54 protein-coding genes, 1 pseudogene and 1 riboswitch (2 of these 56 cut by a window edge) are annotated in these 55,814 nt (G+C 71.6%); of the genes and pseudogenes, 36 read left to right on the forward strand and 19 right to left on the reverse strand.

The window, feature by feature from the left end; genetic code table 11:
- From D1369_RS34110 to D1369_RS34140, 7 genes are all read left to right on the forward strand, one after another.
- On the forward strand, positions 1-124 hold the 3' end of the coding sequence (locus tag D1369_RS34110; RefSeq protein WP_037899294.1) for an ABC transporter permease subunit. 773 nt of this gene lie to the left of the window's left edge; 124 of the gene's 897 nt are visible here — the last part of the coding sequence; its start codon lies beyond the left edge, outside the window; the stop codon is at positions 122-124.
- Complete coding sequence (locus D1369_RS34115; RefSeq protein WP_007380656.1) at positions 112-924, forward strand: ABC transporter permease subunit; 813 nt, start codon at positions 112-114, stop codon at positions 922-924. The genes D1369_RS34110 and D1369_RS34115 overlap by 13 nt, the downstream gene beginning before the upstream one ends.
- Before the next feature lie 3 nt (positions 925-927).
- Positions 928-1,977, forward strand: coding sequence for an ABC transporter ATP-binding protein (locus D1369_RS34120; RefSeq protein ID WP_007380655.1), 1,050 nt, complete (start codon positions 928-930; stop codon positions 1,975-1,977).
- A gap of 43 nt (positions 1,978-2,020) precedes the next feature.
- Positions 2,021-3,439, forward strand: coding sequence for an HAD-IA family hydrolase (locus tag D1369_RS34125; protein WP_118082798.1), 1,419 nt, complete (start codon positions 2,021-2,023; stop codon positions 3,437-3,439).
- A 105-nt stretch (positions 3,440-3,544) separates the two neighbouring features.
- Positions 3,545-4,729 carry an MFS transporter gene (locus D1369_RS34130; RefSeq protein ID WP_037899293.1) on the forward strand — a complete coding sequence of 395 codons (1,185 nt, stop codon included), beginning with the start codon at positions 3,545-3,547 and terminating at the stop codon, positions 4,727-4,729.
- Positions 4,730-5,200: 471 nt separating this feature from the next.
- Positions 5,201-5,989, forward strand: coding sequence for a carbon-nitrogen hydrolase family protein (locus D1369_RS34135; protein WP_007380652.1), 789 nt, complete (start codon positions 5,201-5,203; stop codon positions 5,987-5,989).
- Positions 5,990-6,021: 32 nt separating this feature from the next.
- A complete protein-coding gene (locus D1369_RS34140; RefSeq protein WP_007380651.1) occupies positions 6,022-7,719 on the forward strand; it encodes an NAD(P)/FAD-dependent oxidoreductase in 1,698 nt (565 codons plus the stop codon).
- Positions 7,720-7,770: 51 nt separating this feature from the next.
- On the opposite strand, the gene D1369_RS34145 is transcribed toward D1369_RS34140, so the two are convergent.
- Positions 7,771-8,457 carry a DUF5995 family protein gene (locus D1369_RS34145; RefSeq protein ID WP_007380650.1) on the reverse strand — a complete coding sequence of 229 codons (687 nt, stop codon included), beginning with the start codon at positions 8,455-8,457 and terminating at the stop codon, positions 7,771-7,773.
- A 172-nt stretch (positions 8,458-8,629) separates the two neighbouring features.
- On the opposite strand from D1369_RS34145, the gene D1369_RS34150 reads away from it, so the two are divergent.
- Both D1369_RS34150 and D1369_RS34155 read left to right on the forward strand, forming a co-directional pair.
- Positions 8,630-9,760: a glycoside hydrolase family 6 protein gene (locus tag D1369_RS34150; protein WP_037903123.1), complete on the forward strand. Its 1,131-nt coding sequence runs from the start codon at positions 8,630-8,632 to the stop codon at positions 9,758-9,760.
- Positions 9,761-9,836: 76 nt separating this feature from the next.
- Positions 9,837-10,295, forward strand: a complete 459-nt coding sequence (locus tag D1369_RS34155; protein ID WP_007380648.1) for a thioesterase family protein — start codon at positions 9,837-9,839, stop codon at positions 10,293-10,295.
- On the opposite strand, the gene D1369_RS34160 is transcribed toward D1369_RS34155, so the two are convergent.
- A complete protein-coding gene (locus tag D1369_RS34160; RefSeq protein ID WP_007380647.1) occupies positions 10,255-11,466 on the reverse strand; it encodes an MFS transporter in 1,212 nt (403 codons plus the stop codon). The genes D1369_RS34155 and D1369_RS34160 overlap by 41 nt on opposite strands.
- A gap of 112 nt (positions 11,467-11,578) precedes the next feature.
- Here D1369_RS34160 and D1369_RS34165 point away from each other — a divergent pair, with 112 nt between their 5' ends.
- Positions 11,579-12,850, forward strand: coding sequence for an ROK family transcriptional regulator (locus tag D1369_RS34165; protein WP_118082799.1), 1,272 nt, complete (start codon positions 11,579-11,581; stop codon positions 12,848-12,850).
- A 28-nt stretch (positions 12,851-12,878) separates the two neighbouring features.
- On the opposite strand, the gene D1369_RS34170 is transcribed toward D1369_RS34165, so the two are convergent.
- Positions 12,879-13,619, reverse strand: a complete 741-nt coding sequence (locus D1369_RS34170) for an NAD(P)H-binding protein (protein ID WP_007380645.1) — start codon at positions 13,617-13,619, stop codon at positions 12,879-12,881.
- Between the two features lie 369 nt (positions 13,620-13,988).
- A riboswitch (FMN riboswitch) is annotated at positions 13,989-14,119 on the forward strand.
- A 146-nt stretch (positions 14,120-14,265) separates the two neighbouring features.
- Between D1369_RS34170 and D1369_RS34175 the strand changes: the two genes are divergently transcribed.
- The 9 genes from D1369_RS34175 to D1369_RS34215 all read left to right on the forward strand — a co-directional run bounded on the left by D1369_RS34175 (position 14,266) and on the right by D1369_RS34215 (position 21,586).
- The gene (locus D1369_RS34175) at positions 14,266-14,871 is read left to right on the forward strand and encodes a riboflavin synthase (RefSeq protein WP_020117410.1); all 606 of its coding nucleotides are present in this window, start codon (positions 14,266-14,268) and stop codon (positions 14,869-14,871) included.
- Positions 14,868-15,509: a nicotinamide mononucleotide transporter family protein gene (locus D1369_RS34180; RefSeq protein WP_007380643.1), complete on the forward strand. Its 642-nt coding sequence runs from the start codon at positions 14,868-14,870 to the stop codon at positions 15,507-15,509. Before D1369_RS34175 ends, D1369_RS34180 begins: the two co-directional genes overlap by 4 nt.
- Positions 15,506-16,795, forward strand: coding sequence for a bifunctional 3,4-dihydroxy-2-butanone-4-phosphate synthase/GTP cyclohydrolase II (locus D1369_RS34185; RefSeq protein ID WP_007380642.1), 1,290 nt, complete (start codon positions 15,506-15,508; stop codon positions 16,793-16,795). Before D1369_RS34180 ends, D1369_RS34185 begins: the two co-directional genes overlap by 4 nt.
- Positions 16,796-16,819: 24 nt before the next feature.
- A complete protein-coding gene (gene ribH, locus D1369_RS34190) occupies positions 16,820-17,305 on the forward strand; it encodes a 6,7-dimethyl-8-ribityllumazine synthase (RefSeq protein WP_007380641.1) in 486 nt (161 codons plus the stop codon).
- Between the two features lie 34 nt (positions 17,306-17,339).
- Positions 17,340-17,612 carry a phosphoribosyl-ATP diphosphatase gene (locus D1369_RS34195; RefSeq protein WP_020117406.1) on the forward strand — a complete coding sequence of 91 codons (273 nt, stop codon included), beginning with the start codon at positions 17,340-17,342 and terminating at the stop codon, positions 17,610-17,612.
- A 44-nt stretch (positions 17,613-17,656) separates the two neighbouring features.
- A complete protein-coding gene (gene hisG, locus D1369_RS34200) occupies positions 17,657-18,514 on the forward strand; it encodes an ATP phosphoribosyltransferase (protein WP_007380639.1) in 858 nt (285 codons plus the stop codon).
- Positions 18,515-18,527: 13 nt separating this feature from the next.
- Positions 18,528-18,986, forward strand: coding sequence for a PH domain-containing protein (locus D1369_RS34205; protein ID WP_037899291.1), 459 nt, complete (start codon positions 18,528-18,530; stop codon positions 18,984-18,986).
- A gap of 192 nt (positions 18,987-19,178) precedes the next feature.
- A complete protein-coding gene (locus D1369_RS34210) occupies positions 19,179-20,513 on the forward strand; it encodes a hemolysin family protein (RefSeq protein ID WP_037899290.1) in 1,335 nt (444 codons plus the stop codon).
- Positions 20,510-21,586 (forward strand): hemolysin family protein, encoded by a 1,077-nt coding sequence (locus D1369_RS34215; protein WP_037899289.1) that lies wholly within the window; start codon positions 20,510-20,512, stop codon positions 21,584-21,586. The genes D1369_RS34210 and D1369_RS34215 overlap by 4 nt, the downstream gene beginning before the upstream one ends.
- Positions 21,587-21,700: 114 nt before the next feature.
- On the opposite strand, the gene D1369_RS34220 is transcribed toward D1369_RS34215, so the two are convergent.
- Complete coding sequence (locus D1369_RS34220) at positions 21,701-23,566, reverse strand: AAA family ATPase (RefSeq protein WP_007380635.1); 1,866 nt, start codon at positions 23,564-23,566, stop codon at positions 21,701-21,703.
- Positions 23,567-23,998: 432 nt separating this feature from the next.
- The gene (locus D1369_RS34225) at positions 23,999-24,619 is read right to left on the reverse strand and encodes a hypothetical protein (protein ID WP_082319368.1); all 621 of its coding nucleotides are present in this window, start codon (positions 24,617-24,619) and stop codon (positions 23,999-24,001) included.
- Between the two features lie 233 nt (positions 24,620-24,852).
- Here D1369_RS34225 and D1369_RS34230 point away from each other — a divergent pair, with 233 nt between their 5' ends.
- The 3 genes from D1369_RS34230 (at position 24,853) to D1369_RS34240 (ending at position 27,220) form a co-directional block, all read left to right on the forward strand.
- Positions 24,853-26,211 carry a peptidase C39 family protein gene (locus D1369_RS34230; RefSeq protein WP_037899287.1) on the forward strand — a complete coding sequence of 453 codons (1,359 nt, stop codon included), beginning with the start codon at positions 24,853-24,855 and terminating at the stop codon, positions 26,209-26,211.
- Positions 26,212-26,350: 139 nt separating this feature from the next.
- On the forward strand, positions 26,351-26,491 hold the full coding sequence (locus D1369_RS34235; RefSeq protein WP_007380632.1) for an SCO1431 family membrane protein: 141 nt from the start codon (positions 26,351-26,353) through the stop codon (positions 26,489-26,491).
- 66 nt (positions 26,492-26,557) lie between these two features.
- Positions 26,558-27,220, forward strand: coding sequence for a TetR/AcrR family transcriptional regulator (locus D1369_RS34240; protein WP_007380631.1), 663 nt, complete (start codon positions 26,558-26,560; stop codon positions 27,218-27,220).
- 81 nt (positions 27,221-27,301) lie between these two features.
- On the opposite strand, the gene D1369_RS34245 is transcribed toward D1369_RS34240, so the two are convergent.
- Positions 27,302-28,534 (reverse strand): glycoside hydrolase family 18 protein, encoded by a 1,233-nt coding sequence (locus tag D1369_RS34245; RefSeq protein ID WP_037899286.1) that lies wholly within the window; start codon positions 28,532-28,534, stop codon positions 27,302-27,304.
- 342 nt (positions 28,535-28,876) lie between these two features.
- Here D1369_RS34245 and D1369_RS34250 point away from each other — a divergent pair, with 342 nt between their 5' ends.
- A complete protein-coding gene (locus D1369_RS34250; RefSeq protein WP_007380629.1) occupies positions 28,877-30,049 on the forward strand; it encodes an acyl-CoA dehydrogenase in 1,173 nt (390 codons plus the stop codon).
- Here the strand turns inward: D1369_RS34250 and D1369_RS44135 are convergent.
- On the reverse strand, positions 30,012-30,248 hold the full coding sequence (locus D1369_RS44135) for a hypothetical protein (RefSeq protein ID WP_082319367.1): 237 nt from the start codon (positions 30,246-30,248) through the stop codon (positions 30,012-30,014). The two genes, D1369_RS34250 and D1369_RS44135, sit on opposite strands and share 38 nt — an antisense overlap.
- A gap of 180 nt (positions 30,249-30,428) precedes the next feature.
- On the opposite strand from D1369_RS44135, the pseudogene D1369_RS34260 reads away from it, so the two are divergent.
- Positions 30,429-31,294, forward strand: a pseudogene (locus tag D1369_RS34260) (phosphotransferase family protein); the annotation flags it as partial.
- Between the two features lie 10 nt (positions 31,295-31,304).
- On the opposite strand, the gene D1369_RS34265 reads toward D1369_RS34260, so the two are convergent.
- Positions 31,305-31,736, reverse strand: coding sequence for a hypothetical protein (locus D1369_RS34265; protein WP_007380627.1), 432 nt, complete (start codon positions 31,734-31,736; stop codon positions 31,305-31,307).
- 268 nt (positions 31,737-32,004) lie between these two features.
- On the opposite strand from D1369_RS34265, the gene D1369_RS34270 reads away from it, so the two are divergent.
- From D1369_RS34270 to fxsA, 4 genes are all read left to right on the forward strand, one after another.
- Positions 32,005-32,445 carry an Lrp/AsnC family transcriptional regulator gene (locus D1369_RS34270; protein ID WP_006136660.1) on the forward strand — a complete coding sequence of 147 codons (441 nt, stop codon included), beginning with the start codon at positions 32,005-32,007 and terminating at the stop codon, positions 32,443-32,445.
- Between the two features lie 49 nt (positions 32,446-32,494).
- Positions 32,495-34,093, forward strand: a complete 1,599-nt coding sequence (locus D1369_RS34275) for an amidohydrolase (RefSeq protein ID WP_118082800.1) — start codon at positions 32,495-32,497, stop codon at positions 34,091-34,093.
- 551 nt (positions 34,094-34,644) lie between these two features.
- A complete protein-coding gene (locus tag D1369_RS34280; RefSeq protein WP_007380624.1) occupies positions 34,645-35,439 on the forward strand; it encodes a glycosyltransferase in 795 nt (264 codons plus the stop codon).
- Between the two features lie 72 nt (positions 35,440-35,511).
- A complete protein-coding gene (fxsA, locus tag D1369_RS34285) occupies positions 35,512-36,078 on the forward strand; it encodes an FxsA family membrane protein (protein ID WP_007380623.1) in 567 nt (188 codons plus the stop codon).
- 86 nt (positions 36,079-36,164) lie between these two features.
- Here fxsA and D1369_RS34290 read toward each other — a convergent pair whose 3' ends face one another.
- The 4 genes from D1369_RS34290 to D1369_RS34305 all read right to left on the reverse strand — a co-directional run bounded on the left by D1369_RS34290 (position 36,165) and on the right by D1369_RS34305 (position 39,645).
- Positions 36,165-36,539, reverse strand: a complete 375-nt coding sequence (locus D1369_RS34290; RefSeq protein ID WP_003977404.1) for an RNA polymerase-binding protein RbpA — start codon at positions 36,537-36,539, stop codon at positions 36,165-36,167.
- A gap of 268 nt (positions 36,540-36,807) precedes the next feature.
- Positions 36,808-38,163 carry an MFS transporter gene (locus D1369_RS34295; protein ID WP_007380622.1) on the reverse strand — a complete coding sequence of 452 codons (1,356 nt, stop codon included), beginning with the start codon at positions 38,161-38,163 and terminating at the stop codon, positions 36,808-36,810.
- A gap of 64 nt (positions 38,164-38,227) precedes the next feature.
- The gene (locus D1369_RS34300; RefSeq protein WP_007380621.1) at positions 38,228-38,995 is read right to left on the reverse strand and encodes a glycerophosphodiester phosphodiesterase; all 768 of its coding nucleotides are present in this window, start codon (positions 38,993-38,995) and stop codon (positions 38,228-38,230) included.
- Positions 38,992-39,645, reverse strand: coding sequence for a membrane protein (locus D1369_RS34305; RefSeq protein ID WP_037899282.1), 654 nt, complete (start codon positions 39,643-39,645; stop codon positions 38,992-38,994). Before D1369_RS34305 ends, D1369_RS34300 begins: the two co-directional genes overlap by 4 nt.
- A gap of 100 nt (positions 39,646-39,745) precedes the next feature.
- Between D1369_RS34305 and D1369_RS34310 the strand changes: the two genes are divergently transcribed.
- Positions 39,746-41,245 (forward strand): PLP-dependent aminotransferase family protein, encoded by a 1,500-nt coding sequence (locus tag D1369_RS34310; protein WP_007380619.1) that lies wholly within the window; start codon positions 39,746-39,748, stop codon positions 41,243-41,245.
- Positions 41,246-41,342: 97 nt separating this feature from the next.
- Here D1369_RS34310 and D1369_RS34315 read toward each other — a convergent pair whose 3' ends face one another.
- Together D1369_RS34315 and D1369_RS34320 are read right to left on the reverse strand one after the other, a co-directional pair.
- The gene (locus D1369_RS34315) at positions 41,343-42,965 is read right to left on the reverse strand and encodes an ABC transporter ATP-binding protein (RefSeq protein ID WP_118082801.1); all 1,623 of its coding nucleotides are present in this window, start codon (positions 42,963-42,965) and stop codon (positions 41,343-41,345) included.
- 40 nt (positions 42,966-43,005) lie between these two features.
- The gene (locus D1369_RS34320; RefSeq protein ID WP_007380617.1) at positions 43,006-43,200 is read right to left on the reverse strand and encodes a hypothetical protein; all 195 of its coding nucleotides are present in this window, start codon (positions 43,198-43,200) and stop codon (positions 43,006-43,008) included.
- 217 nt (positions 43,201-43,417) lie between these two features.
- Between D1369_RS34320 and D1369_RS34325 the strand changes: the two genes are divergently transcribed.
- The 5 genes from D1369_RS34325 to D1369_RS34350 all read left to right on the forward strand — a co-directional run bounded on the left by D1369_RS34325 (position 43,418) and on the right by D1369_RS34350 (position 48,890).
- Positions 43,418-43,810, forward strand: a complete 393-nt coding sequence (locus tag D1369_RS34325) for an ankyrin repeat domain-containing protein (RefSeq protein ID WP_007380616.1) — start codon at positions 43,418-43,420, stop codon at positions 43,808-43,810.
- Between the two features lie 300 nt (positions 43,811-44,110).
- The gene (locus tag D1369_RS34335) at positions 44,111-45,529 is read left to right on the forward strand and encodes a hypothetical protein (protein WP_007380615.1); all 1,419 of its coding nucleotides are present in this window, start codon (positions 44,111-44,113) and stop codon (positions 45,527-45,529) included.
- A 188-nt stretch (positions 45,530-45,717) separates the two neighbouring features.
- A complete protein-coding gene (locus D1369_RS34340; protein WP_118082802.1) occupies positions 45,718-46,851 on the forward strand; it encodes a glycosyltransferase family 1 protein in 1,134 nt (377 codons plus the stop codon).
- On the forward strand, positions 46,848-48,011 hold the full coding sequence (locus D1369_RS34345; RefSeq protein ID WP_118082803.1) for a glycosyltransferase: 1,164 nt from the start codon (positions 46,848-46,850) through the stop codon (positions 48,009-48,011). Before D1369_RS34340 ends, D1369_RS34345 begins: the two co-directional genes overlap by 4 nt.
- A 30-nt stretch (positions 48,012-48,041) precedes the next feature.
- Positions 48,042-48,890 carry an SGNH/GDSL hydrolase family protein gene (locus D1369_RS34350; protein ID WP_118083163.1) on the forward strand — a complete coding sequence of 283 codons (849 nt, stop codon included), beginning with the start codon at positions 48,042-48,044 and terminating at the stop codon, positions 48,888-48,890.
- Positions 48,891-48,955: 65 nt separating this feature from the next.
- On the opposite strand, the gene D1369_RS34355 is transcribed toward D1369_RS34350, so the two are convergent.
- The 5 genes from D1369_RS34355 to D1369_RS34375 are packed head-to-tail and all read right to left on the reverse strand — an operon-like array spanning position 48,956 to position 53,385.
- Positions 48,956-49,834, reverse strand: coding sequence for a biotin-dependent carboxyltransferase family protein (locus D1369_RS34355; protein WP_037899275.1), 879 nt, complete (start codon positions 49,832-49,834; stop codon positions 48,956-48,958).
- Complete coding sequence (gene pxpB / locus D1369_RS34360; protein WP_118082804.1) at positions 49,831-50,442, reverse strand: 5-oxoprolinase subunit PxpB; 612 nt, start codon at positions 50,440-50,442, stop codon at positions 49,831-49,833. The genes D1369_RS34355 and pxpB overlap by 4 nt, the downstream gene beginning before the upstream one ends.
- Complete coding sequence (locus D1369_RS34365) at positions 50,439-51,197, reverse strand: 5-oxoprolinase subunit PxpA (RefSeq protein WP_118082805.1); 759 nt, start codon at positions 51,195-51,197, stop codon at positions 50,439-50,441. The genes pxpB and D1369_RS34365 overlap by 4 nt, the downstream gene beginning before the upstream one ends.
- Before the next feature lie 47 nt (positions 51,198-51,244).
- Complete coding sequence (locus tag D1369_RS34370) at positions 51,245-52,093, reverse strand: putative hydro-lyase (RefSeq protein WP_050789679.1); 849 nt, start codon at positions 52,091-52,093, stop codon at positions 51,245-51,247.
- On the reverse strand, positions 52,090-53,385 hold the full coding sequence (locus tag D1369_RS34375; protein WP_037899273.1) for an MFS transporter: 1,296 nt from the start codon (positions 53,383-53,385) through the stop codon (positions 52,090-52,092). Before D1369_RS34375 ends, D1369_RS34370 begins: the two co-directional genes overlap by 4 nt.
- A gap of 130 nt (positions 53,386-53,515) precedes the next feature.
- On the opposite strand from D1369_RS34375, the gene D1369_RS34380 reads away from it, so the two are divergent.
- Together D1369_RS34380 and D1369_RS34385 are read left to right on the forward strand one after the other, a co-directional pair.
- Entirely contained in the window at positions 53,516-54,211 is a 696-nt protein-coding gene (locus D1369_RS34380) for a GntR family transcriptional regulator (RefSeq protein ID WP_007380607.1), read from the forward strand.
- 158 nt (positions 54,212-54,369) lie between these two features.
- Positions 54,370-55,814: the 5' portion of a hypothetical protein gene (locus tag D1369_RS34385; protein ID WP_007380606.1), read on the forward strand. Its footprint extends 85 nt past the window's final position; 1,445 of the gene's 1,530 nt are visible here — the first part of the coding sequence; its start codon is at positions 54,370-54,372; its stop codon lies beyond the right edge, outside the window.

Genomic DNA, 55,814 nt, shown 5'->3' on the forward strand with positions numbered 1-55,814 from the left:
CAACGTGCTCGTCGGCCAGGAGAACGTGGCGCTCGCCCTCAGCCTCGACATGGTCCTGGTCGCGGGCCTGGTCATGGCCGTGTACCTGCCCCTTCAGCGAAGGAGCGCCCGATGGCTCGCCTGAACCTGTGGCGGTGGGGCGTGCTCGGCCTCGCCGGGCTGTACTTCCTGGTGCCGCTCGCCGCGTCCGTCGTCTTCACCGTCGACGTGCCGGGCCAGGGGATCACCTTCGACGCCTACACCCAGATCTTCTCCACGGACGGATTCGTCTCCGCCCTGCTGCTCTCGCTGGAACTCGCCCTCGCCACCATCGCCGTCGTGCTGCTGCTGATGGTGCCCGCCATGGTCGCGCTGCGGCTGGGCGCGCCCCGGCTCAGGCCGGTCGTCGAGGTGGTGTGCTCGCTGCCGCTGGTCGTCCCGCCGATCGCCTTCGTCGCGGGTATCGGCACGGTCCTCAAGTGGGGGCCCGACCACCTCTCCCGCACCCCGCTGTTCGAGACCTTCGTGGCGATCCAGAACCCCGACTTCCCCTTCGTCCTGGTCCTGGCCTACGTGGTGATGGCGCTGCCCTTCGTCTACCGGGCCCTGGACGCGGGACTGCGCGCGGTCGACGTCCGCACCCTCGTCGAGGCCGCCCGCAGCTGCGGTGCCGGCTGGCCGCAGGCCCTCGTCCAGGCCGTACTGCCCAATCTGCGCGGCGCCCTCCTCAACGCCTCCTTCCTCACCCTGGCCCTGGTGCTCGGCGAGTTCACCGTGGCCCAACTGCTGGGCTTCAGGCCGTTCGCCGTGTGGATCGTCAACGTCAGCGGCTCGCAGGCCCAGTTGTCCGTCGCCGTGTCCGTGCTCAGCCTGCTCGTGACGTGGGTGCTGCTCCTCGTCCTGGCCGGCTTCGGCGGCCGTACCCGTCCTACCTCCCGGGGATGACCCATGCCTGAAACAGCTGCAACCGTAGAATTCCGGGGACTCAGGCGGGAGTTCGGCCCGACCGTCGCCCTCGACGGACTCGACCTGAGCGTCGAGCCCGGTGAACTGCTGGCCCTGCTCGGCCCGTCCGGCTGCGGCAAGACCACCGCCCTGCGCATGCTCGCCGGCTTCGAGCACCCCGACGCCGGCGAGGTGCTGGTGGACGGCGAGGACGTGACCCGAGTGCCGGCCCACCGCCGGGACGCCGGGATGGTCTTCCAGTCGTACAGCCTCTTCCCGCATCTCGACACGCTTGACAACGTGGCCTTCGGACTGCGGATGCGCAAGGTGCGCACGTCCGAACGGCGGGCCAGGGCCGCCGAGTTGCTGGAACTCGTCGGGCTAGCCGACAAGGGCGGCCGGTTCCCGCACCAGCTCTCCGGCGGCCAGCAGCAGCGGGTCGCGCTGGCCCGCGCGCTCGCCCTGCGCCCGCGTGTGCTGCTCCTCGACGAGCCCCTGTCGGCACTGGACGCCAAGGTGCGGCTCAGCCTCCGCGAGGAGATCCGGCGGCTCCAGCAGGAGCTCGGCATCACCACCCTGTTCGTCACCCACGACCAGGAGGAGGCCCTGTCCATGGCGGACCGGGTCGCCGTGATGCACGCCGGCCGGCTCGAACAGTGCGCGCCGCCCAGCGAGTTGTACGGCCGTCCCGCGACCCCCTTCGTCGCCGAGTTCGTCGGCACGATGAGCCGTATCCCGGGACGTCTCGCCGACGGCACGGTCGACGTGCTCGGGCAGCGGCTGCCGGTCGACGGCCCGGTGCCGTCCGCCACCGAGGTCGACGTGCTGGTGCGTCCTGAGGCCGTGCGGGTGCGGCCCGAGGCCGACGGGAAGTCCCGCGTGGTCGCCACGTCCTTCCTGGGCGCGGCCGTCCGCGTCACCGTCCGGCTCGCCGACGGCACCGAGGTCAAGGCCGACCTGGCCGCGCACGAGGCCGCCGAGCTCACCGCCGGCGCCGTGGTGAGCGTGTCGCTGCCCGAGCGGCCGGTGCTGGTGGTGGAACGCACCCGCTGACCGCCGTACGACCGCTGATTCCCCCCACACGAAAGAGATCACCGTGACGCGACTCCCGCTCCAGGCCGTCCTGTTCGACATGGACGGCACGCTCGTCGACACCGAGCGGCTGTGGTGGGAGGCGGTGGAGCTGGTCGCCGGTCGGCCCCTGACCGAGGCCGACCGGCCGGACGTGCTCGGTCGTCCGGTCGAGCACACGGCCGCCTGGCTGGCCGCGGCCACGGGCGCCCCGGCCGCCGGCCTCGCCGAGACCCTGCACCGGGAGTTCGCGGACCGCGTCCGCTCCGGTGTCGTGCCCCGCCCCGGCGCGCTCGACCTGCTGGACGCCCTGGCAGGCGAGCAGATCCCCACCGCCCTGGTGACCGCGTCCCCCCGCTCCGTCGCCGACACCGTCCTGGCAGCCCTGGGCGGCACGAGCCGCTTCGCCGTCTCCGTCACCGCCGACGACACCGAGCACACCAAGCCCGCCCCCGACCCCTATCTCGCCGCCTGCCGCGCGCTCGGCGTGGATCCATCGGGGTGCGTGGCCGTCGAGGACACGGAGACCGGTGTGCGCTCCGCCGAGGCGGCCGGCTGCGCGGTCCTGGCCGTGCCCTCCCTGGCCCCCATCGAGGCGGCCCCGGGCCGCACGGTCCTCACCGGCCCGGAGGGCCTGGAAGGTGTCACCGTGGCTCGGCTGCGCGCCCTGCTGCCCCACCGGCTCCGTGTGATGACCTGGAACCTCTGGTTCGGCGGCACCAAGGTCCACGACCACCGGGCCAAGCAGCTCAAGGTCATCACCGAGACCGACGTGGACGTGGTCGGGCTCCAGGAGACGTACGGCAGCGCCGCCGAAGAACTCGCCGAGGCACTCGGCTGGCACCACCACCGGGCCGGGACCAACCTCGGCATCATCAGCCGCTTCCCCATCACGGCCGTGCTGGGCGACCCGGACGTCGGGTTCTACGGGGCGGCCGGCGCGCGGATCGCCGTAGAGGAGCGGGAGGTCGAGGTCTGGACGGCCCACCTCGACTACGAGCGGTACGGGCCCTACGCGTCCGAGCCGCTCGCCCACGAGGAGGTGCGGCTCGCCCAGATGCGGGACACCCTGCACCGCATCGGCGACAGCGCGCCGGTCGTCCTCGTCGGAGACTTCAACTGTCCCTCCCACCTGGACTGGCCGGACGTCGAGTGGCCGGTGACCAAAGCGGCGGAGGAGGCGGGCTTCGGGGACTCCTTCCGCCAGGCCCGTCCCGATGCCGTGCGGGACCCGGGCCACACCTGGTCGCCGGTGCACGCCCACCCGGAGCCGCAGGACCGGATCGACTTCGTCCTCCACCGCGGCCTGCGGGTCCTCGACTCGCGGACCTGCGTCAGCGACACCCCCCGGACCTGGCCGGACGTCGAGGACAACGACTGGCCGTCCGACCACGCCGCGGTGATCACCACATTTTCGCTGGGCAGCGGGCCCGCACCTGTCTAACATCGGTGCCATGACCTGGCGACATTGATCCACCAGCCGTGCCTCCCGAGGGCCGCCTCGGACGCCGTACCCACGACGTCCGAACCGCCCTTCCGGGAAGGCCTCATGACACTCTCACCCGCACGTGTGCCCGCGACCGGCGTCCGCCGGCTGACGACCACGCTGTACGGCTACGCGTTCCTCGACGACCTCGTCCTGCTCTACCCGGTGTACGCGCTGCTGTTCGCCGACACCGGTCTGCCGCTCTGGCAGATCTCCTCGCTGTTCGCCCTGTGGTCCCTCACGGCCGTCGTCCTGGAGGTGCCCTCCGGCGCCTGGGCCGACACCGTCTCGCGGCGCCGGCTGCTGTGGATCGGCCCGCTGCTCACGGCCGCCGGCTTCACCCTGTGGGTGACCGTGCCGTCCTACGGCGCCTTCGCGCTGGGCTTCGTCCTGTGGGGGGCCGGCGGCGCGCTCGGCTCCGGATCACTGGAGGCACTGGTCTACGACGAGCTGGAACGGCTCGGGGCCACCGAGCGGTACGCGCGCGTGATGGGACGGACCCGGGCGGCACGGCTCCTGGCCACGGTCGCGGCGATGGGCCTCGCCGGACCGGTCCTCGCCCTCGGCGGCTACACGGCCGTGGGCGCCGCGAGCGTCGTGGCCTGTCTGCTGGCCGCGGCGACGGCGACCCGGCTCCCCGAACACCGGGTGCCGGACGAGAAGGGGAGCACGCGCTGGTCGGCGACCCTGCGGGCCGGACTCGCCGAGGCCCGCGGGGACCGGACCGTCCGGGGCGCCCTGCTGCTCGTGCCGGCCGTCACCGCGGTGTGGAGCGCCCTCGACGAGTACGTCTCGCTGCTGATCCGCGACCTCGGGGTGGCCGACGCGACCGTCCCCTACCTGGTCCTGCTGGTCTGGACGATGGTGACCCTCGGCAGCCTGTGCGCCGGACCCGCCGAGCGTCTCGGCACCCGGGGCCTCGCCGCCCTGATCGCGGGTTCCGCGCTCGCCCTGGCGGTGGGCGCCGGGGTCCGCACCCCGGCCGGCATCGCCCTCGTGGGCCTCGCCTTCGCGGGCTTCCAACTGGCCGAGGTCCTCGCCGACGTCCGCCTCCAGCACCGCATCGAGGACGCCCGCCGGGCCACGGTGACCTCGGTGGCGAGCCTGGGCACGGAGCTGGTGACGCTCGCGGTGTTCGGGGTGTACACCCTGCTTGGGGCGTCCCTGGCGCACAGCACAGTGTTCGTCATTCTCTCCGTGCCGTATCTGGTGACGGCGCTGGTACTGGGGCTGCGGGACCGCGCCTGAGGCGTCGTGACGGCGTGGTGAAGGGGGTTGGCCGGGTGCGCTGCGCGGCGGTGGGGTGTGACCGTCGGGCGCGCTGTGCGGTGATGGGGGTGTCCCTCGCTCGTCACGCACAGCGGTCGGGGCGGTTGGTCGCGCGCGACCCGTCAGCGCGGGGTGTGGCGGGACGGGTCGCGGGGATGCGTCGCGGGGTGAGTCCGGGGACCCGAAGGGGCAGGGGCCCGGGGACGGCAGGAGGTCGGGGACGGAGGGGGCCAGGGCGGTGCGCGGGCTCGCGCAGGGCCGGGGTCCGGGCAGGACGCGGGCCCCGGCCCAGCCGTACGCAACGAATCGCCGTCCGGGCCCCGGCACACGCAACAAACCGCTTACCGGCACGCAACGGCTCCTCCTTGTCCGCCCTGGTGGGCCACCCGTACCGTCTACAGGGCCCTTCCAATGGCCCCCACATCCACCTCCGCCCGGTGAGGATCACGCATGCGCACCGCCCTGCTCCAGAGCTCCGGCCGTCCCGGCTCCGTCGAGGGGAACCTCAAGGTCCTCGACGAGGCCGCGGGCCGGGCCGCCGCCGCGGGCGCCGCGCTGCTGGCCGCACCGGAGATGTTCCTGACCGGGTACGCGATCGGTGACGACATCGCCCGCCTCGCCGAGGCGGCCGACGGCGACTCGGCGGACGCGGTCGCGGAGATCGCCGGGCGGCACGGGGTCGCGATCGCCTACGGCTACCCCGAGCGGGCCGGCGAGTCCGTCTTCAACTCCGCCCAGCTGATCTCCGCCGACGGTGTCCGGCTGGCCAACTACCGCAAGACCCACCTCTTCGGCTGCTTCGAGCACGACCACTTCGAGCCGGGCGAACAGCCGGTCGTCCAGGCCCGGTTGGGCGGACTCACCGTCGGCCTCATGATCTGCTACGACGTCGAGTTCCCGGAGAACGTCCGCGCCCACGCCCTCGCCGGCACCGACCTCCTGATCGTGCCGACGGCCCAGATGCACCCCTTCCAGTTCGTCGCCGAGTCCCTCGTGCCGGTGCGGGCCTGGGAGAACCAGCTGTACGTCGCCTACGTCAACCGGGTCGGCCAGGAAGGGGAGTTCGAGTTCGTCGGACTGTCCACGCTGGCCGGCCCCGACGGGGTGGCCCGTGCTCGCGCCGGACGCGCCGAGGAGCTGGTGTTCGCCGACGCCGACCCCGCCCTCCTCACCGCCTCCCGCGAGGCGAACCCCTATCTGACGGACCGCCGGCCCGGCCTCTACGGGTCCCTCGTCTGAACCACCCCTTTGTTCCAAGGAGTCCGTACCCCATGACGTCCACCGTGCCCAACGCCGTCGAGCACGCAGACGAGCAGCAACCGCCGATCACCATGTTCGGACCGGACTTCCCGTACGCGTACGACGACTTCCTCGCCCATCCGGCGGGCCTCGGCCAGATACCTGCGACCGAGCACGGCACCGAGGTCGCGGTGATCGGAGGCGGTCTCTCCGGGATCGTGGCCGCGTACGAGCTGATGAAGATGGGCCTCAAGCCGGTCGTGTACGAAGCCGACCAGATCGGCGGGCGGCTGCGGACCGTGGGCTTCGAGGGCTGTGACCCCACGCTGACCGCGGAGATGGGCGCGATGCGCTTCCCGCCCTCCTCCACCGCCCTCCAGCACTACATCGACCTCGTCGGCCTGGAGACCCGTCCCTTCCCCAACCCCCTCGCGGAGGCCACCCCTTCGACGGTCGTCGACCTCAAGGGGGAGTCCCACTACGCCGAGACGATCGACGACCTGCCGCAGGTCTACCGCGATGTCGCCGCCGCCTGGAACAGGTGCCTCGAAGAGGGCGCCGACTTCTCCGACATGAACCAGGCCATGCGCGAGCGGGACGTGCCGCGCATCCGGGAGATCTGGGCGAAGCTCGTCGAGAAGCTCGACAACCAGACCTTCTACGGCTTCCTCTGCGACTCCGAGGCCTTCAAGTCCTTCCGGCACCGCGAGATCTTCGGCCAGGTCGGCTTCGGCACCGGCGGCTGGGACACCGACTTCCCGAACTCCATCCTGGAGATCCTGCGTGTCGTCTACACCGAGGCCGACGACCACCACCGCGGGATCGTGGGCGGTTCGCAGCAACTGCCGCTCAGGCTGTGGGAGCGCGAGCCGGAGAAGATCGTGCACTGGGCGTACGGGACGTCCCTGAAGTCCCTGCACGCCGGCGGTGAGCCCCGTCCCGCGGTCACCCGTCTGCACCGCACGGCGGGCAACCGGATCACCGTGACGGACGCCCACGGTGACATCCGCACGTACGCGGCGGCGATCTTCACCGCCCAGTCCTGGATGCTGCTGTCCAAGATCGCGTGCGACGACTCGCTCTTCCCGATCGACCACTGGACGGCGATCGAGCGCACCCACTACATGGAGAGCTCGAAGCTCTTCGTCCCGGTCGACCGGCCGTTCTGGCTGGACAAGGACGAGGACACCGGCCGGGACGTCATGTCGATGACCCTCACCGACCGTATGACGCGCGGCACCTACCTCCTCGACGAAGGCCCGGACAAGCCCGCCGTCATCTGCCTCTCGTACACCTGGTGCGACGACAGCCTGAAGTGGCTGCCGCTGTCCGCGAACGAGCGGATGGAGGTCATGCTGAAGTCGCTCGGCGAGATCTATCCCAAGGTCGACATCCGCAAGCACGTCATCGGCAGCCCGGTGACGGTCTCCTGGGAGAACGAGCCCTATTTCATGGGCGCGTTCAAGGCCAACCTGCCCGGTCACTACCGCTACCAGCGGCGCCTGTTCACCCACTTCATGCAGGACCGGCTGCCCGAGGACAAGCGGGGCATCTTCCTCGCCGGCGACGACATCTCCTGGACGGCCGGCTGGGCCGAGGGCGCGATCCAGACCGCGCTGAACGCGGTCTGGGGCGTCATGCACCACTTCGGCGGCGAGACCGACACGACCAACCCGGGCCCTGGGGACGTGTACGAGGAGATCGCGCCGGTCGAACTTCCCGAGGACTAGGGCCTGTGCGCGAGTCGGCTGCGCGCATCGACGATCTCGTGCCAAGTCGGTTCAGTCCGGCAGCGGAGTGAGCAGCATGCGTCCGGCGAACCCCACCGCCGTGTCCAGGCGCTCGGTGAACTCCCCGGCCACGTCGGGCAGTCCGCGCAGGGCCCACAGCGCCCGGGCCGCGGTCCAGGTGGCGTCGCGGGCGCGCTCCAGGCTCCAGGAGCCCAGCAGATGGGTGAGCGGGTCGGCGATCTGGAGGAGGTCGGGGCCCGGCATCAGATCTTCGCGGATGCGCTCCTCCAGCGAGACGAGGAGATCGCCCACGCGGTCGAACTCGTCCTCCACGTCCGCAGGTTCGCAGTCGAGGCTACGACAGGTGTCCACCACGGCGAGCGCCAGGTCGTGGCCGATGTGCGCGTTGATGCCCGCGAGCGCGAACTGAAGTGGACGTACACCGGGATGACGACGGAACTGGAACAGGGGCCGCCAGCAGGCCGGTGGACGCTGCTCGCGGGCCGCCGAGTCCACCGCTGCGAGATAGCGCTCGGCGAACCGCACGTCCAGCGTGATCGCGGCCCGCGCGTCCGCGAACCGCCCCCCGTCGACGCACCGGTCGACCGCCTCGGTGACGGCGAGGTAGACGCGGTTGAAGACCGCGACGCCGTCCCGTTCGGGCAGGTCCTCGTGCAGGGCGCGCATACGGGAGACGACCGTGTCGAGGGGAGTGGTGAACTGTTCCAATTGCGCCATAGCGGCAGGGTCCCAGTCCTAGGCTGGCCCGGGTACCGGCGGGCCCGACGCTTCCCCAGAACGGGGGAACGCGCCCGTCGCGTGAGGGGGGAGCGCCAGGGTGGCAGGCTCACGTGCCCAGCGGCTGGCCGCGCGCCGCGCCGCGCGCAGGCGGGCCACGGGCCGCGGTGTGATGGTCGCGGCGGCCTCCGTGGTGGTCGCCGTCGGCACCGCGACCGGGATGCTCTCCGCGCTCGACGACCGGTACGGCTCCGACGAGGCGCGGCCCGGACTCGTCAGCGGCTCCCCGAGCCGGAGTTCGCCGTCCGCCGTGCCGTCGGCGTCCCGTCCGGCCTCCCCCTCCGCCTCTTCCTCCGCCTCGGCTTCCGGGAACGGGAAGGCGAGCGCGTCACCGTCCCCCGGGAAGGCGAGCCCCCGCTCCGCGAAGGCCCGGCCCACCACCCGCCTCTACCGCCACCCCGACTCCCAGGTCCTCGACTGGGTGCAGGACCACCCCGGCGACTGGCGCGCCGACGTCATAGCGGCCCGCATCGCCGACCGGCCGGCCGCGGTCTGGTTCGCCGACTACACCCCGGCGACCATCGCTTCCCGGGTCCGCGCGGTCACCTCGGGCGGTGCCGCGCAGGGCCGGGTTCCGGTGCTCGTGCCGTACGCGATCCCGGACCGCGACTGCGGCGGCGCCTCCGAGGGCGGGGCACCGGACCTCGGCGCGTACGACGCCTGGATCGACCGGTTCGCCGCCGGGCTCGGCTCGACCGAGGTCGTCGTCGTCCTGGAACCCGACTCGATCGCCCAGTCCGACTGCCTCTCGGACGCCGGGCGCGCCGACCGCTTCGCCTCGCTGGCCCGCGCGGGCCGCGTCCTGAAGGCCGCGAACCCCAGGGCCCGCGTCTACTACGACGCCGGTCACTCCGGTTGGCGTCCGGCGGCCGAGCAGGCGGCCCTGCTCAAGCAGGCGGGCGCCGCCTCGGCCGCCTCCTCCGACGGGATCTTCAGCAACGTCTCCAACTTCCACACCACGTCCGCCGAGATCGCCTACGACCGCCGGGTCCTCGACGCCCTTGCCGGACCGTCGACCCTGGGTGCCGTCATCGACACCAGCCGCAACGGCAACGGCGCCCCGCCCGACGGCGAGTGGTGCGACCCGGCGGGCCGGAAGATCGGCCGGCCCCCGACCCTGAGCACCGGCGAGGCGAAGATCGACGCCTACCTGTGGGTGAAGCTGCCGGGGGAGTCGGACGGCTGCAGGGGCACACCGGGCACGTTCAGCCCGTCGTACGCCTACGACCTGGCCGTGCCGTAGGCGGACCGCCACGCCAGTCGGGGTGAGCGACCGCTTAGGATAGGGGTCGTTGTCGTATACACCCAGGAGCCCCGCCGTGACCGCCGAAGCCGCCCTCGCCACCGCCCTGTCCTACGGACGGCTGATCCCGGTCACCGTCCACTTCGATGACCTGGACGCCCTGGGCATGCTCCACAACGCTCGCTATCCGCTGCTCGTCGAGCGGGCCTGGACCGAGTTCTGGCAGGAGCGCGGCATCCGCTTCGACGGTGACTGGGCGAGCGCCGGGGACGCCTGCAACGTGGTCAAGGAGCTGCTGATCGGCTACGAGGCCCCGGTCACCCGGACCGGCCCCTACGCCGTTCACCTCTGGCTGGAGCGGCTCGGCACCACCGGCCTGACCTACGGTTTCCGGTTCTGTTCCGCGGACGGGGTCACGACGTACGCCCGCGGTACCCGGGTGCTGGTCCGGCTGGACCCGCAGACGCTGCGCCCCACGCCCTGGAGCGAGGGCTTCAGGGCCGCCGGTCGGGAACTGCTGCGGCCGCAGGACTGACCTTCGGGCGGTCGCGGTCGCCGGCGCGCAGCACACCCGCGAAGGCGACGAGACCGCCGGCCAGGACGGTCACCAGGACGAAGGAGACCACCAGACTGGTGGCCTGGGCCAGCGTGCCGATCGCGCTCGGGGCGATCAGCCCCGAGGTGTAGGTGATCGTCGCGACTCCGGCGATCGCCAGACTGGGGTTGGGCCCGCTGCGGCCCGCGGCTGCGAAGCACAGCGGCACGACCACCGCGATACCGAGACCCATCAGCGCGAACCCGCCCATCGCCACGGCCGGATGGTTCGCGACCACGATGAGCAGCCCGCCGAGCACGGCCATGACCCCGCTCGCCCGGACCGTGCGCACCGAACCGAACCGGTCCACGATCCGGTCGCCGACGAGCCGCGCGACCGCCATGGTGAACGTGAAACCGGTGGTGCACGCGGCCGCGAGTCCGGCCGAGGTCTCCAGCTGGTCCCGCAGATAGACCGCCGACCAGTCCAGGCTCGCGCCCTCCGCGAACACCGCGCAGAACCCCACCGCGCCGATCAGCAGCGCCGACTTCGGGGGCAGTGCGAACCGGGGCGGCGGCTCCTCGTCCTCGGTGGCTTGGAGGTCCAGCACCCAGCGGCAGAAGAAGAGGCCGAGCAGGGTGAGGGTGACCGACGCGAGCGCGTGGTGCAGGCGGGCGTCCGAGCCCAGATGTGCGGCGAGGGTGCCGGCCGCCGAGCCGATCAGGGCACCCGCGCTCCACATGCCGTGCAGGCCGGACATGATCGAGCGGCCCAGCCGGTTCTCCACCTCGACGCCGAGCGCGTTCATCGCCACGTCCGCCATGCCGGCGGTGGCGCCGTAGACGAACAGGGCCAGGCAGAGCGTGAGGAGGTTCGGGGCGAGGGAGGGCAGCACCAGGGCCAGCGTCCACAGGGTGATCAGACCGCGCAGGGCGTTCCGGGCGCCGAAGCGGTGGCTGACACTTCCCGCCAGCGGCATCGCCACGGACGCGCCGAGCGCGGGGAAGGCGAGCGCGAGGCCCAGCTGGCCGGCGCTCACCGAGGCATGGTCCTGGATCCACGGCACCCGGGTCGCGAACGACCCGGTCACGGCCCCGTGCACGGCGAACACGGCGGCCACGGCGTAACGGGCCCGCCGTACCTCTGCCGGCGCGTACACCACATCGCTCATGGTCGGGCCCCTCCCGGATCCTCGTGCTGTCCATGCTGCCGCCGTAAACTATCAGGCACCCTGCCTGATAGATAGCGCGTATTCGGCACGCGGATCTGAGAGGATTCCCGGCATGCCCGCATCCCCGAGCACCGCCCGGGCCATCAACGACCGGCTCGCCCTGCGCCTGCTCCAGCAGGAAGGCCCGCTGACGGCAGGGCAGTTGAAGCAGCTCACCGGACTGTCCCGGCCGTCCGTCGCCGACCTCGTCGAGCGCCTGGCCGCCGCCGGACTGATCGACGTGGTCGGGGAGTCGGGGGAGCAGCGCCGCGGCCCGAACGCGAAGCTGTACGGCATCGTCGCCGACCAGGCCCATCTCGCGGCCCTCGACGTCCGCACCGAGGGCGTCTCCGTCGTCGTCTCCGACCTGCTGGGAGGCGTGCTGGCCGAGGCGTCGGTGCCCATCGGCGGGGACACGGGGACCGGGCCCGCGGTCGAGCAGGCCGTCGCGCTGGTCGAGCGGGCGGCGAAGGAGGCGGGGGTGCCCGAACTCCACACCGTCGGCATCGGCGCCCCCGGCCTGATCGACCCGGCCACGGGTGAACTCCGCGACTCCGGCGGCCTGCCTGCCTGGCACCGGCGGCTGGTGCTGGCGCTGCAGGAGCGGCTCCCGGAGACCCGCGTCCACGTCGAGAACGAGACCAACCTCGCGGCGCTGGCGGAACAGCGCGACGGGGTGGCCAAGGACCGGGACACCTTCGTGCTGCTGTGGCTCGGTCACGGCACGGGCGCGGCCGTCGTCCTGGAGGGCACCCTGCGCCGGGGGGCGTCGGGCGGCACGGGGGAGATCGGTTTCCTGCCCGTGCCGGGCACGGCGGGACTGCCGTCGGCCGTGGACTGCGAGGGGGGCTTCCACTCGCTGGCGGGCTCGGCGGCGATCGTGGCCCTGGCGGAGCGGCACGGGCTGACGGTCGAGACGCAGGGGTACGAGCCGCTGGCCGCGAGCGTGGTCCGGGATGCGGTGGCGAGCGCCGCGTCGGTGGCGGGGGCGGGGGCGAGCGCCGCGACGGTGGCGGGGGCGAGTGCGGCGACGGCAGGGGTGGCGAGTGCCGCGACGGACTTCCTCGACGCCCTCGCCGACCGGCTCGCCGTGGGAGTCGCCGCGGTCGTGGCCATCCTCGACCCGGGCTGCCTGGTCCTGGCTGGTGAGGTGGGCCGGGCCGGTGGGGCGGACCTCGCGGCGCGAGTGGAGCGGCGGGTCCGCCGTATGTCACCGCTGCCCACGGAGGTGCGGGCGAGCGCGCTGGGAGGAGGGGCGGTCCTGCGGGGCGCCCTGCTCACGGCGAGGGAGAGGGCTCAGGACGAGTTGTTCGCGCCCCTCCAGGGGCGCCGGGGCCCTGCCTGATCATGCGGCTCCGCCCGGGCGGGCGCGATCAGCTCCCGCCGGCCCGCAGGTAGTCCTCGAACGTCCCCTTCCCCACCGCCTGTTCCGGCGCGAGATGCCCACCCGCCCGAAACGCCCGGTACGCCTTCCCGAACAACCGCACACTCACCACCGGCCGCTTCCTTCCGGTGGCCCGCAGACAGGCACGGGCCAGATCGGCGAGCGTACGCACCTGAGGCCCGCCCATGTCCGCCACCCGCCCCGCGGGTGCCCCCGTCGCCAACTCGGCCAGGCGCGCGGCCACTTCGGCCACCTCGACGGGCTGGTCCCGGACTCCCGCCGGTACGAACACCACCGGCAGCCTGGCCAGTCCCCGGAACAGCGTCACGAGCAGATCGTGGAACTGGGTCGTCCGCAGGATCGTCCACCCGATCCCCGACTCCTCGATCATCCGCTCCACGGCGAGCTTGGTCCGGTAGTACGGGAACGGCACCCGGTCCACCCCGACGATCGAGATGTACACGAGATGCCCCGTCCCGGCCCGTCGAGCCGCGTCCAGCAGGTTCCGCACCGAGCGCTCGTCCCCGCCCCGCGGCGTGCTCGCGCAGTGCACGATCACCGACACCCCCGCGACGGCCGCGTCCAACCCCGGCCCGCCCTCGCGCAGATCGACCGGGTACCGCGGGCTGTGCCGGCTCAGCACCCGCACCTCGTGCCCGTCCGCCTTCAACCGCTCGGTGACGAGCCGGCCCAGCGTTCCGGTGCCACCGGTCACCAGGATCGTGGTCATCTGTCCATCCCCTCGGGACGTCGGGCGCTCCCGGACGGACCGCCCTGTCACCCCACAGACGGCACAGCGCCCCCGGATGTGACATCCGCCTGGTGACGGGCCGCCCGGACGCACTCTCACCAGGGAAGGAGACCCGGCGGCGGGCAAGGGCCGTCGTCACCGCCGCCGGGCCCGTCTCTACGGGTGTCCACGCACGCCGACCCTAAAAAGGACTAGACCATTACGTCAATGGATCTGCGCCATCCGCCTGTTGGGAATCGGCCGGGAGGCCGGTCCCGACATGTCCATCGGTAGCGTCTGTGAGCCACCCCACATCCATCACCTGTATGGACGTCGATCAGGCGTGGCAGACTGGCTCTGTACCAGAAGCAGCGCACTCCGGGGTCGGTGAAAGTCCGAACCGGCGGTTACAGTCCGCGACCCGGCCGCTTCCAGCGGCCGGTTGACCAGGTGAAATTCCTGGACCGACGGTTAAAGTCCGGATGGGAGGCAGTGCGCGGCGGGCGGGCATTCGTGCGCGCCGTCGTATCCGTTCGTCCTGAGGGACGAGTGCGTCCGGCGTCGCCTCCGGTGTCCCCGCTCGTTCATTCTGTCGTCATCGACAGCCCCGGAGTCCGTGCCCCAAGAGGCAGGGAGGACCCGGGAAGTGTTCACCGGAATCGTCGAAGAGCTGGGCGAGATCACCGCCGTCGAGAACCTCGGCGACGCCTGTCGCTTCCGACTGCGCGGTCCCGTCGTCACCGAGGGCGCGAAACACGGGGACTCCATCGCCGTCAACGGCGTCTGCCTCACCGTCGTCGACCACGAGGGCGACGAGTTCACCGCCGACGTCATGGCCGAAACCCTCGACCGCTCCAGTCTCGGCGCCCTGGGCGTCGGCTCCCGCGTCAACCTGGAACGCCCCACCGCCGTGGGCGCGCGCCTCGGCGGACACATCGTCCAGGGACATGTGGACGGCACCGGCGAGGTCCTGGAGCGCAAGCCCTCCGAGAACTGGGAGATCATCAAGATTTCGCTCCCCGCGGACCTCTCGCGGTACGTCGTCGAGAAGGGCTCCATCACGGTCGACGGCATCAGCCTCACCGTCGTGGATGCCGGCCCCGACTACTTCACGGTCAGCCTCATCCCCACCACCCTCGCCCTGACCACGCTCGGCCTCAAGCAGCCCGGCGCCCCGGTCAACCTCGAGGTCGACGTCGTCGCCAAGTACGTCGAGCGCCTGCTCGCGAGCGGTCAGGGGGCGGGAAAGTGAACTCCCTCAACACCGAGGCCTTCACCCTGTTCGGCCAGCACATCCTCTGGTCGGACATGATCGGCAACATACTCGGCCTCATCGCCCTCGCCCTCGGCTGGCGGCGCAACCTGTGGAGCTGGCCGGTGCAGTTCGCCTCCGGCCTCATCCTCTTCGGCGCCTTCTACGGGCACCTCACCGGCAGCGCCGGCAAGCAGGTCGTCGTCATGGTCGTCGCCCTGTACGGCTGGTGGCAGTGGAACCGCAACAAGGGCCAGTCCGGCGACGGGCACATCGCTCCTCGCTTCGCCACCTGGCGCGAGCGCGGAGCACTGGTGGGCGCCGCCGCCGTCGGCACCGTCGCAGTCGCCCTGCTCTTCAAGGCCTACCCCAGCCTGTCCTGGGACCCCTGGCCGGACGCCTACATCTTCGTCGGCACCGTCGTCGCCATGTACGCCCAGGCCCGCGGCATGGTCGAGTTCTGGTTCGCCTGGCTCCTCGTCGACCTCGTCGGCGTCCCGCTGAACTTCGCCAACGGCTACGCCTTCTCCGGCTTCGTCTACGTCATCTACGGCGCGCTCGTCCTGTGGGGCATGCGCGACTGGTGGCTGCGCTCGCGTGAGTCCGCGCGGCCCGTCATGGAAGGAGCGCCGGCATGACCGCCGCACCGATTCTGTACAGCACCGACGGGTTCGAGGACTTCGCGCTGGACCCCGTCGAGCAGGCCATCGCCGACATCGCGGCCGGCCGCCCCATCGTGGTCGTCGACGACGAGGACCGCGAGAACGAGGGCGACCTGGTCGTCGCCGCCGAGAAGGTCACCCCCGAGATCGTCGCCTTCATGATGAGCGAGTGCCGTGGCCTGATCTGCGCCCCCATGGAGGGCGACGAACTGGACCGGCTCAAGCTGCCGCAGATGGTCGACGACAACACCGAGTCGATGAAGACCGCGTTCACCGTCTCCGTGGACGCGTCCGGCGCCCACGGCGTGACCACCGGGATCTCGGCATCCGACCGCGCGACCACGCTCCAGCTTCTCGCGAGCGGCGCCGCCGGGCCCACCGACTTCGTCCGCCCCGGCCACATCTTCCCGCTGCGCGCCAAGGACGGAGGCGTCCTCACCCGTAACGGTCACACCGAGGCCGCCGTCGACCTCGCCCGGCTCGCCGGACTTCGCCCGGCCGGCGCGATCGTCGAGATCGCCGGCGAGGACGGCCGGATGCTGCGGCTGCCCGAACTGATCCCCTTCGCCCGCAAGCACGGCCTGACAATCATCTCCATCGAGGACCTGATCGCCTACCGCCGCAGCAGTGAGCCCACGGTCCGCCGCGAGGCCGAGACCCGGCTGCCCACCGCTCACGGCACCTTCACGGCGTACGGCTACCGCTCCACCGTCGACGGCGTCGAGCACGTCGCCCTCGTCCACGGCGAGATCGGTGACGGCGAGGACGTCCTGGTCCGCGTCCACTCCGAGTGCCTCACCGGCGACATCTTCGGCTCCCTGCGCTGCGATTGCGGCCCCCAGCTGGACGCCTCCCTGGAGCGCATCCAGGCCGAGGGCAGGGGAGTGGTGGTCTACCTGCGCGGCCACGAGGGGCGCGGCATCGGCCTGCTGTCCAAGCTGCGGGCGTACGAACTCCAGGAACAGGGCCACGACACCCTCGACGCCAACCTGGAGCTCGGCCTGCCCGCCGACGCCCGGGACTACGGTGCCGGCGCCCAGATCCTCCAGGACCTCGGTGTCCGCAGCCTGCGCCTGATGACCAACAACCCCGACAAGTCCGACGCCCTCCTGCGGCACGGCCTCAAGGTCACCGGGCGAGAGCCGATGCCCGTACAGGCGGGTGAGCACAACCTCCGCTACCTGCGCACCAAGCGGGACCGGATGGGCCACGACCTGCCCTGGCTGGACACCACCCCGGTGTCCACCTGCAGCAACCAGTAAGCACTTCGAGGAGAGTTCGAGAACGTGAGCGGCAAGGGTGCACCGGAGCTGTCCGTACGCAACGTGGGTGACCTGCGGGTCGCCGTCATCGCGGCGCAGTGGCACGAGAAGGTGATGGACGGACTGGTCGACGGCGCCCTGCGGGCCCTGCACGACCTCGGCATCGACGAGCCGACCCTGCTCAGGGTCCCCGGCAGCTGGGAGCTCCCGGTCGTCGCCAAGGTCCTCGCGGGCCGCGGCTACGACGCGATCGTCGCCCTCGGCGTCGTCATCCGCGGCGGCACCCCGCACTTCGAGTACGTGTGCCAGGGCGTCACCCAGGGCCTCACCCAGGTCTCGGTGGAGACCGGTGTCCCCGTCGGCATGGGCGTGCTGACCTGTGACACCGAGGAGCAGGCCCTGGACCGGGCCGGCCTCGAGGGCTCCAACGAGGACAAGGGGCACGAGGCGGTGACGGCGGCGGTGGCCACGGCGGCCACCCTCCGCTCAGTATCTGAACCGTGGCACTAGGTGGTCCGGGCTTACGCGTAAAGTGGGCGCCACCATGTCCAATAAGACGTTCGAGGAGCTCTTCACCGAGCTCCAGCACAAGGCCGCCAACGGCGATCCCGCCACCTCCCGCACCGCGGAGCTGGTCGGCAAGGGTGTCCATGCCATCGGCAAGAAGGTCGTCGAAGAGGCCGCCGAGGTCTGGATGGCCGCCGAGTACGAGGGCAAGGAGGCGGCCGCCGAGGAGATCTCGCAGCTGCTCTACCACGTCCAGGTGATGATGGTCGCGCGCGGGATCTCCCTCGACGACGTCTACGCCCACCTGTAAGCCAGTCGCCGAAACCACCCCTCAGAGCAAAGGAAGCCGACCTCATGCTGCGCATCGCCGTCCCCAACAAGGGTTCCCTGTCAGGCCCCGCGGGGGAGATGCTGCATGAGGCCGGCTACCAGCAGCGCCGTGAGTCCAAGGAACTGCGGATCGTCGACCCGGTCAACGACGTGGAGTTCTTCTACCTCCGCCCCCGGGACATCGCGATCTACGTGTCCTCCGGTCAGCTCGACATCGGCATCACCGGCCGCGACCTGCTGATCGACTCCGGCGCCGACGCCGAGGAGATCCTCCCGCTCGGCTTCGCCCGCTCCACCTTCCGCTTCGCGTCCAAGCCGGGCACCGCGAACGGCGTCGAGGACCTCAAGGGCAAGACGGTCGCCACCTCGTACGAGGGAATCGTCGCGGGACACCTTGCCGACAACGGCATCGAGGCCTCCGTCGTCCACCTCGACGGCGCCGTCGAGACCGCCATCGAGCTCGGGGTCGCCGAGGTCATCGCGGACGTCGTCGAGACCGGCACCAGCCTGCGCAACGCCGGCCTGGAGGTCTTCGGCGAGCCCATCATGAAGTCCGAGGCCGTCGTCATCCGCCGCACCGGCGCCGACGCCGACGAGGCCGCGGAGTCGAAGGTCCAGCAGTTCCTGCGCCGCCTCCAGGGCGTCCTGGTGGCACGGACGTACGTGATGATGGACTACGACTGCCGCGTCGAGCAGCTGGAGAAGGCCGTCGCGCTCACCCCGGGCCTGGAGTCGCCGACCGTCTCCCCGCTGCACAACGAGGGCTGGGTCGCCGTCCGCGCGATGGTCCCCGCCAAGGAGGCGCAGCGGATCATGGACGACCTGTACGACATCGGCGCGCGGGCCATCCTGACGACGGCCATCCACGCCTGCCGTCTGTGAGGGAATGCCGCAGATGTCCTCCGAACCGCCCACCCTCCCCGTCACCTTCCGGCCGGGCCGCACCCGGGCCGTGCTCATCACCGCGGGTGTCGCGATCTTCGTGACGATCACGGTGATCGCTCTCCTGTTGGAGCAGCTGGGCCCCGGCGAACGCCTGAGCTTCATCGTCACGGCGGCCCTGCTCGCCGGTGTGCTGTTCCTGCTGGCGAGGGTGAAGGTCGTCGCCGACGAGTCCGGGGTCACCGTCCAGAACATCGCCGGCCGCCGGCATCTGGAATGGGCCGAGATCATCCAGGTGAACCTCCGCCCGGGCGACCCCTGGGTCTTCCTGAACCTGAGTGACGGCACCAGCCTGCCCGCCCTCGGCATCCAGCCGGGCATCGCGAAGCAGCAGGCCATCGCCGACGCGAAGGCCCTGCGGGCGCTCGCCGAGGCCCGCTCCACCGCCCGCTCCGACGAAGATCAGGGCTGACTCAGGGGCTTCTCCCCTGCCGCAGTCGGCCATGTCTTGATTAATCTGTTGGCGGAGGCGTTTTTCCTTGCGCCTCCGCCTTACGTTGTTCCTGCTACCCGAGGAGTGACTCCCTCCAGCGATGGACGGATCGTCCTGTAGTACCTGCGCCGCCCCCTCCCGAGATATCGAGCGCGATATCGAGGCGGCGGCATGACCATCCCCTTGCTGCTCCTGGGAGCGGCATTCCTGCTGATTCTCGCCAACGGCTTCTTCGTGGCGGCCGAGTTCGGCCTCGTCACCGTCGAGGCCACGGACGCCGAGAAGGCCGCCGCGGAAGGCGACCGTCGTGCCCGCAGGGTCGCCGAGTCGCTCAAGGAGCTGTCGTTCCAGCTCTCCGGCACCCAGCTCGGCATCACCATCACCTCCCTCGTCGTCGGCATGCTCGCCGAACCGGCCCTCGCGGAGCTGCTGCACGGCCCGTTCAGGGCCCTCGGCGTCCCCGAGGGCGCGGTTTCCGGAGTGGCCGTCGTCGTCGGCATGCTGCTGGCCTCTGCCGTGCAGATGGTGATCGGCGAACTCGTGCCCAAGAACTGGGCGGTGTCCAAGCCGATGCAGGTCGCCCGCTTCGTGGCCGGCCCGCAGCACGCCTTCGCCCGTCTGTTCCGGCCGGTGATCGCCGCGCTCAACGCGGTCGCCAACCGTCTCGTCCGCGCGCTCGGCATCGAGCCCGCCGACGAACTGGCCTCCGCCCGCACCCCCGGCGAGCTGGTCTCCCTGGCCCGCCACTCGGCCCAGGCCGGCACCCTGGAACAGGACACCGCGGACCTGTTCGTGCGCACGCTCTCGCTCGCCGAGCTGACCGCGCAGCACGTCATGACCCCGCGTGTGAAGGTCAGCTCGCTCCAGGCCTCGGCCACCGCCGAGGACGTCGTCAACCTCACCCGCGCCACCGGCCTGTCCCGCTTCCCCGTCTACCGGGAGAAGATCGACGAGATCGTCGGAATGGTCCACCTCAAGGACGCCCTGGCCGTCCCGGTCCAGGACCGGCTGCGCACCCCCGTCGCCCGCATCGCCCGCCCGGCGCTGCTGGTGCCCGAGACCCTCCCCGTCCAGCCCCTCCTGGCCCAGTTGCGCAACGAGCAGCCCATCGCCGTCGTCGTCGACGAGTACGGCGGCACGGCCGGCGTGGTCACCCTGGAGGACATCGTCGAGGAGATCGTCGGCGAGGTCCGCGACGAGCACGACGGACAGGACGTCCCCGAACTCGCCGCCGCCCCGCCCGAGGACGGCCGCCTCGCCTGGGACGCCGACGGCAGCTGCCGTGTCGACATCCTCCAGCGCATAGGCCTCGACGTGCCCGAGGGGCCGTACGAGACCGTCGCCGGGCTGGTCGCCGACCTGCTCGGCCGTATCCCCGCCGTCGGCGACCGGGCCGAACTGCCCGGCTGGCGGCTCACCGTCCGCCAGGTCGGGCACTACCGTGCCGAGCGGGTCCGCCTGGTCCGCACGGTCCCCGCGGTCAACGTCATGGAGGCCGCCCGATGAGCGTGCTCCAACTCCTCTTCGCAGCCCTGCTCGTGCTCGCCAACGGCTTCTTCGTCGGCGCCGAGTTCGCGCTCGTCTCCGTGCGCCGCAGCCAGGTCGAACCGCTCGGCACGGCACGCGCCCGCCAGGTCCTGTACGGCCTGGAGCGGCTGCCCCAGATGATGGCGGCGGCCCAGTTCGGCATCACCGTGTGCTCGCTGACGCTCGGCGCGGTCGCCGAACCGACGGTCGCGCACCTGCTGGAGCCGGTCTTCGAGTGGGTCCACCTGCCGCACGGCATGATCCACCCCCTGGGCTATGTGATCGCCCTGGCCGCGGTCGTCTTCTTCCACCTCGTCATCGGCGAGATGGTCCCGAAGAACCTCGCGATGGCGGCCCCGGAGAAGGTCGCGCTGTGGCTCAGCCCCGGGCTGGTCTACTTCGCCCGCTTCTGCAGGCCGATCACCATCGCCCTCGGCGCCTGCGCCCGGGCCATCCTGCGGCTCTTCCACGTCGAGCCCAAGGACGAGGTCGAGGCGGTCTTCACCAGCGAACAGCTGAACCGGCTGGTCGAGGACTCCGGCCAGGCGGGCCTGCTGGACCCCGAGGAACAGGAACGCCTGGAGGACGCGCTGGAACTGGGCTCGCGCCCCGTCACCGACGTCCTGCTGAAGCGCGAGTCGCTGGTGACGGTGCGTCCCTCGGTGACCCCGGGCCAGATCATCGAACTCACCGGCCGTACCGGGTACTCACGCTTCCCGGTCGCCGCGGAGAACGGCGCCTTCATGGGGTACCTGCACGTGAAGGACGTACTGGACCTGGAGGACTCGCAGCGGGCGGTGCCCCAGCAGATCTGGCGGCCGATGACGAAGCTCAGGTCCGACCTGCCGCTCGACGACGCCCTCACGGTGATGCGGCGTGCGGCGACCCACCTGGCCCAGGTGGCGGACGGGTCCGGCAGGGTGCTGGGTCTGGTCGCCCTGGAGGACGTACTGGAACTGCTGGTGGGAGAGGTACGGGACCCCGCGCACCGGGACCTGCCGGAGGTCCGGGTCACTGAGCCTCGGAGCAGCGAGGAGGCGTTGGCGTCGTAGTTTTCCGGTCGCGGCCGAGTGGCGGCTGATCGCGTAGTACCCCGCGCTGCACCCACTGCTTTAAGGGGCGCGGGAAACTGCGCGACCAGCCCCCACCGGCCCGCAGCCGACGAACTACATCGCCGACGGATCCTGCGGCCCCCGCCCCGACAGAACCTCCCCGTACGCCTGCATCAGATCCGGCAGCCGCAGTGTCGACAAGTCGTCGCGACTGAGCGTTCCCGGATACGTTGACAACCGAAGATCCCGATACGCGCAGCTCTTCTCGTAGAGCGTCCGCAGGAACCGCCCGTTGCCCAGCTCGTCGATCCAGCCCTGGTCCACCACGTGTCCGGCGATGGAGCGCAGCTCGTCCAGCGCCTCCTCGTCCCAGACGTCACCGTTCTCCGCCGCCAGCACCTCTCCGATGGAGGTGAGTTCGAGGGGACGGTACGACGGGAAGTCGACGCGGGTCGTGAAGCGGGAGGAGAGCCCCGGATTGGCGTTGAGCAGCCGGTCCATGCCCTCCGGGTAGCCCGCCAGGATCACGACCAGGTGGTCCCGGTTGTCCTCGGCCCGCTTCAGCAGCACCTGGAGTGCCTCGTCGCCGTACGCGTCCCCCTTGCCGTAACCGGAGTTGGAGAGGGAGTACGCCTCGTCGACGAAGAGGACCCCACCGAGGGCCGAGTCGATCAGTTCGTTCGCCTTGACCGCCGTCTGGCCGAGGTACTCCCCGACGAGGTCCGCCCGCTGCGCCTCCACGAGGTGGTCGCCGCCGAGCAGGCCGAGGGCGTAGAAGACGCGCCCGAGGATGCGGGCCACCGTGGTCTTGCCGGTGCCGGAGGGTCCGGAGAAGACGAAGTGACGTTTGGGCGGCTGGACCGGCAGGCCCTGCCCGGCCCGCAGACGGGCCATGTTCAACTGGGCGGACAAGGCCTTGACCTGGCGCTTCACGGGCTCCAGCCCCACCATGCGCTCCAGCTCGGTGAGCGCCTCCTCGAGTAGGGCGGGATCGGTGGGCCCCGCGGGCAGCGGCCCCGTCGGCACTCCGGACCGCTCGCGTCCGGCCGGGTCGGTCATGGAGGGCAGCGGACCGCTCGACGGCGGCTCCGGGGCGGAGAGCTTCAGCTCCCGGCCCTCGATGCCGAACAGCGGGTCGATGCCGTCGGGTCCCTCCAGCACGTCCTGGCCGAATCCGGTGAGCGTGATCGCCGCGAGGTCGGCCGGGTCGTCGTACCCGTCGCCCTCGGCGATCGCGGCGAGCCGGGCCGAGGTGTCCATGAAGGCCGGGTCGACGCGGTGCACGGCCCGGTAGAGGGGGAGCGCGGCCGCCGATCGGCCCGTCCCCTCGTGCGCCCGGGCCAGCCAGTACCGCAGCTCCTTGCGCTGGGGCTGTTCGCTGCGACAGCGCATCAGGGCCGCCGAGAGCAGCGGTTCGGCCTGGCCGTACATCTCCAGGCGGACCCGGGCCATGCCGCCGAACAGGCCGGCCTCGATGCCGAGCATGGCGTCGTCGATCAACGGGTCGGTGTGCCGGACCAGTTGCTCCCAGTCCTTGACGAGATAGGCGCGGCAGGCGTGCAGGAAGCGGACCTGGTGGTCGGTGTCCACGGGGGGCAGGCCCGCGAGGGCCCGGTCCAGCTCCGGGACATGGCGGCCGTCCAGCCAGTGCGAGGCGTGCGCGAGCAGCAGGTCACGCGGGCTCTCGAGGACCGGTTGCACCCACCACCCCAGCCAGTACCAGGAGTTGAGGGTGCGCCGGTGCCGTGCGCGCTGTTCGCCGAAGCGCTCGCGGTGCCGGAACATCCTGAGCAGCGCGGTCGTCGTGTCGACGCGCAGCGCGTGCAGTCCGAGCCAGCCGTCGGCCATCCCGGGATCGATCCGTACCGCGGCCCGGAACTCCTCCTCCGCCTGTGGATAGGCGCCCATCGTGTAGGCGTCCACACCTCGCAGCCAGGCGAGGTCGGCCGGGGCCTCGGGGCCCTGCGTGCCGAAATCCATCACGTCCCCCACAAACCGTGCCCCCGTGGTTTCACCACCGGGCCGACGCCCGGTGGCCGCCTTCGTCCAACCGCTGTGCCGCGGACCGGAGTTGCAACGGTGCGCAGAGCAGTCGTCCGTAGGTCGCACCGAGGGCATCGTACCTGCGGTGGTGTCGCTCGCCGTAGGGTGCCGCACAGGCCGTTTGACGAGGTGGGAGCAGATGAGGCGCACCGCGGGTGGTGACCGAGGGTGACCGAATCACGCCTCACGGCGTCCGGAAATCCGTGTGAGGGCAGAACGAAGCCCCCGATCACGGGGGAACAACCGGGGGCTTCGCGACTGCGGGCGGCCTCGAACGGCCGCACATTCAGAACGTAAGACCTGTACGGCCCCTCGGTCAAGCGGAGTTGGGCGACTCAGGCAAGTTCCTACTGGTGGGTCTTCACAGGTTCAACACATCGCCGTCGGACCGTCACCGTGGGTGACATCGTGGTCCGGTCCAACGGTCCCGGCCGCCCCTTTGGTGAGCGTGTATCCCTTCCGGCACTGCCGTACCAGGAGGTTGGCGTAGGGCCGGGAGGGGTCTTCGGCGAAATGCCGTTGCTCCGCCCTGACCCATCCCTCCCAGAACTCCCGCTGTTCCGCCCCGTCCCGGGAGCGGCCGCGTGCCCAGGACTCCTCGGGTGGCAACTCCATCCACAGCAGTCGCGCCAGGTGCGGCCGCAGCGCGCGCCGGCCCGCGCCGACCCCCTCCAGGAGGATCACCGGTGCGGGCGGCAGGGTCCGGGACGGTCCGAAGCGGCGGGCGTGCCAGTCGTAGACGGCGTAGTGCGCGGTCTCGCCACGGCCGAGCGGGGTGATCACCTCGTCCAGCAGCCGCCCGGTCCAGCCGAGGAGCGCCTCGTGGCTGGCGATGTCGTCGAGGTGCAGCACCGGCGCGCCGCCGAGGGCGTCGGCCAGCCGCCCGGCGAACGTGGACTTTCCGGAACCGGCGTGCCCGTCGACGCCGATCAGACGGACCGGGCCGCAGGACGGGGGCAGCCGGCGGAGCCGGGAGGCGAGGAAGTGGATGACGAGTTCCTGAGGTGCTCATACGGATGGGCGGTCGTGCCCGTCCAGTCTAGTGAGGGGCCTGTGATCGCCGCCGGAATCGCAGCTTCCCAGGTCATGCCAGTGGACGAGACCAATGTTCATGGGCGTGGCACGGGCCGAAGTGCTGGCCGGAGCATGCCGCCTCGTTCATAGTTGGCGCACAACCGTGCATCGGCCCGCTCCGAATCGGACACCTGGGGGTCTTCCCACCCATGAGCAGAGCCCAACAGCCGTCCCGTAGAACCGTTCTGGCTGTCGCGGTCGCCGCCGCGGTGGCAGGAGCCGCTAGCCCCGCGACCGCCGCGGACGACACCACCGCGGAACCCGACGACACCGCCGCCCGCCCGGTCGACAACCACGCCTGGACCACGTACACCGACTGGCGCGGTGGCACCGCCGACGGCACCCGTGCTGTCGCGGGCAGCCGCCCCGGTGTCGTGATCAGTGCCCCCGCGGGCACCACCGAGTACACCGACCCGCACACCAAAACCACCGCCACCTGGGAGTACGCGACCTGGACCTCGCCGGTCCACCCGCTCGCCGTGCCCTCGACCGAGGTGATCGCGTCCTGGAACGCCCACACCCCGGCCGGTACCTGGATCCAGATCGAACTCCAGGGGACCTACTCCGACGGCACGGCCACCCCCTGGTTCGTGATGGGCCGCTGGGCGGCCGGCGACGGGGACATCAAGCGGACCTCGGTCGACGACCAGACCGACGGCAAGAGCACGATCTGGACGGACACCTTCGCGATCGACGACCCGTCGACCGGGCTGCGCCTGGCCTCGTACCGGCTGCGGCTGACCCTGTACCGCAAGCCCGGCGCGAAGAACACGCCGACCGTCTGGCGGCTCGGCGCGATGGGCTCGGACGTTCCGGACCGCTTCACCGTGCCGGCCACCGTGCCCGGCGTCGCCCGCGAACTGATCGTCCCGCGCTACTCGCAGGAGATCCACAAGGGCCAGTACCCGGAGTACGACAACGGCGGCGAGGCCTGGTGCAGCCCCACCTCCTCACAGATGATCATCGAGTACTGGGGCGGCCGGCTCACCGAGGAGCAGCTGTCCTGGGTCGACCCGTCGTACGCCGACCCGCAGGTCTGCCACGCGGCCCGGTACACCTACGACTACCAGTACGCGGGCTGCGGCAACTGGCCGTTCAACGCGGCCTACGCGGCCACCTTCAAGGACCTCCAGGGCGTGGTGACCCGGCTCGGCTCGCTCACCGACCTGGAGACCCTGATCGCGGCCGGCATCCCGGCCATAACGTCCCAGTCGTTCCTCAAGGAGGAGCTCACGGGAGCCGGTTACGGCACCTCGGGCCACCTCATGACGGTGATCGGCTTCACCGCCGAGGGCGATGTGATCGCCAACGACCCGGCCTCGCCCAGCGACGAGGCGGTGCGGCGCGTCTACAAGCGGCGCGAGTGGGAGAACATCTGGCTGCGCACCAAGCGGTACAACGCCAGTGGCAAGGTCGTCTCCGGCACCGGAGGCGTCTGCTATCTGTACTTCCCCGCCTGCCCGACCCTGCGCCAGCGCAAGGCGCTCGCGGCGGTGGGCGTGCGCTGAGCCGCCGTGCGACGGCCCCCGGCATCCGTCGGGGGCCGTTCGCTGTGACCAAGGTCTCGGCCGCATAAGCGACGAGAGGTGGCAAGGTGGACGGATCGGCGGGGGGATCCGACCGTACTTCCGAGATCAGCGAGACGCCATGACCGCACACTCTGCCACCGCCGCCCGCACCCGTACCGGCGGCCCCGAGGACCACGGTCCCAAGGTCCTCGAACAGGTCGCGGGCTGGACCCTCGTCGCGGTGATCGCGATGCTGGTCACGCAGCTCGGTCTCCTGTGACCTGATCCACAAGTGACCTGACATACTGCGGATGTCCCGCCGCCAGCCCGAGACCAGGGGCGAAATTTGAATATCAGTGATCAGCGTGAAGCCGCCCGGCCGCGGGCCCGCGGCACCGAGCGCTCGGTTGCGCGCCGCGCCGAACTCATCGCCATCGGGCGGAAGTTGTTCGCGGACACGTCCTACGACGCGCTTTCCATGGACGACATCGCCAAGCAGGCGCATGTCGCCAAGGGGCTGATCTACTACTACTTCCAGTCCAAGCGGGGCTACTACCTGGCGATCATCCAGGACTCCGTCGCCGACCTGGTCACCTACGCGGCGAGCGGTCTGGAGATGGAGCAGGTGGACCGTGTCCACCGCACCCTGGACAGCTATCTGCGGTACGCCGAGCACAACCAGGCTGCCTACCGGACCGTCGTCAGCGGTGGTGTCGGTTTCGACGCCGAGGTGCACGCCATCCGGGACGGGGTGCGGGAGGCGATCGTCGCGACCATCGCCGAAGGGGCGTACGGCCGTACCGACATCTCCCCGCTGGCCCGCATGGGGCTGCTCGCCTGGGTGTGCAGTGTCGAGGGTGCCACCCTGGACTGGATCGACGGCCCGCCCCAGCTCTCCCGCGACACCATGCGCGACCTCCTGGTGAAGACGCTCGGCGCCTCGATGCGTGCCATCGAGGAGCTGGACCCGGCCCATCCGGCCCCGGAACCGGCCCGCCGCGGCGACTGACGGCCACGAGCTGGGGCGGAGGCTCGTGGTCCCCCGCCCCAAGTCCCCCGTGGGACCGGTCAGTTCATGACCTGATCCCGGCTAGTTGATCGATTTGATCAGCTCGCCGTTCGTGGTGTCCCCGCTCAGCTCCCAGAAGAAGGTGCCGCCCAGGCCCTGCTGGTTCTTGTACGTCATCTTCGTCGCGATGGTCGCGGGGGTGTCGTAACTCCACCAGTTGTTCCCGCACTTGGCGTACGCGGTGCCGCCGACCGTCCCCGTCGCCGGGCACTTGGACTTCAGCACCTTGTAGTCGTCGATGCCCTGTTCGTAGGTGCCCGCCGCCGGGCCCGTCGCGGTGCCGCCCGGCGCCGACTGGGTCACGCCGGTCCAGCCGCGGCCGTAGAAGCCGATGCCGAGCAGCAGCTTCGAGGCCGGGATGCCGAGGCCCCTGAGCTTGGCGATGGTCGCCGAGGTGTAGTAACCCGCCTTCGGGATGCCGGAGTAGGAGTTCAACGGTGAGTGCGGGGCCGTCGGTCCTGCCGCGTCCCAGGCGCCGAAGTAGTCGTACGTCATCGGGTTGTACCAGTTGACGTACTGGGCCGCGCCCGCGTAGTTCGCCGCGTCGATCTTGCCGCCGGCCGTGGCGTCCGCGGTGATCGCGGCGGTGACCAGCGAACCGCTGCCGAACTTCGCACGCAGCGCCGCCATCAGGTTCTTGAACGCCTCCCTGCCGCTGGTGTCACAGGTGTTGCCGCAGGCGTTCGGGTACTCCCAGTCGATGTCGATGCCGTCGAAGACGTCGGCCCACTTGGAGTTCTCGACCAGGTCGTAGCAGGACTGGGCGAACGCGGCGGGGTTGCGGGCGGCCTCGCCGAAGCCGCTCGACCAGGTCCAGCCGCCGAACGACCAGATGACCTTCAGGCCCGGGTGCTTCTTCTTCAGCTCGCGCAGTTGGTTGAAGTTGCCCCGCAGCGGCTGGTCCCAGGTGTCCGCGACCCCGTCCACGGATTCGGCCGCCGTGTAGGTCCGGTCGGTCGCCGCGTAGGCGTCGCCCATCGCGCACTTGCCGCCGGTGACGTTGCCAAAGGCGTAGTTGATGTGGGTCAGCTTCGCCGCCGAGCCGGAGGTCTCGATGTTCTTGACGTAGTACTTGCGATCGTAGGTGCCCCATTCGGTGAAATAGCCGACGACCTTGGAGCCGGCCGCCTTCACCTGCGGAGTCGCGGCGGCCGCGGTGGCGCTGTTCGCGCCGGCCAGCAGGCCCGCGCCGAGGACCGCGCAGCACGCGGCGGAGATCAGCGCCCGGAAGCGGGCGCGGTGGGGAAGGTGCATCGGTGTCTCCTCGTGGGGGAGAGGGGAACGCCAGCCGTTTGGCATGAACGCGATGAAGCGCTGCCGGAAGAGTAGGAGGACTAGACCACCCGGTCAATGGTTCGGACCAATCCCGGGTCGATTCGGGACCGCTTGTCGGCGCCCTGAGATATCTTGAAGTGAGCGGTCGTTAACCAGTGACCGGGTGTCTCCTTTCGGGCATACTCACAGGGCGCAGCCGCTGGTCAGCAGCTTCCGTGACCCGGGAGCCGCGAGCAGCGACCGGCGTCCAGTGAGACCTGCGGAGCCGCCCCACCCCACGGCGTGCGCCCGCCAGCGCCCTACAGGGAGGAGAGCGTCGCCATGCCCGACCGCGCCCCGCAGCCGGTGGACCGGCAATTGCCCACGGACGAGGCCCGGGATCTGATCTCGCTCGTCCGCGACATCGCGCAGCGCGAGATCGCTCCGAAGGCGGCCGAGGAGGAGGACGCCGGGCAATTCCCGCGCGAGGTCTTCACCCTGCTCTCCCGCACCGGCCTGCTCGGCCTGCCCTACGACTCCGAGTACGGCGGCGCCGACCAGCCGTACGAGGTCTACCTACAGGTCCTCGAGGAACTCGCCGCGGCCCGCCTCACCGTCGGCCTCGGCGTCAGCGTGCACACCCTCGCCTCCTACGCCCTCGCCACCTACGGCAGCAAGGAGCAGCAGGTCGAGCATCTGCCCGCGATGCTCGGCGGCGGACTGCTCGGCGCCTACTGTCTCTCCGAGCCCTCGTCCGGCTCGGACGCGGCCTCGCTGCGCACCAGGGCGGCCCGGGATGGCGACGAGTGGGTGATCACCGGCACCAAGGCCTGGATCACCCACGGCGGGGTCGCCGACTTCTACACCGTCATGGCACGCACCGGCGAGGAGGGCCCGCGCGGGATCACCGCGTTCCTGGTGCCCGCCGACGCGGACGGCGTGAGCGCCGCGGCACCGGAGAAGAAGATGGGCATGAAGGGCTCGCCCACCGCCCAGGTCCACTTCGACGCAGTGCGCGTCCCGGACGTCCGGCGCATCGGTGACGAGGGGCAGGGCTTCGCGATCGCCCTGTCCGCGCTCGACTCGGGACGGCTCGGCATCGCGGCCTGCGCGATCGGGGTGGCCCAGGCGGCCCTCGACGAGGCGGTCGGTTATGCGACCGGGCGACTGCAGTTCGGGCGGCCGATCGCCGACTTCCAGGGGCTGCGCTTCATGCTCGCCGACATGGCGACCCAGATCGAGGCGGGCCGGGCGCTGTACCTCGCGGCGGCGCGGCTGCGTGACGCCGGGCGGCCCTTCGCCAAGCAGGCGGCCATGGCCAAGCTGCACTGCACCGACACCGCCATGAAGGTCACCACCGACGCCGTCCAGGTCCTCGGCGGCTACGGCTACACCGCGGACTTCCCGGCCGAGCGGTACATGCGCGAGGCCAAGGTCCTCCAGATCGTCGAGGGCACCAACCAGATCCAGCGGATGGTCATCGCCCGCCACCTAGCGGGTCCGGAGACCCGCTGAACTGACCTGGCCTGACCTGCGGCGCCGCGAGCCGAACCCATTCCGGGTCGTGGCGCCCCGGCAGCGTGCGCCCGCCGCTCGCCCAGGTGCGCATCAGATCCCGGTAGATGGGCGGGTCCTGGGGTGCCGGCGGGGCCGGGCGATAGGGGGACGGGGTCGGCGGAAGCGATTCTGCGACCGGTGCATACGTACGGGTCATACCGGGGCAACGCGGAAGTCGGCGGCCGGGTCACGCTGTCCGCAATCGACCGTGAGTTCGCGGGCGTCCGGCCGAGCAATCTGGCCAGTGACAGCGGCCTGACGTACCGTCAGCCAATCGTCGGCAGGGAGGTTGGCCATGACCGACGACCGCCCCGTACCGCTCGACGAGTACCCCGTGCACCAGGAACCGCCCCTGCGGTCCTGCGCGTTGCGGCTCGCCGCGGACTCCTCGGCGTACACCGTCTTCCCGGTGTACGACATGGTCCGCCAGTACCGCACGATGCTCGCGGTGGCCCGCTGCACGGACCTGCCCATGCCGAGGGTGCAGTGGCTGGAGGAGGACCCGGACCCGCTCGGGGCGCCTTCCTCGTCATGGAACGCGCGCGAGGGCGCGTGCCGCCGGACGTCGTGCCCTACACCTACGAAGGCAACTGGCTGCACGCCGCGAGCGACGCCGAACGGGAGCACCTGGAGGCGGCCACGATCGGGTTGTTGGCCCATCTGCACGACCAAGTCCCCACGGGGGAAGCGGCGTTCCTGGAACTGCCCGGCGAGGGTGACACACTGCGCCGCCACGTCACCGCCCAACGCGCCTACTACGACTGGGTGGTCGACGGACTCGCCCGCTCACCCCTCATCGAGCAGGCCTTCGACCGGCTGGAGGAACTCTGGCAGACCGACCCGGGCCCGCCCGTCCTCAACTGGGGCGACGCACGCATCGGGAACGTGATCTACGACGGCTTCGACGACCTCGCGCGGGGCCAGGGCCGCCATCTCCCAGTCCAGGACGGCGACGGGCCCGGGCTGCCGGACTTCCTGCGCCGCGACCGGATCGAGGCCCGTTACGCCGAACTCACCGGCCACACACCGCACGACATGGACTTCTTCACGCTGTACGCCGCGCTGCGGCACGCGATCGTCATGCTGCGCATCGCCTACCGCCAGGCGCACTTCGGCGAAGTGGCCGTACCGGCGGACCCGGACACACTGATCCTGCACCACGGCAGCCTGCGGGCCATGGTGCAGGGCAGTTACCGGGATTGAGCGAGGCGGCTCAGGCGGCCTGACGGCGCATCACCGGCACACGCAGGGGGCGCGAACCGGGGCCGCCGACGTGCGAGAACGGCTGGGTCCGCCAGTCGAGCCCCTGAGGGAGCGTCAACAGCAGGGCCGTGTCCTGCTCCTGGGGCTCCGCCGACTCGTCCGCGGACCGGGCCTCGGAGGCCTTGCGGCCCGTACCGGCGCAGACCGTGAGGCCGAACGGATTCCACGGCGAGGCGCACAGCGCGTGCTCCGGCAGCGTCTCCTCGTCCGCCAGCAGGGCGATGGGCTGTGCGCAGTCCGGGCAGATCACCCGGTACATCTCGAAGGTGTCGTACGCGTCGAAGTCGTCGTCGAGGGCGTCGGGTTCGACGCCCTCCGGCTCGAACTCGACTACCTGGAGGCGCTTGGGCGCGGTACGACCAGGACGCTGAAGACTCTGCATTGGGTTCTCCCCCTCGGGCTGGGCCGTGAAGGCGCTGCGGCCTCGACCACAGCAAGCACTTCCCGTCCGGTCGTGGCGGTAATCACGAGAACATCACAGGGGCCGTTCGGAGGGTGTGGCCTTCGTCACATGCCGCTCGCAGATGCCCGTGGCGGTGGCTTTGTCCCTCAGGAGACGCACAGGCACCTCCCGGTCACATCACGAACCGGGCATGACCTGGGGCGCTCGGGTATCCGAGGAGATCAGGCGCACTGTAGGTTCTTGCGCCATGGAGGAGCTGGACCGACAAATCGTGCAGCTGCTCGTCAAGGACGGGCGGATGAGTTACACGGACCTGGGCAAGGCCACGGGCCTGTCCACCTCGGCCGTGCATCAGCGGGTGCGGCGGCTGGAGCAGCGTGGTGTCATCCGCGGCTATGCCGCGGTGGTCGACCCGGAGGCGGTGGGCCTGCCCATGACGGCCTTCATCTCGGTGAAACCGTTCGACCCCAGCGCCCCCGACGACATCGCGGACCGCCTGGCCGGCGTCCCCGAGATCGAGGCGTGCCACAGCGTCGCGGGCGACGAGAACTACATCCTGAAGGTGCGGGTGGCGACCCCGCACGAGCTGGAGGAGCTGCTGGCGCGCGTGCGGTCCCTGGCGGGGGTCTCGACGCGGACGACGGTCGTGCTGTCCACTCCGTACGAGGCGCGCCCGCCGCGCATCTGAGGTCGCCCCAGGTGCGGTTCCGGCGGATCGACGGGAGAAACTGTCGGTCATGAGTGAACGCACCCCCGAGCCGACCACCGTCCTCCTCCGCCGCGGCGAGGTCCACAGCCCCGCCGACCCGTTCGCCACAGCGATGGTCGTGGAACGGGGCCAAGTCGCCTGGGTCGGCTCGGAAGGCGCCGCGGACGCCTTCGCGGACGGCGTGGACGAGACCGTCGACCTGGACGGAGCCCTCGTCACCCCCGCGTTCACCGACGCACATGTGCACACCACTGCCACCGGCCTCGCCCTCACCGGCCTCGACCTCTCCGACGCCCCCTCCCTGGCCGCGGCTCTGCGTCTCGTGCGAGAGTTCGCGGCCGCCCGCCCGAACGACCACGTCCTCCTCGGCCACGGCTGGGACGCCTCCCGCTGGACCGACGGCCGCCCTCCCACCCGCGCGGAACTCGACGAGGCCGCAGGCGGCCGCCCTCTCTACCTGAGCCGCATCGACGTCCACTCGGCGGTGGTGACGACCGCCCTCCTCGACATGACCTCCCTCGGGGCGGTGGACGGCCCCCTCACGGCCGACGCCCACCACGCCGTCCGCGCGAAGGCGCTCGGTTCCGTCTCCCCGGCCCAGCGCGCGCAGGCCCAGCGCGCCGCCCTAGCCCACGCCGCCTCCCTCGGCATCGGCACCCTTCACGAATGCGCAGGCCCCGAGATCTCCTCCGAGGACGACTTCACGGGTCTGCTGCGGCTCGCGAACGAGGAGCCGGGCCCGCGGGTGGTCGGTTACTGGGCGGAGCAGGATGTCGACAAGGCACGCGAGCTCGGGGCGCTCGGTGCCGCCGGAGACCTCTTCGTCGACGGCGCCCTCGGCTCCCACACCGCGTGCCTGCACGAGCCGTACACCGACGCCGACCACTCCGGCCGCGCCTACCTGGACGCCGCCGCCGTGGCCTCCCATGTCGCCGCCTGCACCGAGGCGGGCCTCCAGGCCGGCTTCCACGCGATCGGCGACGCGGCGGTGACCGCCGTGGTCGAGGGAGTGCGCGCCGTCGCGGAGAAGCTCGGCCTCGCCCGCGTCCGTGCCGCCCGGCATCGCATCGAGCATGTCGAGATGCTCACTCCCGAGGCCGTCGCCGCCTTCGCTGAACTCGGTCTGACCGCGTCCGTCCAGCCCGCCTTCGACGCCCTGTGGGGCGGCGAGGACGGCATGTACGCCCGGCGCCTGGGCAAGGCGCGGGCGAGCCGTCTGAACCCCTTCGCGGCCCTCCTGCGCGCCGGCGTGCCGCTCGCCTTCGGGTCCGACAGCCCCGTCACCCCCCTCGACCCGTGGGGCACGGTCCGGGCGGCCGCCTTCCACCGCACCCCCGAGCACCGCGTCTCCGTGCGTGCCGCCTTCACCGCGCACACCCGCGGCGGCTGGCGGGCGGTCGGCCGCGACGACGCGGGCGTCCTGGTGCCCGGCGCCCCCGCCGACTACGCCGTGTGGCACACCGGCGAACTGGTCGTGCAGGCCCCCGACGACCGGGTCGCCCGCTGGTCCACGGACCCCCGTTCCGGCACCCCCGGCCTGCCCGACCTGACGCCGGGCCGTGACCTGCCCGTCTGCCTGCGCACCGTGGTCGGCGGACGGACGGTCTTCGTACGGCCGGGCGAGTGATCTCCGGGGGTGGCGCGGTATCGATCGGACCCCGCGCTGCTGTCGCGCGACCTGCGCATCCTCCGCCCTGACCAGGGCATTGTCGGAAGATGCGCAGGTCGAACGACTGTTGACAGCCGACGGCAGGAGGCCGGTAGGTTCGGCCGGGTCCACCACCGGACGCCCGACCGGGGAATTTCCATCCAGTCGTCGCAGCGCCGCTGGGTCAGGGACGGTGTGCCGCACCGGAACACCGCCACTGGGAGCCAGGCTCAGCGCTCGCGCCACGACGAGGGAACGTTCCGTCCGGCCGGGGAGGTGTGACCCGGGTGGGGCCCGGGCGCTCAGTAGACAACGGCTTTCGGTCGACCCGCAGCCAGCGGGCCCCAGGTCGGCCCGAAGAGCGCCGGGCCCCCATCCGCAGCGAGGGGGGCGATTCAGCCATAGCGGCCGAAAATACTAGTCTTACCCCGCTCTTGTGGAAACGACACCAGCATACGAACGCCTTGTCACGTCATCGCAGGCCGTGCGCACTATGGTGGACGCCTGCGCAATGACTCGAAGGGGCAGCGGTGAACGACGGCGACGGGACCCACGCGGGGCAGGAGAGGCGATTCGGCCCGCTCGGCACGACGTTGGTGATCATTCCGACTTACAACGAGGCGGAGAACGTCAAGGCCATCGTCGGCCGGGTGCGCCAGGCCGTCCCGGAGGCACACGTCCTCGTGGCCGACGACAACAGCCCCGACGGCACCGGCAAGCTGGCCGACGAACTGGCCGTCGAGGACGACCACGTCCAGGTCCTGCACCGCAAGGGCAAGGAGGGCCTCGGCGCCGCCTACCTCGCGGGCTTCCACTGGGGCCTGGAGCACGGTTACGGCGTTCTGGTCGAGATGGACGCCGACGGCTCCCACCAGCCCGAGGAACTGCCCCGTCTGCTGACCGCTCTGAAGGGCGCCGACCTGGTTCTCGGTTCCCGCTGGGTGCCCGGCGGCCGGGTCGTGAACTGGCCCAAGTCCCGCGAGTTCATCTCCCGCGGCGGCAGCCTCTACTCCCGCGTCGCCCTCGACCTTCCCCTCCGTGACATCACGGGTGGCTACCGCGCCTTCCGTCGCGAGACCCTGGAGGGCCTTGGCCTCGACGACGTCGCCTCCCAGGGCTACTGCTTCCAGGTCGACCTCGCCCGCCGCGCGGTCAAGGCCGGCTACCACGTCGTCGAGGTGCCGATCACCTTCGTGGAGCGCGAACTGGGCGACTCCAAGATGAGCCGCGACATCCTCGTGGAGGCCCTTTGGCGGGTCACCACCTGGGGTGTGGGGGAGCGGGTCGGCAGGCTCACCGGGCGGGGAAAGCGCGCACAGCCGTAGTCCCGTGACCTCACGGACGGGGTCGATCGTCCCCTTATGCCGTGCTGAGCCGTGCCCAGGCACACTGGACGTATGACGACAGGCGCTTCGACCCCCACGTACCCCGCCCGGCCCCGCCGCTCCCGTGTGCGCACGTTCCTGCCGCTGGGCATCGCCGCCTGGCTGGTGCTGGAGATCTGGCTGCTGTCCGTGGTCGCGGGCGCGGCGAGCGGTTTCGTGGTGTTCCTGCTGCTGGTCGCCGGCTTCGTGCTCGGCTCGGTGGTCATCAAGCGGGCCGGCCGCCGCGCCTTCCAGAACCTGAACGAGGCGCTCCAGCGGGGCGGCGCCCCCTCGGGCTCCGGCAGCAGTGGCAACGGCCTGATGATGCTGGGCGGCCTGCTCCTGATGATCCCCGGCCTGCTCTCCGACGCGGTGGGGCTCCTCCTGCTGATCCCGCCGGTCCAGAAGGCCGTCGGCCGCTACGCCGAGCGCACCTTCGACCGCAGGATCCGCGCCGCCGTCCCCGGCACCCTGGGTGACGCCTTCCAGCAGGCCCGTATGCAGCGTCCGGACGGCAAGGTGGTCCAGGGCGAGGTCATCGTCCGGGACGAGCCGGGCGGCGACTCCTCGCGGGAGCAGCGCCCGCCGCTCACCCGCTGACCCGGGCGCGGACAGCACAAACCGCGGGCGCGGTACGTGAGTCACGTACCGCGCCCGCGGTTACTTGTGTATGCGCTTGTTCCCGCTCAGGCCGACTTGCGGCTGTCCCGGGGATGAACAGCGATGTTCATCGCGCCGGAACGCAGAACCGCCAGACGCTCCTCGAGGACCTCTTCGAGTTCCTCTCGGGTGCGTCGCTCCATCAGCATGTCCCAATGTGTACGCGCGGGCTTGGCCTTCTTCTCTTCAGGGCCGTCGCCGTCCACGAGGAGTGCCTGGGCCCCGCAGACCTTGCACTCCCACTCCGGCGGGATCTCCGCCTCGACCGAGAAGGGCATCTCGAAGCGGTGCCCCTTCTCGCATGCGTACTCCACGGCCTGGCGCGGGGCCAGGTCGATGCCGCGGTCCGTCTCGTAGCTGGTCACCACGAGGCGCGTGCCGCGAAGAGCTCGCTCACTCATGAATCGTGCCTCCCGGGCTTGTCGCCCACAGGACAGGTGTCGCTGTCGTCGTCATACCGGTCAACGTCCGGTCGGCGGTAAAGATTCCCGTTCCGGGTCCCGTCCCGGGCAATGCGTCGCCGTCGTAGCCGCCCCTTGTTGTACCCACCAGCGCCCGGTTTGTCACATCTGCAAGCAGATGTCACCCAGCGCTTCAGTATCTTTGACGCGCAGTAACGGTACGCCTGGCAGGCCAAACGCGTACACTACAGCGCTTTGGTGTTGAACGCTAAATCCTTTCGGGTACGGGATTGCCCGCGTCGCTGATGGCCCGCCGCACCGGGACCCGCGCGAGCAGGGCGAATCCGATGACGAAGAAGGCCACCAGGGAGATGATCGCGTCCCGGTAGCTTCCGGTCACCTGGTAGGTGATCCCGAACAGGAGCGGGCCCAGCCAGCTCATGCCCCGGTCGCTCATCTCGTATGCCGAGAAGTACTCGGCTTCCTTGCCGGGCGGGACGAGGTGGGAGAACAGGGAGCGGGACAGGGCCTGACTGCCGCCGAGGACGAGCCCGATGCCGGAAGCGAGGACGAAGAACCACCCGGGTGCGCCGGCGGGCAGGAAGAACCCGGCCCCCAGGATCACCGCCCAGGCGACGAGCGAGCCGAGGATTGTCCGCTTGGCCCCGTAGGTCCGGGCGAGTCGGCCGAGGGCCAGCGCCCCCGCCACCGCGAGCACCTGGACCAGGAGCACGGCCGCGATGAGCGTCGACTGCCCGAGCCCCAGCTCCTCCGAGCCGTAGACCGACGCCTGGGAGATCACGGTCTGGATGCCGTCGTTGTAGATCAGGTACGCCAGCAGGAAGGCGAGCGTGAGCGGGTGGCGGCGCATGTCCCGGACGGTGGCGGCCAGCTGCCGCAAGCCGGGGGCCGTGGGCTCCTTGGTCTCGTGCGCGGACGACCGGCGGTCGCGCAGCCGTCGTAGCGGAACCAGTGTGAAGGCGCCCCACCACAGGCCGGCCGAGGCCAGACAGATGCGGACCGCGGCGCTCTCGGAGAGACCGAAGGAGTCGTGGCCCATGTAGAGAACGAGGTTCGCGACCAGTACCAGGGCGCCCGCCGCGTAGCCGAAGGCCCAGCCCTTGGAGGAGACGGCGTCGCGCTCCTCGGGCGGGGCGATCTGCGGGAGGTAGGAGTTGTAGAGCATCGTCCCCACGGACTGCGCCGCGTTCGCGACGACCAGGAGGGCGCCACCGAGGAGATAGCGGTCGCCGCCGAGGAAGAACATGCCGGTCGTCGCGGCGGCCCCGGTGTAGGCGGCGGCCGCCAGAAGGGGCTTCTTACGGCCGCTGCGGTCGGCGGCGGCCCCCACCAGGGGCATCACCAGCACGGCCACGATCACCGACAGGGACACCGAGTACGCGAAGAAGGAGCCGGCGCGCACCGGGATGCCCAGCGGATGGACATAGCCGTCGGCGTCCGCCGCGTTCTTGGCGACCGACGTCAGATAGGGGCCCAGGAACACGGTGAGCACGCTCGTCGAGTAGACGGAGCACGCCCAGTCGTAGAAGTACCAGCCGCGTTGCTCACGCCGCCGGTCGGCGGCCTCGTCCGCCGCGCCCACCCGCACGGTGTCGGTGCCCACCCGTGCCCTCGCTTCCCCGTGAACGTGCCGTGCGCGGGCCGGCGGAGGGCGGGTCGGACGTGGGTCAGACCCAGACGCCCCGGTCCTCCATGACCTTGCGCAGTGTGTCGATGTGATCGGTCATGATGCCATCGACTCCCAGGTCCAGGAGCCGGTGCATGCGCTCGGGCTCGTTGATGGTCCACACGTGCACGTGGAGCCCGCGCGCGTGGGCGGCGCGCACGAAGCGGTGGTCCACCACCTGGATGCCCGACTGGGCCTCGGGTACCTGGGCGGCGACGGCCGAGCGGCGCAGGGCCGCAGGCACTCCCCATGAGCGCAGCCGGAGGTTGAGCACGCCCCGGGTGCCGTACGACGTCGCCAGGCGCGGCCCGGCCAGCCGCTGGGCGCGCATCAGCCGCGCTTCGGAGAAGGAGCCGACGCAGATGCGGTCCCAGGTGTCGGTGCGCTCGACGAGGTCCAGGAGCGGCTGGAGGGCGGGCTCGGCCTTGACGTCGACGTTCCAGCGGGCCTCGGGGAAGGCTTCGAGGAGCTCCTCGAAGAGCGGCACCGGCTCCTTGCCCGCCACGCGCGCGTGCCGTACGTCGGCCCAGGGCAGGTCCGCTATCCGGCCCGCGCCGTCGGTCACCCGGTCCAGGGTGGTGTCGTGGAAGGCGACCAGCTTGCCGTCGGCGGTGGCGTGGACGTCGGTCTCCAGGTACCGGTACCCCGCCTCGACCGCGCGCCGGAACTGGAGCGCGGTGTTCTCCAGACCGTCCGCCGCCCCGCCCCGGTGGGCGAAGGGGATGGGGCCGGGGTGGTCGAGGTAGGGGTGGCGTATCCGCGAGGTCACGGACGCAGTATCGCTCCCCGCGGTTGCCCGCCGGCAACGACCGTGCTGCCGTCGGATGCCCGGGGAACGGCGAACACGCGCAGGAAGACCTGGGCGAGCGGGCCGATGGACACCGCGTAGAGGACGGTGCCGACGCCGATCGTGCCGCCGAGCATGAATCCGGTGACCACGACGGCCACTTCGATCGCGGTCCGCATCAGCCGGATCGAGTGTCCCGTCCGCCGGTGCAGCCCGGTCATCAGACCGTCCCTGGGGCCCGCACCGAAGCCGGCGGCGATGTAGAGGCCGGTGGCCGCGCCGTTGAGCACGATGCCGCCCAGCAGGAGGGGGATCCGCACGGCGAGACCGTGCGCGTCGGGGACCGCGGCGAGGGTGGCGTCCATGGCGAGGCCGACCACGAAGACGTTGGAGACCGTGCCGAGGCCCGGCCGCTGGCGCAGCGGGATCCACAGGAGCAGCACCGCCGCGCCCACGATGATCGACACGACACCGATCGACACTCCGGTGCGTTCGGCGAGCCCCTGGTGCAGCACCCCCCAGGGCTCCAGGCCCAACCCCGCCTCGACGAGCAGCGCGGAGCTGGCCCCGTACAGAGCGAGTCCGGCGTACAGCTGGATCAACCGTCGTCCCAGACGGCTCCGCGTGGACAAGGTGGGTCCCCCTGTGGTGGTAGTGGCCTGATGCATGACACCCTGTGGCTTGGGATGACATGTCATCCATGGCCAATTCGGTGAAGGTGGACTGATTTCAGTGGCGCAGTGGACCTCGGCGATGGGGGCGGCGCAGCTCGCCCGCTTGCTCAACTCCCAGCAGGACCGTCCGGCGGGCCCTGGCACGCGCCGGCCGCCGGCCTACCGCGCACTCGCCGACGGCATCCGCCTGCTGGTCCTGGAAGGGCGAGTTCCGGTGGCCGCCCGGCTGCCCGCGGAACGGGAGCTGGCCCTGTCCCTGTCCGTCAGTCGTACGACCGTGGCGGCGGCCTACGAGGCGCTGCGGGCCGAGGGTTTCCTGGAGTCCCGGCGCGGCGCGGGCAGCTGGACGGCCGTACCGGCCGGGAACCCGCTCCCGGCGCGCGGACTGGAACCGCTCCCGCCGGAGGCCCTCGGCTCGATGATCGACCTGGGCTGCGCGGCACTGCCCGCGCCGGAGCCGTGGCTGACGCGTGCGGTGCAGGGCGCCCTGGAGGAGCTACCGCCGTACGCCCACACGCACGGGGACTACCCGGCGGGGCTTCCGGCCCTGCGCGCGATGATCGCCGAGCGGTACACCGCGCGCGGGATCCCGACGATGCCCGAGCAGATCATGGTCACGACCGGGGCGATGGGCGCGATCGACGCGATCTGTCATCTGTTCGGGGGCCGGGGCGAGCGCATCGCGGTGGAGTCCCCCTCCTACGCGAACATCCTTCAGCTGATGCGGGAGGCGGGCGCCCGGCTCGTGCCCGTCGCGATGGCGGAAGGGCTGACCGGCTGGGACATCGACCGCTGGCGTCAGGTGCTGCGGGACGCGGCGCCGCGGATCGCCTATGTCGTCGCCGATTTCCACAACCCGACGGGAGCGCTGGCCGGCGAGGACCAGCGGCGGCAGTTGGTGGAGGCGGCGCGGTCCGCGGGGACCGTGCTGGTGGCGGACGAGACGATGACCGAGCTGTGGCTGGACGAGGACGTCTCGATGCCGCGGCCGGTGTGCGCCTTCGACCCGGCCGGATCGACCGTGGTCACCGTCGGCTCCGCCAGCAAGGCGTTCTGGGCGGGGATGCGGATCGGGTGGGTCCGGGGGGCACCGGACGTGATCCGCAGCCTGGTCGCCGCGCGGGCCTATGCCGACCTGGGGACGCCGGTTCTCGAACAGCTGGCCGTGAACTGGCTGTTCAGCACGGGCGGGTGGGAGCAGGCCGTGGAACTGCGGCGGGCCCAGGCCCGGGAGAACCGGGACGCCCTGGTGACGGCGCTGCGCAAGGAGCTGCCCACCTGGGAGTTCGAGGTGCCGCAGGGCGGCCTGACGCTGTGGGTGCGGGCCGGGGGGCTGTCCGGGTCGCGGCTGGCGGAGGTCGGTGAGCGGGTCGGCGTGCGGGTGCCCTCGGGACCGCGATTCGGGGTCGACGGTGCTTTCGAGGGGTATGTGCGACTGCCGTTCACCGTTGGGGGAGCGGTGGCCGACGAGGCGGCGGCGCGGCTGGCCGCGGCGGCGCGGGTGGTGGAGAGCGGCGGGTCGGGGGGTGGGGAGTCCCCACGCACCTTCGTCGCCTGAGGAGCCCCTTCAGGGGTGCGGGGCTGTATCTGTTTGCAGCTCCGCTGCGGGGCGCGAGAAGCCCCGCGCACCGGTAGCCGCCCGACGACGCCCGGAGTCACGGTGCTTCCGCGACCACCGCTTCCGAGGGCGCCGCTTCCGCGGCCACCGCTTCAGAGGACGCCGCTTCCGAGGGCGCCGCCTCCGAGGGGACCGTCTCCGCGTCGGCCGGAGTCGTCCGCTCCGGCAGCAACGCCAGCACCGCCTGCCGGTCCGCCTCGCTCGTCGCGTCGTCGTACGGGTCCGGGGTCGCCGGCACCTGGAGGCGATGCACCGGGCCCGTCCCCAGGCGGGCGTACCCGCGGCCCGGCGGCACCTCGGTCACCGGGGTCGTGTGCGGGGGCGCTCCCAGGAACGCCTCCAACTGGTCCGGCGTCGCGGGCCCCAGCACGACACGCGCGCGTGTGTGCTGGCGTACCGGATCGCTCAACGCCTCCGCGCTGTCGAACTGATCGGCCACCACCACCGTGACATTCGCCGCCCGCCCGTGCCGCAGGGGGACCTGGAGCAGGGACTGCGGATCCTTGCGGCCGTCCGCGGCGGCCAGGTGGGTGAAGGCGCTCGGACGGTCCAGGAGGATCCACAGCGGACGCTTGGTGTCGTCGGGCGGCGGATGGCCGGCCTGCCGGGCGCGGTTGGTCGCGATCAGGCGGCGCTCCGTCTCGGTCGCCGCCCACTCCAGGCTCGCCACCGCCCCCGAGAGCCCGCACTCGACCGCGAGGACACCGTCCCGCCCGATCAGGCACGCGTACTCACCGGTGCTGCCGCCCTCGACGATGACGACATCGCCCCACTGAAGGGCCTGGAGTGCGATCGAACGCAGCAGGGTCGAGGTGCCGCTGCCCGGCTGGCCCATGACCAGCAGGTGCGGCTCGGTGGAGCGGATGCCGGTGCGCCAGACGACCGGCGGGACGTCGCGCTGCCCGTCGCCGTAACCGAGCGGGAGGGTGCGCTGGACCTGGGTGGGGTCGGTGAAGCCGAGGACCGTCTCGCCCGGGGCGGTGACGAAACGCTGGGCGGCGATGTCGGTGGGCAGCGGGGCGAGGACGGTGACCGTGAGTTCGTTGCCCTCCTCGTCCCAGGCGAAGTGGTACTCGCGACCGCGGCCGGACTTGGCGTGCAGCAGCTGCTCGATGCGGGCCCGGGACTCTGCCTCGCCGTCGGTGAAGTACGCCGGGTAGCGGATCAACAGATGGGTGACACGGCCGGTGGCGTCGAAGTCGTACGCGGGGAAGGCCTTCTCCCACTCGCCGCCGTGCGTGTACAGCGGGGCCGGGTCCTCGGCCGCCGAGAAGTACGGGACGAGCGCTTCGTACAGCGACTGGAGGCGCTGCGTCTGCGACTCGTCGGGTCCGTCCGGCTCCGACGGCTTGCGGTCCCGGCCCTGCCAGGCTGCCGCCGCCATCAGGCTGATGACGGCGAGCAGCGGGCCGTACGGAACGAGCGCCACGACCAGGACCACCGAGGCCACCAGGAACAGCAGCGGTCCGCGCCGGTCCTTGGGGGTCTCGGCCCACCTGCGCCGCCCGGCGGAGGCCAGTCGGCGCAGACCACGGCTGACCGTGATCAGCGGGTGGAGGACATCGGTGGCGCTGTCGGCCGCCGTCCGGGCCAGCTCCCGGCTCCGGGCGATCTGCGCGCTGCCTGTGCTCAGGATGCGGGGGAGGGGGCGGCGGGCCACTGCTGTCTCCTGGAGGTGCGTACGGACGGGACGGGCGGCGTCAGAACTTGATGCCGCCGAGGAGGCTCGCCAGGCTCTCGCCGCCGGCCTTGATGCTCGGAGCGATGGCCGTGCTGGCCAGGTAGAAGCCGAACAGCGCCGAGATCAGGGCGTGCGATGCCTTGAGCCCGTCCTTGCGGAAGAAGATGAAGACGACGATGCCGAGCAGTACGACACCTGAGATGGAGAGGATCATTTCGGTGCTCCTGGTTCGTGGGGACAGTCACCATGAGTACTTCCAGCATCACAGCATGTATCCATACGACAAAAGGTGCAAATGAATGAATTTTTCACGATTTCACCTAGTTGGTGGAGCCGCGGTGATCCTTACCTCCGGCACTTCGGGTCATCTGCCGCGCGAGCCAGTACCCTTGCGATTCACCTGAACGGTTGTATGAGAGGCGGTCCGGCCGATGACTGAAGCCCCCGACCCCGAGGTCGTGGAGCTGGCGACCAAGATCTTCGATCTGGCCCGGCAGGGGCAGACCGAGGCCCTTGTGGCGTATGTCGACGCGGGTGTCCCGGCAGGCCTGACCAACGACCGCGGGGACTCGCTCGTGATGCTCGCCGCCTACCACGGCCACGCGGACGCCGTGCGCGAGCTCGTCGCCCGCGGGGCGGCGGCCGGCGGGGTCAACGACCGGGGGCAGACGCCCCTCGCCGGGGCTGTCTTCAAGGGCTCCACGGACGTCATCGAGGCCCTGCTGCAAGCCGGCGCCGATCCGGCCGAGGGCACCCCCTCGGCCCTCGACACCGCCCGGATGTTCGGCAGGACGGAACTCCTCGAACTGTTCGCCGCACACTGATCCGCACTTTCTGACCAGCGAAAACACAGACAACGGGGGAGGCGGTACAGGGCCGCCGAAATTTCGGTCGCGGCAGATGTAAGTGCCGAGTCATCATGACGTCGTGGTTCACGGACGTGATGGCCGGGCAGGTGATGCCGCACCGCGCGGACCGTGACACGGTCCGCATGGGCCACCGACGAGAGGCAGAGGAAGATGGCTTACAGCAAGCAGGAAACGGCGGGCGCCCCGACGTGTTGTCACGCGGCCAGGTAATGCACGTCCCCGGTTGCGTCGACGCTTGATGTGAGGCTGTTTCCCATGTTCGATCCGGTCATAGCGCCCAGCGGCACGCTGCTCGGCCTGCTCCAGCGGGGCCGCGGCGACGGCACACTGCACGCGCTCACCGCCCCGCGCGCCGAGGCGCTCGCGGCCCTCAACCACTGCGTGCTGCGTGATCCCCGCCACGACTGGCAGGTGGAGAACCGCTCGCTGTACTACGCCCGTCTTTTCCTCGACCTCAATGGCGAGCTGGACGAGATCGAGGCGCACCTCTTCGAGGTGGACGACGTCTTCGACACCGAGGAATCACGCACGGGCCTCGCCCTCGCCGTCCTCGGCCACCTCGCCTCCTACGGCAGGCGCGACGCGCTGGAACTGCTGCGGAGGTACGCCGCCTCGGGCTCGAACTGGGCCTGGGCGCTGGACGAACTCGCGCTGCGTGACGACGACGCCGGCCTGCGTGCCCTTGCCGTGCCCGTGCTCGCCCGCTTCGGGACCGATCCCGAGGGCGAGGCCGAACTGGCCGCCGCCGTCCGCGACGCCTTCGAACCGCGGCCGTGGCGGCTGTGGGCCGACGATCCCCGCGAATCCGTCTCCACCCGCGTGCGTGCCGCTCACGAGGCCGGCTGTTTCGACCGCTGGCAACGCCAGATGCGACCGGCCGGGCCCCGCCCGGAATGGAGTGTGCAGGCCGTCTTCGAGTGGGCTCAGCAGGGCATCGAGCGGGGGGCCGCCCTCCATGTGCCCGCCGCCCGCTGTCTGACCGCCGTCGCGGGGCCGGAGGACCGGCCCGAGATCCTCGGCGCCGCCAAGGACGGCACCGACGGGGCGCGGTCCACCGCGCTGCGCTATCTCGCCGACAGCAATGATCCCGACGCCTTCGATCTGATCGAGCTGGCCGCCGCCACCGGCTCACCGCTCGTCGTGGAGGCCGCCCTCGACTCCTTCGAACGCATGCGCAGTATCGCCGCCGTCGACCGCGCGCGTGGCTGGGCCCGCCGGCCCGATCCGCTGGGCGCCGCCGCCGGCCGCATGCTCGCCTGCCTGGGCGGAACCCAGGACCGGGACCTCGTGCTCGCGGCCCTCCGGGAGGCCGTACGGGGCGAGGGCCCCGACGCGCACACCCTGTGGACCCTCGTCGACGGCACCGGCCGGCTCGGCATCGCCTGTGCCGCGCCCGTACTGCGCCACATCTACCGGGAGACGGCCTCCTCCCACCTCCGTGGCCGCGCCGCCCGCGCGCTCGCCGCCACCGACCCCTCCTTCGCCACCGGCTTCGCCGTCGAATGCCTCTGGGACTGCGAGGAGACCACCCGCGAGATCGCCGCCCGGCACGCCGAGACCGGCGACGCCCGGGTCGTGGAGCGACTGCGCCGACTGGCCGCCGACCCGGCCGAGGAGGCCGAGGTCCAGACGGCCGTCCGCAGCCGTATCGGACCGGACACCGCAGCCATGTGAAACCACCCTCGGGTGTGAACCTCCGGGCGCTGTCACACCCGCCGGGTGAACACAGGACGACCCACGGGTCAGGCGCGCGTGGACGCCGCCTGACCTGCTCGGGTGTGCAGCGGAACGCTCATGGGACGTTCATCGTTCGCAAAGATCCACGTTGACGCGGCCACGTCCAACGCGGCGAGAACACCCTTATGCGTGTCGTCATAGTGACCGAATCCTTTCCCCCCGATGTGAACGGCGTGGCCCACTGCGCGCTCCAGACCGCCCGGCACCTCGTAGATCGCGGTCACCTTCCGCTCGTCGTCGCGCCGGCCACCGCGTCCGGCCCCGGGCCCGGCGTGGACGCCCTCGCGCCGTGCCCCGTCGTCCGTGTCCCCTCCCTCCCCCTCCCGGGCTACCCCCAGGTCCGCGTTGCCCTCCCCAGCAGGCGCGTGGCCACGGCGATCGCCGAGCACCGGGCCGACATCGTCCACCTGGCCAGCCCCTTCGTCCTCGGCGTCCGCGGCATGGCCGGCGCCGCCCGGCTCGGCATCCCCGCCGTGGCCGTCTACCAGACCGACCTCGCCGGATACGCCCGCACCTATGTGCACGCGGGAGAAGCCGCCGCCTGGCGCCGCATCCGTTCCGTCCACGCCGCCGCCGACCTCACCCTCGCCCCGTCCAGCGCCTCCCTGCGCGACCTGGAGGCGCACGGCGTGCCCCGGGTCAAGCTGTGGCCACGGGGCGTGGACACCGTCCGCTTCCGCCCCGACCTGCGCGACGAGGCGCTGCGCCGCCGGCTCGCCCCGAACGGCGAGATGATCGTCGGCTACGTCGGACGGCTCGCCCCCGAGAAGCACATCGAACTGCTGGCTGACGCGTGCCGCCTGGACGGCGTCAAGGTCGTGGTCGTCGGGGACGGGCCGAGCCGGTCCCCTCTCGAGCAGGCACTGCCCGGCGCGGTCTTCCTGGGCCGCCGCATGGGCGACGAACTGGCCCGGATCTTCGCCTCCTTCGACGTCTTCGCGCACACCGGCCCCTTCGAGACCTTCTGCCAGACCGTGCAGGAGGCCATGGCGAGCGGCGTGCCCGTCGTCGCGCCCGCCGCCGGCGGCCCGCTCGACCTGGTCGCCCACGGGCGCACCGGGTACCTCGTCCCGCCGCGCGACCCGGCCGCCGTACGGGACGCGGTACGGTCCCTGGCCGCCGACCCCGAGACACGTGCCTCGTTCGGCGTCGCCGCGCGGGCCATGGTCGAGGGACGCACCTGGGCGGCCGTCGGCGACCAGCTGATCGGCCACTACGCGGCCGTGCTCACCGGCCGGAAGACGGCGGTGGCGGCATGAACGGACCGTCGCTGCGGATAGTCCGTCTCGCCAACTTCGTCGCGCCCGCCTCGGGCGGCCTGCGCACCGCCCTGCGCGAGCTCGGCAAGGGCTACCGGGCGGCCGGACACGAGCCCGTCCTCATCGTGCCCGGAGAGCGCGCGAGCGACCGCCGCACCGAGCAGGGACGGATCATCACCCTGCCCGGCCCGCTGCTGCCCGGCACCGGCGGTTACCGCGTCCTCGCCGACAAGGGGCGCGTGGCCCGGCTCCTGGAGGAACTCGCCCCCGACCGCCTGGAGGTCTCCGACCGTACGACCCTCAGGTGGACCGGCAAATGGGCCCGGCGCGCCCGCGTACCCGCCGTGATGGTCTCCCACGAGACCGCCGACGGCGTGCTGCGCACCTGGGGCCTGCCGGAGGGCGCGGCCCGGCGCACCGCCGACGCCCTCAACGTCCGTACGGCGCACACGTACGCGCGCGTGGTGTGCACCACCGAATTCGCCGAGCGGGAGTTCGTCCGGATCGGCGCGCGCAACGTCGTACGGGCCCCACTGGGCGTCGACCTGGTCGAGCGGCGCCCGGCGCTGTACGACACGGGACTGCGGGCCCGCTACGCGCGCGAGGACGAGACCCTTCTCGTGACGTGCACCCGGCTGTCCGTGGAGAAGCGGCCGAGCACGGCCCTGGAAGCCCTGGAGTCCTTGGTCCGCCGAGGCCGGCGGGCGGTACTCGTGGTGGCGGGGGACGGGCCGCTGCGGCCGCGCCTGGAACAGCGGGCCCGGGAACGGCGGCTGCCGGTCACGTTCCTCGGACACGTCTCCGACCGCGGGCTGCTCGGGGCGCTCCAGGCCTCCGCCGACGTGTGCCTGGCGCCCGGGCCCGCCGAGACCTTCGGGCTCGCCGCGCTGGAGGCCATGGCGTGCGGTACGCCGGTCGTGGTGAGCGCCTCCTCCGCGCTGCCGGAGGTCATCGGACCGGCCGGGGCCGTCGCCGCCGACCGCGGGGACGCCTTCGCGGACGCCGTCGACATGCTCCTTGAACGCTCCGAGGCCGAGCGCCGCGAGGCCGCACGCGCGCGTGCGGAGTGCTTCGGCTGGGACACGGCGGTCCGGGCGTTCCTCGCCGCGCACGATGCGGAGGTCTTCGTACGGGGCCCCGTGCCGGGGGGCGTGGCATGAGCAGGGGTGTGTCGTGAGCAGGGGCGCGTCATGAGAACCGTGCGCTTCGTCGCCCTCGGTGACTCGCTGTCCGAGGGCGTGGGCGATCCCGTCGGCGGGGGATGGCGCGGCTGGGCCGCGCTGCTCGCCGACGGGATCGCCGAGTCCGTTGAGTTCACCAAGCTCGCGGTGAGCGGGGCGCAGACGCGGGACGTGCTGGAGCGACAGTTGCCGGTGGGGCTGGGGTTGAGGCCGGATGTCGTCTCGGTCGTCGTCGGCGTCAACGACACCCTGCGCTGCACGTTCGACATCCATGCCGTGGCCGCGCGGCTCGACGAGGTGTACGCGGCCTTCACCGGGCAGGGGGCCGTCCTGCTCACGGCGTGCCTGCCCGACCCGGGCACCATGCTCGGGCTGCCCGGCGCGTTGGCGCGTCCGCTGGCTCGGCGGCAGCGGGCGGTGAACGCGGTGGTGCACGCCCTGTCCGAGCGGTACGGGGCGGTGCATCTGCATGCGGCCGAGGGGGCCTGGACCACCGAGCCCGCGATGTGGAGTGCGGACCGGTTGCATCCCAGCGAGCGGGGGCACCGGCAGCTGGCCGTGCGGTTCCACGCGGTGCTGGCGGAGCGGGGGGTCGCGACCGGCGTCGCGCCCTTGGCCGAGCCCGAGTTTCCCGTGCCCGCGAGGGCGGCGAGTCTGTGGTGGCTGGCCACGGCGGGCACGGGGTGGGTGGTGCGGCGGTGCACCGATCTGCTGCCCCAGTTGGTGACGCTCGCGGTGGACGAGATGCGGCATCGCGCGCGGGGGACCAGCGCGCGGCTCGATCTGCGGGCCGCGCACGGGGTGTCCACGGCGTTGGCGGCCTTGTCCGCTCAGGAGCAACGACCTGAGGCCGCGTAGTGCATTGTGCGGGTGCGGGTGCGGGTGCGGGTGCGCTGCGGCTGGTCGCGCACTTCCCTGCGGCCCTAGGGAAGTTGGCGCCGCCGCACCTCTACGAAGCGCACCGGGATGCCGGGTACCGCCTGCGCCGCCGCAGCCAGGTCCGGTGTGCGGACCACGCCGATCACCGGGTAGCCGCCGGTGGTCGGGTGGTCTGCCAGGAAAACCACCGGCCTGCCGTCGGGAGGGACCTGGACGGCGCCCAGAACCATGCCCTCGCTGGGGAGTTCACCATCGAACGCCCGCTGCAGAGCCGGCCCCTCCGTGCGCAGGCCGATGCGGTTGCTCGCCGAGGACACCCGGAAGGCGCGGGAGGTGAAAGCCCGTACCGCTTCCGGGGTGAACCAGTCGGCTCGTGGGCCCAGCGTGACGCGCAGGACGAGTTCCGCGGGGGGTGCCGGCTGCGGCGCGGCGTCCACGCGCGTGTGGAGCGGTGTCGGCGTGCCCAGGGGCAGGACCGCGCCGTCCGTGAGGGGGACCGGGCCCAGGCCCGACAGGAGGTCCGTGGATCGGCTGCCCAGGACCGGCTCCACCGCGATGCCGCCGGAGACGGCCACATAGCCGCGCAGCCCTGAAACGGCCGTCCCGACCGTCAGCAGCGCTCCGGCCGGTACCCGCACCGGTGCGCCCCAGGCCGCCGGACGGCCGTCCACCGTGATCCGGCAGGGGGCGCCCGTGACGGCCACGGTGACCGTCGAACGGGGGCGTACCGCACAGCCGTTGAGCGTGGTCTCCAGGACGGCCGCCCCGGGGCGGTTGCCGACCAGACGGTTGGCGAGGTCGGCCGCCGGGCCGTCCAGTGCGCCCGAGCGGGGGACGCCGAGGTGGGCGTGGCCCGGGCGGCCCCGGTCCTGGACGGTGGTCAGTGCTCCGGCCCGGACGACGGAGAGCGCGCGGTCCGTCATGTCGCCTCCACGAAGCGCACCCGTGTCCCGGGCGACAGCAGTGCGGCCGGCACACGCGCGTGGTCCCACAGAACGGCGTCCGTGGTCCCGATGAGCTGCCAGCCGCCCGGCGAGGAGCGCGGGTAGACGCCGGTGTACGAGCCCGCGAGCGCCACCGAGCCCGCCGGGACGGCCGTGCGCGGGGTGGCCCGGCGCGGGACGTCGTAGCGGGAGGGCAGGCCGGTGAGGTAGCCGAAGCCGGGCGCGAATCCGCAGAAGGCGACCGTGAACTCGGTGCCGGCGTGGATGCGGGCCACCTCCTGGGGCATGACGCCCCAGTGCGCGGCCACGTCGGCCAGGTCCGGGCCGTCGTAGCGCACCGGGAGCTCGATCACCTCATGCGCGCGCGGGGGAGCGGGCGGCACCTCGGAGGCGGTGAGTTCGTCGGCCAGGCGGGCGGGGTCAGCGAGGCCGTCGAGGAGGACCGTACGGGCCGCGGGGACGATCTCGCGGACCGACAGCGAGCCCTCCGCGCGGCGGCGCACCAGCTCCGCGTGCAGGGCCTGGGCCTCCTCGCCCGAGGACACCTCCACGAGCAGGGCGTCGTCCCCGACCGGCAGTGCTTTCATACGAACGCCTCCACCCGCACGCCCGAGGACTCCAGGCGCTCCCTGACCCGTCGGGCCAGCTCCACCGCGCCCGGTGTGTCGCCGTGCAGGCACAGGGAGCGGGCTTCGACCTCGATACGGGCACCGGAGCGGGCGCTGACCGCGCGGTTCCGGGCCAGGCCGAGCGAGCGCTCCACGACCGCCTCGGGATCGGTGATCACCGCACCCTCCTGGCCGCGTGGTACCAGCGTGCCCTCGTCGGTGTAGGCGCGGTCCGCGAAGGCCTCCGTGACGGGCTCCAGGCCCGCCTTCCCGGCCGCCTCCAGAAGACGCGAGCCGGGCAGGCCCAGCACGGGCAGGGAGGCATCGGCGAGGAGCACGCCCGCGACGACCGCCGTGGCCTGCTCCTCGTCGTGGACGGCTCGGTTGTAGAGCGCGCCGTGCGGTTTGACGTACGACACGCGCGTGCCCGCCGCCCGGGCGAAGACCTCCAGGGCACCGATCTGGTAGGCCACCTCGGCCGTCAGCTCGGCGGACGGCACGTCCATCGCGCGCCGCCCGAACCCCGCGAGGTCCCGGTAGGAGACCTGGGCGCCGATACGGACCCCGCGCGCGGCGGCCAGCTCGCACACCCGCCGCATGGTGACCGCGTCCCCGGCGTGGAACCCGCAGGCCACGTTGGCGCTGGTGACGACGGACAGCAGCTGCTCGTCGTCGGTCAGCCGCCAGCGGCCGAAGCCCTCGCCGAGGTCGGCGTTCAGGTCGATCGAGGTCATTGAGGTCTCGCGTCTCCTTTCAGATCTTCAAGAGGGTCAAGCGGTTCTCAGGCCACTCGGTACTGCTCGTCGCGGGCGTCCGTCAGGAACATCTGCCCCGGTGCGTGCGTGATGGCGAACGGCGGGCGCGAGGCCATCACCGCGGCCTGCGGGGTCACTCCACAGGCCCAGAACACCGGGATGTCGTCCGGCTCGGCATCCACCGGGTCACCGAAGTCGGGACGGCCCAGGTCCTCGATGCCCAGCCCGGAGGGATCGCCGCAGTGCACGGGGCTGCCGTGCACAGCCGGGAGCAGACTGCTCTCCCTCAGGGCCGCGGCCAGGTGCTGCGGCGGCACCGGACGCATGGAGACCACCATGGGTCCGTGCAGCCGCCCCGCGGGACGGCACTGTCGACTGGTCACATACATCGGAACGTTCCGGCCCTGCTCGATGTGCCGGATCGGGACGCCCGCCTCCGAAAGTGCCCACTCGAAGGTGAAACTGCACCCGATCAGGAACGAAACGAGGTCGTCACGCCAGTGTGCGCGCACGTCCGTCGGCTCGTCCACCAGGTGCCCGTCCTCCCACACCCGGTAGCGCGGGAGATCGGTGCGCAGATCGGCGCCCTCGGCGAGAACGGTGGCCGGGTCACCGGCGTCCGTGACGTCGAGAACCGGGCAGGGCTTGGGGTTGCGCTGGCAGAACAGCAGCATGTCGTACGCCCAGTCGGCGGGCACCGAGATCAGGTTGACCTGGGTGTGTCCGGCCGCGACCCCGGCGGTGGGGCCGGTCAGGCCGGCCCGGAAGCGGGCGCGTGCCTGTGCCGGGCTCCATGCGTGCGCGTGCTCGTCGACGAGGGTCAGGGGACGGTCTTCCGTGACGAGGGTCAGGGGACGGTCTTCCGTGCGGTTCACGCGAGTTCCTTCCCACGGGTCTCCGGCAGTCCGAGCAGGGCCAGTGCGGCGATTCCGTAGCCGATGGCGCCGAAGACGAGTGCCCCGCCCACGCCCCAGCTGTCGGCCAGGAAGCCGACGGTGGTCGGGAAGACGGCGCCGACCGCGCGGCCCGCGTTGTACGTGAAGCCCTGTCCCGAGCCGCGTACCGCCGTCGGGTACAGCTCGCTCAGATAGGACCCGAAGCCGCTGAAGATCGCCGACATGCAGAACCCGAGCGGGAACCCGAGGACCAGGAGCCAGGTGTCGGCCCCGCTCGGGATGTTGCCGTAGGCCACGATGCAGACGGCCGACAAGAGGGCGAAGAGCCAGATGTTGCGGCGCCGGCCCAGCCGGTCGGTGAGGTAGCCGCCGGTCAGATAGCCGAGGAAGGCGCCGGAGATCAGGAAGGTCAGATAGCCGCCGGTGCCGACGACCGACAGTCCGCGGTCGCTTTTCAGATACGTCGGTACCCAGGTGGCGAGCGTGTAGTAGCCGCCCTGGACGCCCGTGGACAGCAGCCCCGCGAAGATCGTCGTACGCAGCAGGTCCGGTTTGAAGATCGCCGTGAAGGATCCCTTTCCGGCGCTCTTCTCGCGCACGGCGATCGCCTCGGGGGCGTCCTGGACCTGGCGCCGCATCCAGACGACCAGCAGCGCGGGCAGCGCGCCGGTCCAGAACATCACGCGCCAGGCGGTGTCGGCGTCGAAGACCGAGAAGACCACCGTGTACACGATCGCGGCCAGTGCCCAGCCCACGGCCCAGGAGCTCTGGATCGCACCCAGAGTGCGGCCCCGGTGCTTCGAGCTCGCGTACTCGGCGACCAGGATCGCGCCCACCGCCCATTCGCCGCCGAACCCGAGGCCCTGGAGGGCGCGGAAGACCAGCAGTGACTCGAAGTTGGGCGCGAAGCCGCAGGCCACGGTGAAGATCGCGTACGTGACCACCGTGATCATCAGCGCCCTGACCCGGCCGGCCCGGTCGGCCAGGACCCCCGCCAGGGCTCCGCCGATGCCCGAGGCCAACAGGGTGACGGTGGTGAAGAGACCGGTCTGGCCGCTGTCCAGGCCGAAGTAGGCGGCCAGCGCGACCATGCTCAGCGGGAGCGTGAAGTAGTCGTAGGAGTCGAGGGCGTAGCCGCCGAACGCACCGGCGAAGGCGCGCCGGCCGCGCGGACCGAGGGCGCGGAACCAGCCCAACGCCCCGTCTTCGGCGGGGCGTTCGGTGGCTGTGTGCTGATCGGTCAGGGTCTGAGGAGGCGGGGTCGTGCTCATGAGCACCTCGCAGTGGGAGGACGGAGGTTGCGGAGCTGAACCGTGCGGTGGTGAGTAACGTAGAGGATCGTTCAACGATCCTTCAATACCCCTGTTGTTTCGTTCTCGTGTCTGCGGTTGAATTCCGGGCATGGCAGAGCAGCTGAGCGGACTGGCCGACGATCGCGCCCTCCTGGGCCGCACCAGCACGGCCGAGCGGGTCTCGGACATCCTCAGGAGCCGCATCGCCGAGGGCTACTTCCCGCCGGGGACCCGGCTGTCGGAGGACAGCATCGGAGGAGCGCTGGGGGTCTCCCGCAACACCTTGCGCGAGGCGTTCCGGCTGCTCACCCACGAGCGGCTGCTGGTCCACGAGTTGAACCGCGGTGTGTTCGTCCGGGTCCTGGCGGTCGAGGACGTGGAGGACATCTACCGCACCCGCGCGCTCGTGGAGTGCGCCGTCGTCCGTGGGCTGGGCGAACCGCCGTACGCCCTGGACGCGCTCGCCGAGGCGGTCGTGGAGGGACAGCGGGCGGTGCGCGAAGGTGACTGGAAAACGCTGGGCACGGCCAACATCCACTTCCACCGCGAACTCGTCGCCCTCGCGGGCAGCGACCGCACCGACGAACTGATGCGCAGCGTCTTCGCCGAACTCCGCCTCGCCTTCCACGTCGTGGACGACCCCAAGGCCCTGCACGAGCCGTACCTGGCCCGCAACCAGCAGATTCTCGGGGCGCTTCAGGCGGGCGACAGGGAAGAGGCGGAACGGCTGCTCGCCGTGTACCTCTCGGATTCTTTGGGGCGAGTGGTCGAGGTGTACAGGCGAAGGGTGGGCGAGGACATTTAGGGGCGCGGGGCTGTGTCTGATATGCGGCTCCGCCGCGTGGGCGCGACAGGCCCCCACCGACCCGCAGACGACGAACAGCAGGTGGTCGCCCGTCCCACCGCCGGAGGCGATCCGCGCCGTTTGGGGAGTTGTCAGACCGAGGACCTAGTCTGTGCACCGTGACTTCGCCTGCGACGACGGACAGCGTTCCGCCCCAGTTCAGCGCGGGGCCGCGCCCCGCACCGGGCCCGGCCGCCGACGAGGGACTGGCGCGTCGGCTGCGCGCGCTCGCCTGCACCGCGCCGCTGCACGACCTCGACGTGCGCAAGGCCAATCTCGCGGGCGAGTACTCGGTGTACGGCATGGCGGAGGTGGCCCTCGCCGCCATCGACCTGGTCACCCTGAACATGGACTTCGACACCGGCGCCGACCACGACCAGGTCGTCGCCCGCCTCATCCCGCGCATCGCCGCCCAGGCCCCGCAGCGGCCCGTCGCCGAGCACGAGCGCGTGGCCCGCTGGGTCCTGGAGAACCTGATCAACGTCGGAAGCGTCGACCGCGGCTTCCGCGCGGTCTACGGCACGTTCGCACCGGACGGGACCTACGTCCGGCGTGACTACGACTTCAAGCTGATCGAGGAGGTCCCGGGGCCCGGCGGCTCGGTGTATCTCCGGACGACGGACGAGGCGGTCAACGTCCTCGTCGGGGCCCTCGACACCGACGTCACCAGCGCCCAGATCGCCGCCGAGGTCAAGCTGGAGGTGCTGATCAGCCGCGGCCGCCTCGCCGACGCCCAGCTCGCCGCGGAGCAGGCCCGCTACCGGACCGTGCAGTACTCCGAGACCCTGCGCAGGGCCCTGGACGCCACCCGGCGCAATGTCCGGGCCGTCGACTGGCTCAACTCCGTGCCCGACATGATCGCCGAGGCACTCGACCACGTCGCCGACCGGTACCGCCACGAGAACGCGATCCTGACCAACATCCGCAAGGCACGGGACGAGTCCGAGGACCCCGAGCAGAAGCGGCGTGCCGCCGAGCTCGTGGACATCGTCAAGGACTGCATCCGGCGCCACACCCAGCTGCAGTCCCGGCTCCTGGAGGCGGGCCCGCTGTTCCGCGCCGAGCAGGACCGGCAGGCCTTCGCCACCCCCATGACGACGTCGGGGACAGACCTGTACGGCCAGCTGTTCGCGCCGCTGCTGCCCTTGCCGTTGGAGCAGGCCACCCGGGTCACCGACGCGTTCTTCGCGCGCGGGACCGGCCTGCGCACACCGGTGTCGGTCCGGGTGGGCGATCTCGTCGACATACTGCTGACGCCCCCCATGGAGCGGGAGCACCTGGGCGCGGAGATGCCGGAGCCTGACCTCATCGCCACGCCCGACGACAGCCGGTTCAGCGAGGAACAGCTGGCGTCCGCGAAGAAGTTGCTGGATCTGCCCGCGGACGCGCCGCGGCGGCTCTCCGGGCTGCTCGCGGAGGCCCGCCGGACGGGCGGGTTCGATCTGGCCTACCTGGTGGCCCTGATGTCGATCCACGCGGCCAGCCCCGCCGTCGGCACCGCCTACCGCCAGGGTGAGGAGAAGCTGCTCTTCGCGGTGGACGACGGGACGGAACTGGACGATCC

It is taken from the genome of Streptomyces sp. CC0208, from assembly GCF_003443735.1.
GTDB classification, from domain to species: domain Bacteria; phylum Actinomycetota; class Actinomycetes; order Streptomycetales; family Streptomycetaceae; genus Streptomyces; species Streptomyces sviceus.

Excerpts from the sequence above, each read along its gene's own strand:
- D1369_RS34115 (WP_007380656.1), top strand. The coding sequence starts at position 112 with ATGGCTCGCCTGAACCTGTGGCGGTGGGGCGTGCTCGGCCTCGCCGGG.
- D1369_RS34120 (WP_007380655.1), top strand. The coding sequence starts at position 928 with ATGCCTGAAACAGCTGCAACCGTAGAATTCCGGGGACTCAGGCGGGAG.
- D1369_RS34130 (WP_037899293.1), top strand. The coding sequence starts at position 3,545 with ATGACACTCTCACCCGCACGTGTGCCCGCGACCGGCGTCCGCCGGCTG.
- D1369_RS34135 (WP_007380652.1), top strand. The coding sequence starts at position 5,201 with ATGCGCACCGCCCTGCTCCAGAGCTCCGGCCGTCCCGGCTCCGTCGAG.
- D1369_RS34140 (WP_007380651.1), top strand. The coding sequence starts at position 6,022 with ATGACGTCCACCGTGCCCAACGCCGTCGAGCACGCAGACGAGCAGCAA.
- D1369_RS34145 (WP_007380650.1), bottom strand. The coding sequence starts at position 8,457 with ATGGCGCAATTGGAACAGTTCACCACTCCCCTCGACACGGTCGTCTCC.
- D1369_RS34150 (WP_037903123.1), top strand. The coding sequence starts at position 8,630 with ATGGTCGCGGCGGCCTCCGTGGTGGTCGCCGTCGGCACCGCGACCGGG.
- D1369_RS34160 (WP_007380647.1), bottom strand. The coding sequence starts at position 11,466 with ATGAGCGATGTGGTGTACGCGCCGGCAGAGGTACGGCGGGCCCGTTAC.
- D1369_RS34165 (WP_118082799.1), top strand. The coding sequence starts at position 11,579 with ATGCCCGCATCCCCGAGCACCGCCCGGGCCATCAACGACCGGCTCGCC.
- D1369_RS34170 (WP_007380645.1), bottom strand. The coding sequence starts at position 13,619 with ATGACCACGATCCTGGTGACCGGTGGCACCGGAACGCTGGGCCGGCTC.
- D1369_RS34185 (WP_007380642.1), top strand. The coding sequence starts at position 15,506 with ATGACCGCCGCACCGATTCTGTACAGCACCGACGGGTTCGAGGACTTC.
- D1369_RS34195 (WP_020117406.1), top strand. The coding sequence starts at position 17,340 with ATGTCCAATAAGACGTTCGAGGAGCTCTTCACCGAGCTCCAGCACAAG.
- hisG (WP_007380639.1), top strand. The coding sequence starts at position 17,657 with ATGCTGCGCATCGCCGTCCCCAACAAGGGTTCCCTGTCAGGCCCCGCG.
- D1369_RS34205 (WP_037899291.1), top strand. The coding sequence starts at position 18,528 with ATGTCCTCCGAACCGCCCACCCTCCCCGTCACCTTCCGGCCGGGCCGC.
- D1369_RS34210 (WP_037899290.1), top strand. The coding sequence starts at position 19,179 with ATGACCATCCCCTTGCTGCTCCTGGGAGCGGCATTCCTGCTGATTCTC.
- D1369_RS34215 (WP_037899289.1), top strand. The coding sequence starts at position 20,510 with ATGAGCGTGCTCCAACTCCTCTTCGCAGCCCTGCTCGTGCTCGCCAAC.
- D1369_RS34220 (WP_007380635.1), bottom strand. The coding sequence starts at position 23,566 with ATGGATTTCGGCACGCAGGGCCCCGAGGCCCCGGCCGACCTCGCCTGG.
- D1369_RS34230 (WP_037899287.1), top strand. The coding sequence starts at position 24,853 with ATGAGCAGAGCCCAACAGCCGTCCCGTAGAACCGTTCTGGCTGTCGCG.
- D1369_RS34235 (WP_007380632.1), top strand. The coding sequence starts at position 26,351 with ATGACCGCACACTCTGCCACCGCCGCCCGCACCCGTACCGGCGGCCCC.
- D1369_RS34245 (WP_037899286.1), bottom strand. The coding sequence starts at position 28,534 with ATGCACCTTCCCCACCGCGCCCGCTTCCGGGCGCTGATCTCCGCCGCG.
- D1369_RS34250 (WP_007380629.1), top strand. The coding sequence starts at position 28,877 with ATGCCCGACCGCGCCCCGCAGCCGGTGGACCGGCAATTGCCCACGGAC.
- D1369_RS44135 (WP_082319367.1), bottom strand. The coding sequence starts at position 30,248 with ATGACCCGTACGTATGCACCGGTCGCAGAATCGCTTCCGCCGACCCCG.
- D1369_RS34265 (WP_007380627.1), bottom strand. The coding sequence starts at position 31,736 with ATGCAGAGTCTTCAGCGTCCTGGTCGTACCGCGCCCAAGCGCCTCCAG.
- D1369_RS34270 (WP_006136660.1), top strand. The coding sequence starts at position 32,005 with ATGGAGGAGCTGGACCGACAAATCGTGCAGCTGCTCGTCAAGGACGGG.
- D1369_RS34275 (WP_118082800.1), top strand. The coding sequence starts at position 32,495 with ATGAGTGAACGCACCCCCGAGCCGACCACCGTCCTCCTCCGCCGCGGC.
- fxsA (WP_007380623.1), top strand. The coding sequence starts at position 35,512 with ATGACGACAGGCGCTTCGACCCCCACGTACCCCGCCCGGCCCCGCCGC.
- D1369_RS34290 (WP_003977404.1), bottom strand. The coding sequence starts at position 36,539 with ATGAGTGAGCGAGCTCTTCGCGGCACGCGCCTCGTGGTGACCAGCTAC.
- D1369_RS34320 (WP_007380617.1), bottom strand. The coding sequence starts at position 43,200 with ATGATCCTCTCCATCTCAGGTGTCGTACTGCTCGGCATCGTCGTCTTC.
- D1369_RS34325 (WP_007380616.1), top strand. The coding sequence starts at position 43,418 with ATGACTGAAGCCCCCGACCCCGAGGTCGTGGAGCTGGCGACCAAGATC.
- D1369_RS34335 (WP_007380615.1), top strand. The coding sequence starts at position 44,111 with ATGTTCGATCCGGTCATAGCGCCCAGCGGCACGCTGCTCGGCCTGCTC.
- D1369_RS34340 (WP_118082802.1), top strand. The coding sequence starts at position 45,718 with ATGCGTGTCGTCATAGTGACCGAATCCTTTCCCCCCGATGTGAACGGC.
- D1369_RS34345 (WP_118082803.1), top strand. The coding sequence starts at position 46,848 with ATGAACGGACCGTCGCTGCGGATAGTCCGTCTCGCCAACTTCGTCGCG.
- D1369_RS34350 (WP_118083163.1), top strand. The coding sequence starts at position 48,042 with ATGAGAACCGTGCGCTTCGTCGCCCTCGGTGACTCGCTGTCCGAGGGC.
- D1369_RS34355 (WP_037899275.1), bottom strand. The coding sequence starts at position 49,834 with ATGACGGACCGCGCGCTCTCCGTCGTCCGGGCCGGAGCACTGACCACC.
- pxpB (WP_118082804.1), bottom strand. The coding sequence starts at position 50,442 with ATGAAAGCACTGCCGGTCGGGGACGACGCCCTGCTCGTGGAGGTGTCC.
- D1369_RS34365 (WP_118082805.1), bottom strand. The coding sequence starts at position 51,197 with ATGACCTCGATCGACCTGAACGCCGACCTCGGCGAGGGCTTCGGCCGC.
- D1369_RS34375 (WP_037899273.1), bottom strand. The coding sequence starts at position 53,385 with ATGAGCACGACCCCGCCTCCTCAGACCCTGACCGATCAGCACACAGCC.
- D1369_RS34380 (WP_007380607.1), top strand. The coding sequence starts at position 53,516 with ATGGCAGAGCAGCTGAGCGGACTGGCCGACGATCGCGCCCTCCTGGGC.